Raw genomic sequence first — 57,671 nt, forward strand, 5'->3', positions numbered from 1 at the left:
GCCCGCTCGCCCATGTCGTCCCGTTCACTCGCCCAGCACCGTCGTCCTCCAGGACGAACCAGGTGGGCCGCCGGGTTCCGCCACTCCGCGCGCGGAGTACGGCGAGCGGCCGCGGCGCCTGAGTACCCGTACTCAGACGCCGTGCGTGCGGGGGCTCTGCCGCCCTCGCGCCGGCCTTCCGAGGATGGGACCGCCCCCCACGCCAACGCGCCACACCGAAAGAGGGAGCCATGGGCCGTCACCTGCAGCTGCGTGCCGCCACCCCGGAGGACCTGGACTGGATCCACGAGCTCCGGCACCGGGTGTACGCCGAGGAGTTGGGCCAGCACGCCCCCACCGCGGCCGGACGGCTGAGCGACGGGCTCGACGGGGACAACGTCTATCTGGTCGCGGCGCGCGGCACGGACCGGGTCGGCTTCGTGAGCCTGACCCCGCCCTGGGCCGGCCGGTACGGACTCGACAAGTACCTGACCCACGACGAACTGCCGCTCCTCGCCGAGCCCGACGTGTTCGAGGTCCGCATCCTCACCGTCGAACCCCGCTGGCGGTCCACCGCCGCCGCGCCGCTGCTGATGTACGCGGCACTGCGCTGGATCGCTTCCCGCGGCGGCCGCCGCGTGGTGGCCATGGGCCGCACCGACCTCCTCGCCATGTACCTCGCCGCGGGACTGCACCCGGCGGGCCGGACCGTACGCAGCGGCGCGGTGACCTTCGAGGTCCTCACGGGTGACGTGCGCGAGGTGACCCGGACGGCCCTCGACCGGCACCGCACGCTCCTCGGCCGGCTGCGGGCGGCCGTCGACTGGCGCCTCGACGTGCCGTTCGCACCCCGCGCCGACGGATGCGAGCACGGCGGCGCCTCGTTCACCGCCGTCGGCACGGACTTCCGCAGCCTGCACCGGCGCCGGCAGATCGTCGCCGCCGACGTGCTGGACGCCTGGTTCGACCCGGCCCCCGGAGTGCGCGCCGCGCTCGCCGACGACCCGGGCTGGATGGCCAGGACCTCCCCGCCGACCGACGCCGACGGCCTCGTCGCGGAGATCGCCGCCGCCAGGGGACTGCCCGCCGGGACGCTCACGGTCGGCGCCGGCTCCTCCGACCTGATCTTCCGGGCGTTCGGGCAGTGGCTCACGGCGCGCAGCCGGGTCCTGCTCATGGACCCGGGATACGGCGAGTACGCCCACGTCACCGAGCAGGTCGTCGGCTGCCGCGTGGACCGGTTCCGGCTGCGCCGCGAGGAGGACTGGCGGATCGACCCCGACCGGCTCTCCGCGGCCGTCGCACGGCACCACTACGACCTCGTCGTCGTGGTCAACCCCAACAACCCGACGGGCCGTCACGCCCCGGCCGCCGTCCTGCGCGAGGTGATCGCCACGGCCCCGGCCGCGACCCGCTGGTGGATCGACGAGGCCTACCTCGGCTACGTCGACCCGGCCGAATCCCTCGCCGAACTCGCCACGACCGATGCGCGCGTGACCGTCTGCACCTCGCTCTCCAAGATGTACGCGCTGTCCGGCGCACGGGCCGCCTACCTCGTCGCCACCGCCGACACCACGGACCTCCTGCGCCGCTGGACGCCGCCCTGGCCGGTCGGACTGCCCGCCCAACTGGCCGCCGTGGCCGCCCTGCGCGACCCCGCGTACTACACCGACCGCTGGCGGCGGACCCACGCCCTGCGCGGCCGGCTCGCCACCGACCTCGCCGAGCTGGGCGAAGGCGTGCTGGTCGAGGAAGGCGTGGCGAACTTCCTGAACCTGACCCTGCCGGCCGGCGGGCCGAGCGCCGCGCACCTGGTCGCCGAGTGCCGCAGGCACGGCGTGTACCTGCGCGACCTGTCCCCGCTGTCGCCCGAGTACCAGGGGCGGACCGTACGGATCGCCGTCCGGGACACCGCTGAGAACGCCCGCATCGTGACCGCCTGCCAGGCCGCCCTCGACGTGCTGCTTCCGCTCCTGCCGCGCCGGACCGCGCCCGTGCCCGCATCCCTGGCCGCCGGAACCGCCCGATGACCACGGTCGCCGGCCTCGCGCCCTACCTCGGCGGGGCACTCGCGGCGGGCGGCGTCGCGGTGGCGGCGTCCCGGCGCCGGGAGCTGATGGTCCGCTGGTGTGCGTGGGCCGTCGGCGTGCCCCTGGTCAGCGCCGCGTTCTGGTGGGGCCGGCCGGGCGCCGCCGCGATCGCCGCCGTGGCCGGGGTGATCGCCGTCCTCGAGTTCGGCGGACTCATGCGGCTCGGCCGGGCCGACCGGCTCGTCCTCGCCGCCGCCGTCACCGCGGTGATCGCCGCTGCCTGGCTCGCGCCGGACCAGGTCCTGCGGGTCGTCGCGGTCGGCGCGCTCGCGGTGGCCGCCGTCCCGCTGCTGGCCGGCGACGCCGACGGGGGACTGCACCGGCTCGGCGCCGGACTGCTCGGACTCGCCTGGCTGAGCGTCCTGGCCGCGCTCGTACCGCTCGGGGCGAGCGCGCTCGCACTGTTCGTGGCGGTCTCCGTCGCCGACATCACCGCGTACTTCGCCGGGCCCCGGCTCGGCGGCCCGCACCTCTCGCCGCTGTCCCCGGCCAAACGCTGGAGCGGCACCCTGGCCGGTGCCGTCACCGGCATCGGCGTGCTCGCCGCCCTCTCCGCGCTGAGCTGGCCCACCGCCCTCGCCGTGGCGGTCGGCGGCCCGGCAGGCGACCTCCTCGAATCCATGGTCAAACGGGGTGCGCGGGTCAAGGACGCCGCGTCCTGGCTGCCCGGCTCCGGCGGCCTGCTCGACCGGATCGACTCGCTGCTCGTCGCCCTGGCGGTGGTCCTCGTCCTGAGCTGAGGCGACGGCTCCGGTCGTGCACAACCGGTGCGGCAGGTCACCGTGTGGTCGCGGTTGTCGCGTGACCCAGGCCGGGTCCGTACCCTGCGGTCAGGAGGTGCGGCATGCGCGAAGCGGACCCGGGACTCTTCGGCCCCGACTCGGTGACCTGGCAGATGCACGCCGACCCGATGATGTGGGTCGCGGGCGTCCGCGCCCTGTACTTCCAGGCGCTGCACCCGCGCGCCGTCCGCGGCGTCATCCAGAACTCCGACTTCCGGCGCGACGCGTGGGGCCGCCTCATGCGTACGGCGAGCTTCGTCGGCACGACCACGTACGGGACGACGGAGGCCGCGGAGAAGGCCGGAGCCAGGGTCCGCACCATCCACCGGCACCTCACGGCCACCGACCCCGACACCGGCGAGCGCTACGGCGTCGACGAACCGGACCTTCTGCTGTGGGTGCACTGCGCCGAGATCGACTCGTACCTGCACGTCGCCCGCCGCTCCGGCTTCCGCCTCACCGCGGCCCAGGCCGACCGGTACGTCGCCGAACACCGCACCAGCGCCCGGCTCGTCGGCCTCGAACCAGCCGAAGTGCCGGGCAGCCAGGCCGAGTTGGCCGCCTACTTCGAGGAGGTGCGGCCCGAACTCGCCGCCGGCCCCGAAGCGCGCGAGGTCGACGACTTCCTGCAACGGCCGCCCACCCCCGCCCTGCTCGTCCCGGCGCGCGCGGCACTGTGGCGGCGCGTCGCGAACCTGGCGTACGCCTCTCTGCCCTCGTACGCCCACGACCTGTACGGACGACCCGCGCCCGCCCCGGAAGTGGTCACCCGCCGCCTGCGCGCCACGGGCACCGCACTGCGGTGCGTCCCCGCCCGTGTCCGCTGGCAACTCCCGCCGAAACACATCCTGCGCGCCATGGCGCGACTCGGCCCCGACACCCGCCCCGCACCGTACAAAGTCGGCAGATGGGTAGCCATACTGGACTAGGTCCTGTCCGGGGAGGGCGCAGCGGCTAGGCGACGGGGGCGACAGCGGGACATGCCAGAGTTGGGGGACACCGGGAACATCAGGCTGATCCACGGGCGGTACCGACTGCTCGACCAGATCGGCCGCGGTGGCATGGGCGAGGTGTGGCGGGCCCGCGACGAGTCGCTCGGGCGACAGGTCGCAGTCAAGTGCCTCAAGCCGCTGGGGCCGCAGCGCGACCAGTCCTTCACCCGGGTCCTGCGTGAGCGCTTCCGCAGAGAGGCCCGCGTCGCCGCCGCGTTACAGCACCGCGGGATCACCGTCGTGCACGACTTCGGCGAGTACGAGGGCATCCTGTACCTGGTGATGGAGCTCCTGGAGGGCAAGAACCTCAGCCAGCTCCTGGAGGAGAACCGGCACCACCCGCTGCCGGTCGACGACATCGTCGACATGGCCGAGCAGGTCGCCGCCGCCCTCGCCTACACCCACGAACAGGGCATCGTGCACCGGGACCTGAAGCCCGCGAACATCGTGATGCTCGGCGACGGCACCGCGAAGATATGCGACTTCGGCATCGCCCGGCTCGGCCACGACATCGGCTTCACCGCCCGCCTCACCGGCACCGGCATCGCCATGGGCACCCCGCACTACATGTCGCCCGAGCAGATCGGCGGCACCCACGTCGACCAGCGCAGCGACCTGTACTCGCTTGGCTGCGTCCTCTACGAAGTCGCCACCGGGGCACCGCCGTTCGACCTGGCGGACGCGTGGGCCGTGCTCGTCGGGCACCGCGACACCGCACCGCGGGCCCCGCGCGACCACCGCCCCGACCTGCCGGCCTACGTCGACCGGATCATCCTCGACCTGCTGGCCAAGGACCCCGAGCAACGGCCGCGCGACGCCCGCGAGCTGGGCCGCCGGATCGCCGCGGGACGGTCCGGGCGCGGTGCCTACGTGCCCACGGTGCGGGCCCCGCAGGTCGAACCGCGCACCAGTACCCAGGTGGTGCGGGAGCAGCCCGCCTCCCGCGAGCCGCGGCTGCCGTCCTGGACGCGCGGCATGACCACGGGCCACAAGGCGACCGGCGGATCCGGGCTGCGCGCCACCCCGCCGGACGGCGCCTCGGGCCTCGCCGGCGAGTGGATCCCGCGCCCCGCGGGACGCACCCCGGCGACACCTCCCGACGCCGTCGAACGGCCCACGCCCGCACCGGAGTTGCTCGCCACCCTGGTCTCCCGGCACAACGCGGGCCTCAGCCTGGGCCGGCTCGGCCGCTGGACCGAGGCGGGCGAGGTGCACCGGGCCGTCGCCGCCGAACGCGAGCACGCGCTCGGCCCCGACCACCCCGACACCCTCGCCAGCCGCTACGAGGTCGCCTTCTGTCTGAGCCGCACCGGGCGCGCCGCCGACGCGCTGCGCGAGTACCGGCGGGTCGTGACCGGCCGGGAGCGGGTGCTGGGCGCCGAGCATCCCGAGACGCTCGGGGCGCGCCAGGAAGTGGCGTACGTCCTCGGTAAACTGGGCCGCCACTTCGACGCGCACCAGGCGTACACGTCGGTCCTCGCCGCCCGTGAGCGCGCCATGGGGCCCGACCACCCGGACACCCTGCGCTGCCGCCACAACCTCGCCTTCAACCTGAGCCGCCTCGGCCGCCTGGAGGACTCCTTCCGGATGGCGAGCGAGGTCGCCGACGCCCGGGCCCGCGTCCTCGGTCCCGATCACCCCGACACCTTGGTGACCCGCTGCGAAGTCGGTTACACACTGGGCCAGTTGGGGCGCTGGGGCGAGGCGCTGCGCAGCTACCGGGAGGTGGCGGAGGCCCGTGCCCACGCGCTGGGCGCCGACCACCCGGACACCCTGGCCGCCCGCTACGAGGTCGGCATCAGCCTCGGCCGCCTCGGCCGCAGCGCCGAGGCGCTCACCCTCTACCGCGACCTGATCGACGACCGCACCCGGGTCAGCGGGCCCAACGACCCGGAGACGCTGCGCGCCCGGCACGGACTCGGCGTCAACCTCGGCCGCATGGCCCGCTGGGAGGAGGCACTCGCCGAGGCCCGCGACGTCTGCGCGATCCGCGAGCGGGTACTCGGCCCCGACCATCCCGACACGCTGATCAGCCACCGCGAGGTCGCCGTCGGGCTCGGCTGGCTCGGCCGCTGGCAGGACGCGCTGACCGAGTACCGCACGGTGGCCGTCGCCCGGGAGCGGGTGCTCGGTGAGGCCCATCCGGACACGCTGGCCAGCCGCAACGACGAGGCGCACTGTCTGGAACAGCTGGGCCGTGGGACGGAGGCGGTCCAGTTGTACCGTCGTGTCGCGGCTCTGCGGCAGCGTGGCTGAGCTCGTGGGGGCCGGGTAACCGAGGGGCGCGGGGAACCGCGCGATCAGCCACAGCGGAGCCGCACTCGCCTACGATCAAGCAACCAGCCACGGCGCACGGGCGGCGACGCCCGATCGAGGAGGCCGAAACGTGCAGTCCCGCGACGTAGTAGTCATCGGCGGCGGCCACAACGGACTGGTGGCCGCCGCCTACCTCGCCCGTGCGGGCCACACCGTCACCGTGCTCGAAAGACTGGGCAGCACCGGCGGAGCCGCCGTCTCGACCCGCCCGTTCACGGGCGTGGACGCCCGCCTCAGCCGCTACTCGTACCTGGTCAGCCTGCTGCCCCACAAGATCGTCCGGGACCTGGGGCTCGACTTCGCGGTGCGGCAGCGCACCGTGTCCTCGTACACCCCGACCCTGCGCGACGGCCGGCCCACCGGACTGCTCGTCGGCGGCGGGGAGGACGCCACCCGCGACTCCTTCGCCCGGCTGACCGGCTCGGACCGCGAGTACGCGGCGTGGACCCGCTTCTACGAGACGACCCGGCAGGTCGCCGAGCGGGTCTTCCCGACGCTCACCGAGCCGCTGCCCACCCGCGACGCCCTGCGCGAGAGGGTCGGCGACGACGCGGCGTGGCGGCTGCTGTTCGAGCAGCCCATCGGCGTCGGCATCGAGGAGACCTTCAGCGACGACCTGGTGCGCGGCGTCGTCCTGACCGACGCGCTCATCGGCACGTTCGCCGACGCCCACGACCCGACGCTCGCCCAGAACCGCTGCTTCCTCTACCACGTGATCGGCAACGGCACCGGCGACTGGGACGTACCCGTCGGCGGCATGGGCGCCCTGACCGACGCGCTCGCCGCGGCGGCCCGCGCGGCGCGCGCCGACCTGCGCACCGGATGCGAGGCGACCCGGATCGAGACGGACGGCCGGGCCGCCGAGGTGACCTACCGGACGGACGGCGGCGAGCACACGGTCGCCGCCCGGCACGTCCTGGTCAACGCCTCGCCGCAGGAACTGGCCCGGCTGCTCGACGAGGTGCCGCCGTCGCCCGCCGAGGGCGCCCAGCTCAAGGTCAACATGCTGCTGAAGCGGCTGCCGCGCCTCCGGGACACCACCGTCGACCCGCGCCAGGCATTCGCCGGAACCTTCCACGTCGCCGAGGGATACGGCCAGTTGGCGACCGCCTACGCCGAGGCCGCCTCCGGCGCCCTGCCCAGCGCCCCGCCCTCCGAGATCTACTGCCACTCCCTGACCGACCCGACGATCCTCGCCCCCGACCTCGTCGAGCGCGGCTACCAGACCCTCACCCTCTTCGGTCTCCACACCCCGGCCCGGCTGTTCACCGCCGACAACGACACCGCGCGGGCCGGCCTCCTCAAGGCGACCCTCGCCCAGCTGGACGCACAGCTCGCCGAGCCGATCGAGGACTGCCTCGCCGAGGACGCCGACGGCCGCCCCTGCATCGAGGCGAAGACCCCGCTCGACCTGGAGCGCGATCTGCGGCTGCCCGGCGGGAACATCTTCCACCGGGAGCTCGCCTTCCCGTACGGGCAGCAGGACACGGGCCGTTGGGGTGTGGAGACGGCGCATCCGAACGTGCTGCTGTGCGGCGCGGGCGCGGTACGCGGCGGCGGGGTCAGCGGCATTCCCGGGCACAACGCCGCGATGGCGGTGCTCGGCCGCTGACCCCGCGCCCTGGCCTACGTTCCGAACACGCCCCGCAGCGCGGCGATCTTCCGCGGCAGGTCGTACTCGGCGCCGCCCTCGTGCCCGTTGTACGGGAACACCTCGATGGCGGCGGGCCCGGCGTAGCGGTGGTACGCGGCGAAGACGGTGGAGGACGGACAGATCTTGTCCATCAGGCCGACCGAGAACCAGGCGGGACTCGTCGCCCGCGCCGCGAAGTTGACCCCGTCGAAGTAGGAGAGGGTCTCCATCGCCGCCTCGATGCCGAACCGGTGCCCCGACAGGAAGCGGGCGATCTCCGCGTACGGGCCGCTGTCCGTGATCTGCGAGGCCCGCCGGTAGTGGCACAGGAACGGCACGTCGGCGACCGTCGCCGCCACGTCGTCGCGCAGCCCGGACACGGCGAGCGCCAGACCGCCGCCCTGGCTGCCGCCGAGGACCGCGACGCGGGTGGCGTCGACGTCCTCGTGCTCCCGGACCGCGTCGACGGCCCGGACCGCGTCGGTGATCAGCCGCCGGTAGTAGTGCCGGTGCGGGTCCTCGATGCCGCGGGTCAGGAAGCCGGGCGACGACGAGCCGTGGCCCTCGGGTGCGACGTCGGGGGTGTCGGCGGTGTTCTTGCCGCCACCGCCCTGGCCACGGTTGTCCATGATCAGATGGGCGTGGCCGAGGGCGCTCCAGGTCAGCCAGGAGTACGGGATGCCCCGGCCGCCGTTGTAGCCGATGTACTGGACGACCGCGGGCAGTGGCCCGGTCCGTCCGCGCGGCAGCAGCAGCCACGCCTTCACGGGCTGGCCGCCCCACCCGTTGAACGTCACGTCGAACACGTCCACGGTCGCCAGGCCCGCCTCGTACGGCACGAAGCGGGCGTCCACCGGATGACGGGCGGTGTCGTCGAGCGTCTTGCGCCAGAACGCGTCGAAGTCCGCGGGCTCCTCCGGCGCGGGACGGTACTCCCGCAGCCGGTCGAGCGGCATGTCGAACAGCAAGGTCAACTCCTCGAGAGGGTCAGGGAGACGGTCGCGCCGTGCAGGCCGGCGGTGTCGACGGTGATCCGGGTGCCGGACCGGCCGCGGGCGACGGCGACGCCCCGGTCGGCCCGCCGCACCCGGTAGCCGCGCAGGTCGAGATCGAGGACCACCCGGTCCCGCAGCTGGGTCGGATCGCTCACCGCCACCTCGACCTGACCGTCGCGCGGCCGCACGAGGACGGCGGCCGGGCCGTCGGAGGTGAGCTCACCCGCCTGCCCGGCCGCCCAGAAGTTCGCGGCGAGCAGCCCGTCGGCCGCGCGCCGCACCGCGTGCACGGCCGTCGACGCGGCCACCGTGCTCACCGGCGGCGCGAGCGCCACCTGCGCGGTCCGCTCGGCCGAGGCGCCCGGCAGCTGCAGCCAGCAGTAGCCCGCGTCCGAGGGCGCCGTGCCGTGGTCCTGCCACAGCGTGAGGTAGGGGCGCGTGACCGGGGTGTCCGTGCCGTACTTGATGTTGATGTCCCGCCAGGTCGCGGTGCGCTGCTCGCGCAGGGCCCGCAGCGCCGTCGGGTTCGGGAAGACGTAGCCGCCGGTCCCCGCGAGGTGCACGCCGCGCACGTTCTCGTACCCGGCGGTCCAGTCCGCGCCGGACGGTGCGAGGACCCCGTCCACGGTCAACTCGGCCGCGGCGTCGCGGAGTTTGCGGTTCTCGACGATCGTCTCGACCGGTCCGGCGCCGGCCGTGATCCCCGAGCCGACGTGCACGATCACGTCGTCCAGGCAGAACCAGCTCTTGAGCACCCTGAGATCGCTCCCGAACGCCCGCAGGTCCTGCCCGTACGCGCCGAGCGTCGTGCCGGGCAGCGCCGCCCCGCCCGCCCAGTCGGCGGTGCTCGTGGTGCGCTGGCCCGCGGCGTCGGCGGGGCGCTGCGCGACGACCGTGGTACCGGCAAGCCGCAGCGGGTCCACGGTCGGCCAGTAGTCCTCGCTGTAGTGGCCGAGGTCGTCGTCGTACAGCAGGACCATGCCGTCGGACAGGTGCCAGCCGTGCAGGTTCTCGTTCTGGATGGACTCGTAGTTGTAGATGCGCGTGGAGCAGGCGGAGATGCCGAGCGTGAAGCCGGGACGGTGGTGCATCGCCTTGTCCATGCGCGGGAACTGGCGGTGCGTCACCAGTGTGCCGCGCGGCTTCGTGGCGGAGGCGAGCAGACGCTGCGCGGCCACGAGCGAGGCCAGGTCGGTGACGTCGAGGAAGTCGCGGTACGTGTCCTCGGTGATCCACTGCTTGACCAGCGCCGCGAACCGGTCGGCGTCCGCGCCGGTCAGCCCCGGCAGCAGCCGCAGCACCGCCTCGATCACGGTCTGCGCCGCGACGTGGCCCTGCTTGCTGGAGCGGGCGATCTCCCGGCCGCACACTCCGTGCTGCACGTCGCCGCGGGCGATGAGCGGCTCGAAGCCGTCCGTCACCCAGTGCCGCACGTTCGCGACGTCCGGGTCGGTGAGTTCCCAGGAGGTGCCGTCGAGCAGGTTCAGGAGCCGCGACAGATTGCCCAGCAGCTCCTTCCCGTAGCCGCCGTTGTAGGGGTGCTTGTAGTGCTGGAGGAAGGAACCGTCGGAGTAGAAGCCCTCGCCGGTGCCCGCACCGGCGTCCTGGAACGCGAGCACGCTGTTCGCACCGCCGCCGTCCACGTCGGACAGGGCGTCCCGTACCCGCGCCAGGTCGCTGCCGTCGCCGCGCAGGACCGCGTTGACCGCGACGACCGTGCAGATCCAGACGCGGTTGGCGCCGGTGGCGATCTGCCGGTCCGCCCGCCACAGGTTCGGGTCGGGCGTGTAGTGGCGCACGGCGTCGTTGACCCGGGTCAGCCGGTCGGCGCCGAGCGCGTCGTGCAGCAGCACGGCCGTGTCGTTCAGGGCCAGGGCGCAGCCGATCTCCCAGTCCCAGTCGTTGTCGAAGCGGACGTGGCCGGGGCCGTAGCGGTTCTCCAGCATCCAGTCGACGCCCCGGCCGAGCAGCTCGGCGAGGGCCGGATCGCCGTACCGCGTCGTGCCGGGCACGGCCCACGCGGTGGCGGCGGTGGCGAGCCGCTTGAACGACGTGGTGACGTGGTTCGAGATCGCGGTGCTGGTCAGATCCGGCCACAGGCCGTCGGTGCGGGACGGGTCGAGTCCCTTCAGGGCACTCGTCGCCGCCCGGTCGATCCGGGCGATCGCGGCGGCGATCCGCGGCTCGGCCGTGTCGAGCCCCGGTCCGCCGGTGAGCAGGGTGTGCCAGCGGGTGCGCAGCAGCGTCGTGTCGTCGGCGCCGGCGGCGTGCGCCGCGCTCAGCAGCGGCGTGGGCAGGGCGAGCGCGGCGAGGGTGGCGCCGGTGCCGGCCAGCACGGTGCGGCGGGTGGTGGTCATGACGCGGCCCCGGCCGAGCAGAGGGCCGTCGGGTCGTAGTCGGCGCCGTAGGTGCCCACGGAGTTCCCGCCGGTGTTGCCGCTCATCGTGTTGCTGCACACCTGCCCCTGCGGCGTGCGCATGACCTTGATGCCGCCGCCCGCGTTGTCGGTGATCGTGTTGCCGTAGACCTCGGTGTCGATGCCGTCGGTGGCCGTGTCGCCGCCGAGCCGGACGCCCGCGCCCGTGTTGTCGTGCAGGGTGTTGTACCGGAAGATGTTGCCGCTGCCGCGCGCGTCGAGACCACCGGAGCTGGCGTCACGCTGCTGCGAACAGTCGTTGTACTCCACGTAGTTGTGGGTGGAGTTCTCCTTCACGTCGACGCACTCGTTGCCGCGCGTGGCGATCGTGTTGTGGTGGATGCGGTTGTTCTTGCTGACGTCGGGGGCCGCGTCCGGTGCGCCGTTCGCGCCCTGCTGCTCGGGGGCCGTGCCGAGGTAGATGCCCTCGCCGTTCTTGCCGCCCCCGCCGAACTTGAAGTCGGCGACGCCGCAGTCGCTGATCGTGTTGCCCGACACGTCGGCGCCGGTGATCAGATAGCGCAGCCGCAGGCACTCGTCGGCCGCGTTCTTGAGCGTCATGTCCGTGATGCTCAGGGCGTTCACGCCGTTGCCCGGGGTGGTGCTCATGACGTAGACGAGCTTGAGACGGTAGCCGGCCACGTCGCTCGACGAGCCGAACAGGCCGTCCACGGTGAACCCGTCGAGCACGGTGCCGTCGTGCTGCACCTGCACGATGCGGGCGTTGCCCGCGCCCTTGACCACGGCGGTCGACGGACCGGTGAGGGTGACGTTCTCGCGGCGCGTCACGACGTCCTGCCGGTAGGTGCCCGACGCCAGGTGGACGACGGCGCCCTCCGGCGCCACGTCCAGCGCGTGCTGGATGGTGGCGAACGGCGCGCCCGACGACGTGCCGGCGTTGCCGTCGCTGCCGCTCGGCGCGACGTAGTACGCGGACGCGGCCGACGCCGGTGCGGCGGGCAGGGCCAGGGCGGCGCAGGCGCCGAGGGCCAGCGCGTACAGGGCGCGCGCGGACGGTCTCGGCAGTCTCGGCGGCTTCGGCAGGTGCGACATCAGGTGGTCCTCTCTGGTTGCGGTGCGGCGAGGTGCAGGGCGAGCAGGACGGGCACGCTCGGACCGAACAGCAGCGGGCCGAGCGGGATGGGCAGGGTCAGGACGACCGCGGAGACCGCGGCGCCGAGCAGGGCGGTGCCGCGGGCGGGCGAGGCGAAGGCCAGGGCGAGCGCCCGCCGGTGCCACTCGGCGGGCGGTTCGTCGGGGGCGAGGCCCGCGTGCGCCGCGAAGGCGGTGCAGTGGACGAACAGAGCGGCCCCGAGACCCGCCTGCGCGGCCAGCAGCACGAACGCGTACGGGCTCGAACGGCCGGTCAGGAACAGCGAGTTGGCGGCGAGCACGGACACGGCCGCCGCCGTCAGCGCACTGTGCCGCCACAGGACGCGCCAGTAGCGGGGGAACGCGCCGAACACCCCGGTGAAGGACCAGTTGTCCCCGTCGGAGCGCCAGCGCTGAAGGGTGTGCGCGAGGGCGGCCAGCGCCGGCAGCCAGGTGACCACCCCGAGCGCGATGACGACGAACGCGGCGCCCGCGGCGGCCGGTTGGGCGATCCAGTCGAGCACCCGCAGCAGTCGGCCCCGACCGCTGCCGCGCCCGGCGACGGACCAGGACAGCGTCATCGCTCCACCACCGCTCCGGTGTACGGCTCGGCCCACTCCCGGACCGGCCGCCCGGACAGGGCCAGCCGCCGGGCCGCCACCACGTACGGGGCGCGGCCCGGCGCGAGCAGCACCGCCGCCGCGTCCGCCGTCACCTCGGCGGTACGGATCGCGTGGTCGGCGGGGGAGAGCAGCACCGTCTCCGTGCCGTCCGGGGTGTCGAGGACGACGCCGTGCGGCACGGCGCGGGCCGTCGCCGCCCCGGCCCCGGGTTCGATCGTCGTCAGGAAGCCCGCGCGTTCCCGGGCGGGGGTCGTCACCGACAGCGTGTGCAAGGTGTGCGTGATGCTCAACTCCGGTGTGCTGGAAGTGGGGTTGGCGGCCACGTGGGTCTCCTCCGAGGTGACGTCGGCGTCGTCGGGGGCGAGGCGGCGCAGCCACGCGCGGGCGTCGCCCGAGCGGATCAGCCGGTCCCGGCCGTCCGCCGGTCCGACGGTGGTCGGCGCGTCCGTCTGCAACAGGAACGTCCAGGAGCGCGGCGCCCCGGCCTCGGCGTCGTCGGACAGCACGAGCCGCCCCGACGGGGTGCAGACCAGGGTGCGGTCCAGGCGTCGCACGTCGAGCTCGGCCGGGTACATCGCGCCGATCTCCGCGGTGCCGTGCGCCCAGCCGCCGTCCGCCAGCACGTCCCGCATCCGGGCCTGCTGCTCGAACGGCAGCCCCTCGTACACGTGGTAGCGGTCCTCGCCCGCGAAGCCCCGGCCGTCGACCAGGAGCAGGTTGTGGTGTGCGGCCCGCTTGCGGTTGCTGTAGCCCTCGTCCACGGCGAGGAAGGCGCCCTGGGAGGTGAGGACGAAGGAGCCGGAGTCCGGGTGGTGGTGCCCCTGGTTGAGGGTCTCCCGGCCGAGCTCCGACCGGTGCTTCGCCGACGTCTCCCAGGCCTGGTGCCCGCCGCCCGGCGACGCCTTGAACGACACGAACGTCGCCGCCGCGTCCCAGCCGGTACGGGCCGTCAGCAGCCCCAGGTCGGGGAAGTACGCGTGCGTGCGCCCGGGTGCCACCGGCGGCACCGACGGGTCGTGCCACAGGTACTCCAGATACGCCTCCGCCCGGATCCCCGGCCGCACCCCGCTCAACGCGGCCTCGCCGTCGAAGAGTTCACGGTCCACGAGGTCGGCGAGCCACTGCGCCTCGCCGATCCCGAACCGCGCGGCGAGCCGCCGGTACAGGGCGACGCTGTGGCCACTGCGCCGGTCGTGGCAGTCGCCGTGGCCGGCCTGCTCGGCGAAACCCGGCGCCGACTGGTGCAGCCGGAAGCCGAAGGTGTGTTCCATGAAGCCGCCCCGGCCCCACCAGTCGAGGCCCTCGCGCTCCTGGAGCAGATCCAGGTGGATCGCCAGCCACGGCACCCCGTACCGCCAGTAGACGACGCCCTCCGCGTGCGAGCCGTCGGCGGGCAGCGCGTCCAGCACCCGCCCGAGGTTGTCCCTGGCGCGCTCCGTCCACTCCTCCCGGCCCAGCGCGTATCCGGCCGTGGCCAGACCCGCGTAACAGATCCAGTTGTGGTTCTGCCAGTACGAGGACGACCACCAGCGGCCCTCGGTGGCCACCGCGAACTCGTACAACCGGCGCCCCTGGACCAGGAGTTTGTAGCGCAGCAGGTCCGCGAGGTCGGGGGAGAGGGCGTCGCCCAGCCAGTGGTGGGCGAGGCCGAGGCCGTGCAGCAGCCAGCCCGCGTCCAGGTCGTGGTCGGGCATGTGCGCGCGGCCCCAGTGCGGGAAGCGGACCGCCGCCGCGATCCACCGCTCGGCCTCCGCCAGGTGCGCCGGATCCCCGGTGACGCGGTACGCGAGCGCCGGGTTCGCGGCGGCCGGACCCAGCCAGGTGATGCTGGCCATCGGGTGCCGGGCCGGCGGCACCAGCGCCCGGTGCCGCACCGCCTCGTCGAGCAGCCGGCGCTCCTGGTAGGGGCGGGGACCGGCGGGCGGCGTCGCGGACAGCAGCACGTCAGACCCCCGTCCCGTGCACGGCCCGGGAGCCGTCCGCCAGGTCCACCACGACCTCGTCCCCGGCCAGCCGCACGCCCGTCACCGCCGGGCCCTCGGCCGCGCTCTGGTACACCGAGACGAGCACGAACCGGTCAGCCGTCGCCGTGAAGTCGACCCAGCTGCGCGTCAGTTGGGGGTCGTCGGCCGGACCGGGCCCGGGACGGGTCACCGGCCGCACGGGGACCGACGCCGCGTGCCAGCCGTGCAGCACCTCGTCGTCGCCGTACCAGGTCGTGCGGACCGCTCCGTCCGGCTGCACCTGGACGTCGAGGGCGACGCCCGGACGCAGCTGGCCGGTCACCTGCCGCTCGTCACCGGCCACCACCGTCAGCACGTCCACGAGGTGGCAGGCGCCCGCCTCGACCCGGCGCACCGCCCGCACCCCCTGGTACGCGTCCGTCACCTCGGCCGTCACCGACGTCGCGTCCCGCGCCAGGAGCCGGCCCGCGCACTCCGCCTGCTCGGCACCGTCCACCCGGAACGCCGGATGCGCGGCCGTCGAGGCGTAGTGGTCACGGAACTCGGCGTGCGCGTACGGCACTTCACCCGGATCCGGCTGCCAGCACGCGCCCGCCCCGTACAGCGACAGAGCGAGCTTGTCGCGGTGGCCGTGCGAACCGCCGTGCGGCCCGAACGCGAGGACGGCCTGCACCCCCGCGGCCCGTACGACCGCGTATCCCGCCTCGTCGAACACGGTGACCGGCGCGGGCGCCGGGCGCTCCGGCAGGGCCGGGCCGGCGAACCAGCCCGTCCCCGCCACGAGCAGATCCAGCCCGTCGTCCGCCGCACCCGCCTCGGCGCGCGCCCGCCGGGCGACCGCGTCGAGCCGCGGCGACGGCGTGAACTCCTGTGCCAGCGCGCACAGTTCGAGCCATTCGAGAGCGAGTGGGGCGCGCAGGTAGGGGCCATCGTTGAGGGCGGGCAGTACCCCGCCGTCCGTGGCGATCGCCGCGAGGACGTCCACCATGCCGGCCAGGCGCTGGGCCACGTCGGACGGCACGTCGGCGGGGGCGACGCCGCGCAGCGCGAGCAGCGCGGCCCGCAGCACGAACCCGTGGTAGTACGTGCTGCCCTCCCACTCCCAGCCGTCGCCGCCGACGCACGCCCGCAGCTGTGCGTACAGCCCGTGCGGGCCGTCGAGCCACTGCTTGGCGCCGTCCCACTCCGTCCCGCGCACCAGGGCCGCGGCCCGGCCCGTCGCGATGCCCGCCGCCGTCAGCCACGTCGTGTAGTTCGACGCCAGATCGCCCCGGTCGACCAGGACGTGCCGGGACTCCAGCGCGGCCCGCTCCAGCTCGTCGAGCAGCGGCAGCAGCCCTTCGGTGCCGGGCGCGCCGCGCAGCGCGAGCGTCCACACCGCGTGCCCGACGTTCACCGCCCAGATCGCATCGGTCAGCGCCTGGTGGAAGAGGCGGCCGCGCAGCATCCAGGACTGCGCGCCCTCGTGCCCCTCGGCGGCCAACTCCCGGTACACGTCCGCGTATTCGAGAAGCAGCCGAACCGCCTCTGTGTCCGTGCCGTCCGTGCCGTCCGTGCCGTCTTCGCCGCGCAGCGCCAGGACCCGGATGTGGCGCGCCCACGCCTGATGGGAGAGGACCGTCCACGCGCCCCGCACCTCGGGGGTGTCCACCCGGCAGCCGCGGGCGCACAGCGCCCCGCCCTCGGGGAACACCCCGGACAGCACGTCACCGTGATCCAGTTCGAGACCGTGCGCGGGACACACGAACGCGTGCCACCAGCCGCCCCGCTCCCGCGGGATCATCCGGTTCACCGGGGCCATACGCCACCGTCGATGTCCAGCGTCGTACCGGTGAGGAAACCGGCGGCGGGCGAGGCGAGGTGGACGACGGACGCCGCCACGTCCTCGGGCGTGCCGGGCCGGCCGACGGGGATGCCCGCGGCCATCGCCGCCTGCGCCTCGGGCGCCGTGAACGTGTCGTGGAACGCGGTGCCCTTGATGAAGCCCGGCGCGACCGCGTTCACCGTCACGCCCGACGCCGCGACCTCCTTGGCGAGCGCCTTGGTGAAGCCGCGGATGCCGGCCTTCGCGGCGGCGTACGCCACCGAGCCGGGGCCGCCGCCGTTGTGCGCGGCCAGCGACGACATGGTGACGATGCGCCCGGCGGACGACTCGGCCAGGTGCGGCAGCGCGGCCCGGCAGGTGCGGAACGTGGAGGTCAGGTTCGCGTCGACGACCTGGTCGAAGTGGGCGTCGCTCATCTCCGCGACGGTCGCCCGGCCGATCAGATGGCCCGCGTTGCACACGAGGACGTCGAGCCCGCCGAGGAATCCGGTGGCCTCCGCGACGAGCCGGTCCACCTCCGCCGTGACGGTGACATCGGCCTGGAACGCCTTGGCGCGCCGGCCCAGCTGCTCGATCGCGGCGACCGTGAGCCCGGCCTCGTCGGCCGAGCTGCGGTAGTGCACGGCGACGTCGCAGCCCGCCTCGGCGAGCGCGACGGCGATGGCCCGGCCGATGCCGTGACCCGCGCCGGTCACGAGCGCACGGGAACCCTGGAGATCACTGGACATGCGGAGGAAGACCTTTCACGAAGCGAACGAGGAGAGAGTGGAGAGCAGGGGGAGAAGGGGGTGTCACTTGAGGCCGGTGTGCGCGAACCCCTGGACGAAGTAGCGCTGTCCGACGAGGAAGAGCAGCACCATGGGCAGCGTCGCGAGCGTCGTGCCGGCCATGAGGAAGTGCCACTGGGTGCCGTTCTCGGTCTTGAAGACCGACAGGCCGACCTGGATGACGCGCAGACTGTCGGTGCGGGTCACGAGCAGCGGCCACAGGAAGTTGTTCCACGACGACTCGAAGGTCAGCAGCGCCACCGTGGTCAGGGCGGGCTTGACCTGCGGCGTCATGATCCGGGCGTAGATCCGGAACTCGCCGAGCCCGTCGAGCCGCGCCGCCTCCTCCAGCTCCACCGGCAGGTCCAGGTAGAACTGGCGGAACAGGAACACCGCGAACGGGGTGATCGCGCCGGGCACGATCAGCGCCCACCACGTGTCGAGCCAGCCGCTGCCGCCCTGCCCGAACAGGTCGTTGCCGCCCGCCAGCGGCATGAACCGCACGATCAGGAACTCCGGCAGGACCTTCGTGTACGTCGGGATCATCAGCGCCGCGACGAAGCAGTAGAACAGGAACTCACTGCCGCGGAACCTGATCCGGGCCAGCGCGTAGCCGGCCATCGACGCGAAGACCACGTTCAGGACGGTGTGGCTCGCCGCGATGACGAAGCTGTTGCGGGCGTACGTCGCGAACGGGGCGGCCCGCAGGGCGTCGGCGTAGTTCCCGAAGGCCCAGTGCGTGGGCAGCAGGCTCGTGTCGGCGGAGGCGATCTCCGCCGGTGTCTTCAGGGACGTCACGATCATCCACAGGAACGGCACCACCATCAGCAGCGCGACCAGGGACAGCGTGACGTACAGGGCGATGCGGCCGGGGGCCGGTGGCCGCCGGGTGTCAGTCGTGGCCACGGGTGCCTCCCATGATGCGCCGGTTGACCAGGGTGAACCCCATGAGGAGCACGAACAGCACCAGCGACTGGGCGCAGGCGTAGCCCACGCGGAACTCGCGGAACGCCGACTTGTAGATCTCGTACGTCATCATCGTCGTGGAGCCCGCCGGGCCGCCGTCGGTGAGGATGTAGATCTGGTCGAAGGACTGGAACGCGCTGATCAGCGAGGTGATCAGGACGAAGAACGTGGCGGGCTTGAGCAGCGGCAGCGTGATCGAGAAGAACTGCCGCACCGGCGACGCCCCGTCGACCGACGCGGCCTCGTACAGGTCCTTGGGCAGGTTCTGCAGCGCGGCCAGATAGATCAGCATCTTCATGCCGATGCCCTGCCAGATGCCGACGAGGATCACCGAGGGCATCGCCCACGACGTCGACGCGAGCCAGGCGGGGCCCTCGATGCCGAACAGGCCGAGGAGCGTGTTGAACAGGCCGTTGCGCGGGTTGTAGATCCACAGCCACACCAGCGCGATGGCCACCGTCGCCGTCACCTGCGGCAGGAAGATCGCGGTGCGGAACACCCCGCGGGCCCGCAGCCCCCGGTCGAGCGCGAGGGCGAGCAGCAGTCCGAGGAGCATCCCGAACGGCACGGTGAAGAAGGTGTAGATGACGGTGTTGACGATCGACTTGCGGAACATCGCGTCGTCGAGCATGTCGCGGAAGTTGGCGAGGCCCACGAACCGCGGCGCGGTCAGCACGTCGTACGACGTGAACGCCAGATACACGGCGGCGATGATCGGCAGGCCGATCCAGAGCGCCGCGTGCAGCAGGGCGGGCGTCACCATCAGCAGACCGGCCCGGCGGCGGCGGGCGCCAGGGCCCTTGCCGCGCGGGGGAGTCGAGGGACGGGGTGGCTCAGCGGGCGCGGCCGGCGGCCGCGTCTTCAGTACGGAGACGGCTCCCACGGTCAGCGCCCCTCACAGCCGGGAGATGGCCGCGTCGGCCAGCTCGCCCAGCTCGGCGATGGCGGCGGCCGCCGACTTGCCGCTCACGACGGCGGGTTCGAGTGTCGGCTTGATCTTCTCGCGGATCTCCATCCAGGCCGGGGTGCCGCCCTCGGCGCAGGCGTCCTTGAGGTTGCGCACCGAGAAGTCGACGAGCTTGTTGCTCTTCACGTACGACGAGGAGCGCAGCGAGGTGATGCCGGGCACGGTCTCGCGCTGCGCGGCGGCGGCGAGGACGTTGTCGGGCGCGGCCAGGTGGGCGACCAGCGCCTGGGCGGCCGCGGCATGCTGAGTGCGCGCCGACTGGCACACCAGGGTGCCGCCGGTGAGCATCGCGGGCTTGCGGCCGCGCAGCACGAACGCGCCGATGAGGTCCTTCTCGATGAGGTCCGGGCTCTGCTCCTGCAGCTGCTTCCACAGGCCGCTGCCGGTCATCATCATCGACGCCTTGCCGAGCTGGAGGTTGGTGGTGGCGCCGGCGTCCCCGTCGGTCTTCTTCGTGTAGTCGGCGGAGCCGTCCTTCTGCAGGTCCTTGAAGAACTGCAGCGACTCCACGCCCCGCGCGCCGGTGAACGCGGTCTTGGTGCCGTCCGCGTTGAACAGCGTGGCGCCGTTGGCGTAGAGGAACGTCTCCCAACACTGCCGCAGATCGATGGAGAACGGGTCGATGCCCATCCGGTCGCCCTTGGTCAACTCCTTGGCCATCGCACGCAGTTCGTGCAGGGAGGCCGGGGGCTTCTTGATGCCGGCCGCAGCGAAGTGGTCCTTGCGGTAGGCGACCAGGCGGGTCGCCATGACGGTCGGCAGCGCGTACAACTTGCCCTGGTAGCGGGAGGGTTCGAGGACGCGTTCTTCGTAGTCGTACTTGGCCGCGAGGGACTCGGGCAGCTCGGCGAGGACCTTCTTCGCGGCGAACGGCGGGATCCAGCCGACGCCCATCATCAGCACGTCGGGCAGCAGCCCGCCGGCGAGGGCGGTGGTGATCTTCTCGTTGAGCTGGGTGTAGTTGGTGTAGTCGACGTTCACCTTCACGTCGGGGTGCTTCTTGCGGAACTCCTTGAGGATCTTGCCCTCCAGGAGCTGCTTGCCGTCCGCACCCTCGTAGATGGGGGTGAGCAGCGTGATCTCCCCCTCGGCCGGTCCGTCGGCCTTGCCGCCTGCGTCGGTTCCGGCGCCGCAGCCGGTGAGCGCCGCAGCCGTGCCGGCGCCGAGCGCGGCCAGGAGCGATCGTCTCGTGAGTTCCATGGGACACCCCTTAAGAGGCGAGGGAAGCGAGATGTGACTGATGCCAGTGGTGCACCGATCACTGCACCGATGCAGTGATCGGCACAGTCAGGCCCGATGAAGTCGGCCAGGCAGAAGGCAAGATGGGGAACCCGTGACGGGTCGGGCCTTCGGTAAATCGATGCACTGATGCTAGGAACGGCCTCAACGAGGCGTCAACAGCCAAGGCACAGTTATTTTTCCGGGAGTTTACGGGGATCAAGAAGCGCTCGGGCGGTGTTGCTCGTTCAGTAAATCGGTACACTGCTGCGTACAGTGACGTGACGAGCCGGAGGTGGCACCGCGTTGAACGGGGTAACGATCCATCAAGTCGCGCAGGCGGCAGGGGTGTCGGCGAGCACGGTCTCGAACGTTCTCAACGGACGCACGGACCGCATGCAGCCCGCGACCCTCGCCCGCGTGGAACAGGTCATAGAGACGCTCGGGTACCGGCCCAACCGTGCGGCCCGCATGCTGCGCACCGGCCGGATCCAGGTCATCGGCCTGATCGTCCCGTCCGTGGCGAACCCCTTCTGGGGCGCTCTGGCACGGGAGTTGGAGGCAGTCGCGCTGGCCGAGGGCTATCACGTGCTGCTGTGCAACAGCGAGCGCGATCCGGCCCGCGAGCTCAAGTACGGCGAGGAGCTCCTCGCGGACGGGGTCAGCGGCGTCGTCCTGTGCTCCTCGCTGCCGACCCTCGACCACGTGGCGCCGCTGCTCAAGCGGGGCCTGAAGATGGTCGCGTTCGACCGGGCGGCCCAGTCCGGCGACCCGGCGTCGCTCGCCAGCATCAGCGTCGACAACGCCATGGGCGCCGAGCTCGCCACCCGTCATCTGCTCGAACTCGGCCACCGCAAGCTGGCGTTCGTCTCCGGCTCGGTCAGCAGCGTCAACCGGCGCGAGCGGATGCGGGGCTTCCGTGCGGCCCTGGAGGACGGCGGCGTCGACCCGGCCTCGGCGGTGGTCTGGCCGGGCGCCGCCACCAGTGAGTTCGGCGACAAGGAGTCCGCCGAGCTGGGCCGGGCCGCGGCCCGCGAACTGCTCACGGCACCCGAGCCGCCCACCGGGTTCGTCGCCATCAACGACATGTGCGCGATCGGCGTGTGCCGGGGAGCGAAGGACGCCGGGGTCAGCGCGGGCCGGGAGGTCTCCGTGGTCGGCTTCGACGACATACTGCTCGCCGAGCTCTTCGAGCCGCCGCTCACCACGGTCCGCCAGCCGCTGCCCGAGATGGCCGCCGAGACCTTCCAGCAGCTGCGCTCCCGCATCGAGACGTCGTCGGGCGCGGGCCGCTCGCTGCTGATCCGCCCCCGGCTGGTGGTCCGTGAGTCGACGGCGCCCGCCCGCTGACCGCGCGGGTCACGGGGCGGGCGCCGCGCGGCGCGTCAGTCCCGGGAGGCCGTCCAGCCGGTCGCCTCGATCCGGGACGAGTCGGCCGGACGCGACTCGTCGAAGGCGACCTTGCGGCCGTCGTCGACCCGGATGCCGTCCACGTACGCCCCGCGTCCGACGTACAGCTGGTCCGTCGTGTACCGCCAGCGCACCCGGGCCGCCGCCGACGTGAAGCCGCCCAGGTCCGCCGTCAGCCGGTGCCAGGAGCGGCCCGCGTAGCCGTCGACGGAACCCGCCGGACGGGCCTCGGTGCGGTCCGTCGTGAACGGGAGCGGCGCCCAGCTCGCGCCGCCGTCCGTCGACACCTCCAGGTACAGGAAGTCGGAGTGCGGCTCCGTGTCCCACCACAGCGCGCACGACAGCCGGGCGTCCGGTGAGGTCAGTCGCAGGTCCGGCAGCGTCAGCGTGGCGGAGGCGGCGCTCGCCATGCCGGAGAACCACGCGGTGCGGCCGTGCGTGGGACGCACCGCGACGGCGCGCGCCATGTTGTTCGCCGTGGCGACCCGGGGAGCGGAGCCGGACCGCCAATTGCGCACGGGGTGGACCGAGTTGCCCAGCACGATGAGGAACGAGTCGGTCGTCGGGTCGAGCACCAGCGAGGTGCCCGTGAAGCCCGTGTGCCCCGCCGTGCGGGGCGTCGCCATCGCGCCCATGTACCAGTGCTGGTACAGCTCGAAGCCGAGGCCGTGCTCGTCACCGGGGAAGGCCGTGTTGAAGTCCGTGAACATCAGGTCCACCGACTTCTCGGAGAGGATCCGGGCCTTGCCGTAGATCCCGCCGTTGAGCAGCGTGCGGCCCAGGATCGCCAGGTCCCACGCGGTGGAGAAGACCCCCGCGTGGCCGGCGACACCGCCGAGCCCGAACGCGTTCTCGTCGTGCACCTCGCCCCAGACCAGGCCACGGTCGAGCCCCGACCACGGGGCGCGCGCGTCCTCGGTCGCCGCGACCTTCGGCTTCCAGGCGGCGGGCGGGTTGTAGCGGGTGCGGGTCATCCCGAGCGGTCCCGTGATCCGCTCGCGCAGCAGCACGTCGAGCGCCTTGCCCGTGAGTTCCTCCAGGACGAGCTGGAGGGAGATGAGGTTGAGGTCGGAGTAGAGGTAGGTGGTGCCCGGCGCGTTGAGCAGCTTCTCGGTCCAGATGAGCCGGATCTGGCCCTCGCGGGTGGGCTCCTTGTAGAGCGGGATCCAGGAGCGGAATCCCGAGGTGTGCGTGAGGAGTTGACGGACGGTCACGTCCTGCTTGCCCGCGCCCGCGAAGTCCGGCAGGTACGAGGCGACCGTCGCCTCCAGTTCCAGGGCGCCGCGCTCGATCTCCTGCACGGCCAGGATCGAGGTGAACAGCTTTGACACCGAGGCCAGGTCGAAGACCGTGTCCTCGGCCATGTCGATCTGCTGCTCCGGCGGGAACTCGATGCCGGTGTCCGTCGTGTCGTCGTAGTGGGAGTAGCGCACCGCCTTGCCGATCGGCTGGTGCAGCGCGACCGTGCCGCCGCGGCCCGCGAGCAGCACCGCGCCCGCGTACCAGGGGTGCTTGGGGCCGCCCGGGTAGGGGCCGAGGAACTTCTCCGCGTCGACGACCAGCTGGCGCAGGTGCCCGGCGAGCAGACCCGCACGCTCGGGGGAGCCGCGGCGCAGCGTGGGCCGCGCGCGTTCCGCCGCGGCCGCGGTCGCGGGGCCCGCGGGGAACGGGGCGAGGGCGAGCGCGCCGCCCAGTGCGAGGCCGAAGGCGCCCAGTTGGCGCCGGGTGGGTCCGCCCGTTGCCGGGTCGGGTCTGGCAGCGCTCTCCGGTCTCTCCGGCCTGTCCGCCGCTTCGGTTGTTCCGGTCATGAACGGGGCCCTCCTGAAAGTATCTTTCGGGATCTACCGCGACGGGTGAAACTTTCATGTCAGTGGTGGCCCGTGTCAACCACTTGTGCCCGTGACCGGCCCGTGAAGAATCTGACGCTGCATCAGAAAACCTCTTCCGTCGGCCGGTTCGCTGCGGCATCCTGCGCCCATGCAGACGGAGCTGAGCAAGAAACTGGGGATCGAGCACGCCGTCTTCGGCTTCACGCCGTTCCCTGCGGTGGCCGCCGCCATCAGCAGGGCCGGAGGCTTCGGCGTGCTCGGCGCGGTCCGCTACACGGCACCCGACGAACTCAAACGCGACCTGGACTGGCTGCAGGCGCACGCCGACGGCAAGCCGTACGGACTCGACGTCGTCATGCCCGCCAAGAAGGTGGAGGGCGTCTCCGAGGCCGACGTCGAGGCGATGATCCCGGAGGGCCACCGGCAGTTCGTCAAGGACACCCTCGCCCGGCACGGCGTGCCCGAACTCGCCGAGGGAGAGGCGTCCGGCTGGCGCATCACCGGCTGGATGGAACAGGTCGCCCGCAGCCAACTCGACGTCGCCTTCGACTACCCGATCAAACTCCTGGCCAACGCGCTGGGTTCACCGCCCGCCGACGTCATCGCCCGCGCCCACGACCAGGACGTCCTCGTCGCCGCGCTCGCGGGCAGCGCCCGGCACGCCCGCAAGCACGCCGACGCGGGCATCGACGTCGTCGTCGCCCAGGGCTACGAGGCCGGCGGCCACACCGGCGAGATCGCCTCCATGGTCCTCACTCCCGAGGTCGTGGAGGCCGTCGACCCGCTGCCGGTCCTCGCCGCGGGCGGCATCGGCAGCGGACAGCAGGTCGCCGCCGCGCTGGCGCTCGGCGCGCAGGGCGTATGGCTCGGTTCGGTGTGGCTGACCACGACCGAGGCCGACATGCACTCGGCGGCCCTCACCCGCAAGCTGCTCGCCGCGGGCTCCGGCGACACGGTGCGCTCACGCGCGCTGACCGGGAAGCCGGCGCGGCAGTTGCGCACGCAGTGGACGGACGCGTGGGACGACCCCGCGGGGCCCGGCACACTGCCCATGCCGTTGCAGGGGCTGCTCGTCGCCGAGGCCGTCTCGCGGATCCAGAAGTACGAGGTGGAGCCGTTGCTCGGGACGCCCGTCGGACAGATCGTCGGCCGGATGAACGAGGAGCGCAGTGTGCAAGCCGTGTTCGACGAGTTGACGCGGGGCTTCGAGCGGGCGATCGACCGGGTGAACCGGATCGCTGGGCGGGACGCGTGAGCGCCGTGGGGGCGTGCGGATGTTCGCGGCTGCGGGCCGGTGGTCCATCCCCGCGCAGTTCCCCGCGCCCCTGAAGGGCGCACTCCGTGCGCCTTCATGAGGGCGCACGGAACTGCGCGACCAGCCCCCACGACCCGCGGTCGCCCACCGGACAGAACCGGGCAGACGAGTGGACCGGACCCACAGGAGGAGAGCCGCCCCATGAGCACACCCCCGAACGGATTCTGGGCGCAGGCCACGGCCGACCCCGACCGCACGATCCTGCACGCCCCGGACGGCGAGACCTGGACGGCAGGCCGCCTGCACGCCGCCGCCAACCAACTGGTGCACGGCCTCCGCGAGGCCGGCCTCACCCGCGGCGACGCCTTCGCCGTCGTCCTCCCCAACGGCGTCGAGTTCTTCACCGCCTACCTGGCCGCCTCCCAGGCCGGCTTCTACCTCGTGCCGGTCAACCACCACCTCGTCGGCCCGGAGATCGCCTGGATCGTCGCCGACTCCGGCGCCAAGGTGCTGATCGCGCACGAACGGTTCGCCGAACAGGCGCGGGCCGCCGCCGACGAGGCGAAGCTCCCGGCCAGTCACCGGTACGCCGTCGGCACGGTCGACACCTTCCGCCCGTACGCCGAACTCCTCGACGGACAAAGCGAGTCGGCGCCGGACGACCGGACCCTCGGCTGGGTCATGAACTACACCTCCGGCACGACGGGCCGCCCGCGCGGCATCCGGCGCCCGCTGTCCGGCAAGCTGCCCGAGGAGTCCTACCTCGGCGGCTTCCTCGCCATCTTCGGCATCAAGCCCTACGACGACAACGTGCACCTCGTCTGCTCGCCGCTCTACCACACGGCCGTGCTCCAGTTCGCGGGCGCGTCGCTGCACATCGGGCACCCGCTGGTCCTCATGGACAAGTGGACGCCCGAGGAGATGCTCCGCCTCATCGACACCCACCGGGCCACGCACACCCACATGGTGCCGACCCAGTTCCACCGCCTCCTCGCGGTGCCGCAGGAGACGAAGGACCGCTACGACGTGACGTCCATGCGGCACGCCATCCACGGCGCCGCGCCCTGCCCCGACCACGTGAAGCGGGCGATGATCGACTGGTGGGGGACGTGTGTCGAGGAGTACTACGCGGCCAGTGAGGGCGGCGGCGCGTTCGCCACCGCCGAGGACTGGCTGAAGAAGCCGGGAACCGTCGGAAAGGCCTGGCCCATCAGCGAGTTGGCGGTCTTTGACGACGACGGCAACCGGCTGGCGGCCGGGCAGCTGGGCACCGTCTACCTGAAGATGAGCACGGGCGGCTTCGCGTACCACAAGGACGAGGGCAAGACGAAGAAGAACCGCATCGGCGACTTCTTCACCGTCGGCGACCTCGGCCTGATCGACGAGGACGGCTACCTCTTCCTGCGCGACCGCAAGATCGACATGATCATCTCGGGCGGGGTCAACATCTACCCCGCCGAGATCGAGTCCGCCCTCCTCACCCACCCCGCCGTCGCCGACGCCGCGGCCTTCGGAATCCCGAACGACGACTGGGGCGAGGAGGTCAAGGCCGTCGTCGAGGTCGCCGAGGGCCGGACGGCCGGGCCCGCCCTCGCCGCCGAGATCCTCGCCCACTGCGAGACACAGCTCGCCGGCTACAAACGGCCCAAGAGCGTCGACTTCATCGAGACGATACCGCGCGATCCCAACGGCAAGCTGTACAAGCGGCGGCTGCGGGACCCGTACTGGGAGGGGCGGACCCGGGTGGTGTGAGACCGCTGAGGGCTACGGGCCGGCCGGGATTCCGTCCCGGCCGGCCCGTCACCACGGCTGCCTAGCCGCGCACCCGCACCACCTTCAGTGCGGGCGACTTGCGGATGTCCTTCTCGCAGAAGCGCTCCGTGACCCACTTCTGCTGCGCGTAGAGGTGCGTCTGGTCGCTGTAGTGCGGCGAGTTCGGGTTCGACGACTGGGAGTACGTGACGAGGGTGCGCGCCACCGGGCAGCGCCCGCCGTCCCAGCCGACCGCCTGGATGTAGCTCGACCCGTGCGCGACCTCCGTGTAGCCGCCGCCCGCCGCGTCCCACACCGGCTCGACCTTGTTCCAGACGCCGAGCGACTCCGTGCCGCCGGGCACGGGGATGCGCTCACCGCCGCGCACCACGAACTGGTTCTCGCCCAGCTTCGCGTCCAACGGGACGCCCGCGGCCCTCAGTTCGGCCACCGTGTCGGCGAGCGCCGTCGCGAAGCCGGGCGCGTCCGTGGCGAGGGTGTTCGGGGTCCGGACCGGATCCGCCGCCGAGAAGGGGACCTTCCACAGCTGCGCCGCCGGCACCACCGCCGTCAGCTTCCGCCAGAACCGGTCGAAGAGCAGCGCGCCCCGGCTGCCCGTGGTCATGGTCCGGTCCCAGGAGGCGAGCGCGGTGCACGCCCCGGACACGTCGACCGCCGTGCCGTCACTCGCGGCCGCCCGGCCGCCGGGCAGTGCCGCACACGCCTTCGCGGCGTCCGCCGCCGCCAGGTCACCGGCCGGGACCCGGTTCGTGAACTGCTGCCGCTGCAGGTCCGCGACCGTCAGCGAACCCTTGCCCGCCATCGCCGCGACGTCCTCGACCGCACCCCGCGTCCGCATCGACCGCGGCGTGCCGACCGTCCCGAAGACCCGCTCGTAGCCGGTCAGCGGCCGGTCCGCGTTGGCCAGCCAGGCGCTGTCGTTGGAGTTCTCGGCGTACGGGGCGTCCTTGAGCACCGGCATCTTCGACGGTCCGAAGATGCCCGGCTGCACCGCGTCCTTGTCGCTGCCCAGCGCGCAGTCGCCGCGCGAGCCGTCGAGGACCGCGACGCCCGACGCCGGGTACGTGACCTTGCCCAGCGGCGTCGAGCAGCGGGCCGCCAGGTCGTCGGTGATCCGCGGCAGGACCTGCGACTGGGTGAACAGGGAGTGGCCGGAGGAGTCCGCCGCGATCGTGTTCACCCACGGGATGCCCTGGCTGCGGCGCAGCGACCTGAGCACGTCGTCCGTCGAGCGTGCCTTGCTGAAGCCGAGCGCGGTGTCCGAGGCGCGCAGGTTGGCCGCGTTCGGGTCGTTGAGGGCGTACGCCGCCGTCGTCGACCAGGGCAGGGGCAGGCCCGCGCCGAGCGAGGTGACCACCGGCCCGTACCGCGTCCACCACTGGGTCCGCGTCACGTCGGCGGCGCCCTTCACGGGCACGGTCACCGTCCGCTTCGTCATCCGCTCGCGCTTGCCGTCGACCAGGTAGGCGGTCGGGTCGGCCGGGTCGAGGGTGAGCTGGTGGAGGTTGAGGGTGACGCCGGTGGCGACCGTGTGGCTCCAGGCGACGTGCGCGTTGTGTCCGATGGAGATCCCGGTGGTGCCGAGCAGCGAGCCGCCCATGACGTCGAGTTCGCCGGGGATCGTCTGCTGCGACTGCCAGAAGCGGCGGCCGCCCTGCCACGGGTAGTGCGGATTGCCGAGCAGCAGGCCCCGCCCGTTCGCCGTCGTCGCGCCGCTGAACGCCACCGCGTTCGAGCCCATCGTGGAGTCGTCCTGGGAGAACAACGCCCGGGCCGCGTCCGCCAGTTCGTCCTTCGACGGCGCCTTGCCGGGCGCCGCGGGCGCCGTCGGCGGCTGGGCGGCCGTGATGCCGTCGATGCCGCGCCCCTGCCCGCCGAGCACCGAGATGGCGAACCCGCGCGCCGCCACGTCCATCGACGTGACCGGCCGCACCCAGGCCGCGCCCTTGCAGGCGGGGTCGGTGATCCGGTTCTGCTTCAGCCACGCGTTGTACCCGGCGGCCCAGCCGCGCATCGCGTCCTCGGCGTTGTCGCTCGGCCCGGCCGGCGCCGGTGTGGCGAGCAGCTTCTCCACCGTGCGCGACTCCCGTACGCCCCGGAAGTAGAGGTCGCTGGAGAGGTTCTTGGCCGCGGAGGAGAGCGAGCCGTCGGGTGCGCCGTCCGCCCCGAAGTAGCGCGACCGCTCACCGCGCACGGTCACGAACCCGTCGGCCAGCGTGCACACCTGGTCGGCGGCCTGCGCCCAGCCGGTGCCGAAGCCGAGGTTCGCGTAGTCCTTGGCGACGATGTGCGGAATGCCGTACTCGGTGTACCGGATCGTGGCGGACAGACCGCCGCCGTGCGGGCGCTCGGACCGGTCGGCGGCGGCCGACGGCAGCGCGGCGGTGGTGGCCAGCGCGGTGAACAGGGCGATCCCGGCGACCGCGAGGCGCCGTTGTCTCGGGCGGTAGCGCATCGTGCTCCCAACTGCAGTGCGGACAGGGGCGGTTGAGCGTACCAATCGGTATGTCGCCTGCCGAGGGGGCGGCGGCACCCTTCCGGGTCCGGCGTCCGGCACCTTGACCTGGCGTCCGGCACCGCACAGGATCACGCCATGACGAGGTCACAGGCAGCAGGAGCGGCAGTCAGCACCGTCGACGGAGTGCTGCGGCGCAGCGCCCGCCGCACCCCGGCGCGCGTCGCCGTCCGCTACGGGCCGCGCGCCTGGACGTACCAGGAGCTCGACGACGCGGTCTCCCGCGCGGCGGGCGCCCTGCGCGGCCTGGGCCTGGCACCGGGCGACCGGGTCGGCGCCTACGCGCACAACTCCGACGCCTACCTCATCGGCTTCCTCGCCTGCGCCCGCGCGGGCCTGGTGCACGTCCCCGTCAACCAGAACCTGACCGGCGACGACCTCGCGTACATCGTCCACCAGTCCGGCAGCGCCCTGGTGCTCGCCGACCCCGACCTGGCGGGCCGCCTCCCCGACGGCGTGCGGACCCTGCCGCTGCGCGACGCGGACGACTCGCTGCTCGCCCGCCTGGCCACCGCCGCCCCGTACGACGGGGAGCAGCCGGGCGCCGACGACCTCGTGCAGCTCCTCTACACGTCCGGGACGACGGCCCTGCCCAAGGGGGCCCGGATGACGCACCGGGCGCTCGTCCACGAGTACGTCAGCGCGATCCACGCGCTCGACCTGAAGGAGACGGACCGCCCGGTCCACTCGCTGCCGCTGTACCACTCGGCGCAGATGCACGTGTTCCTGCTGCCCTACCTCGCGGTCGGCGCCATGAACACGGTCCTGGACGCGCCGGACGCCGCCCGGATCTTCGACCTCGTCGAGGCGGGCGAGGCCGACAGCCTGTTCGCGCCGCCCACCGTCTGGATCGGCCTCTCCCAGCACCCGGACTTCGCCACCCGCGACCTCGGCGGACTGCGCAAGGCGTACTACGGCGCCTCGATCATGCCCGTGCCGGTCCTGGAGCGGCTGCGCGAGCGGCTGCCCGCGCTCGCCTTCTACAACTGCTTCGGCCAGAGCGAGATCGGCCCCCTCGCCACCGTCCTCGGACCCGACGAGCACGAGGGGCGGATGGACTCCTGCGGGCGGCCCGTCCTCTTCGTCGAGGCGAAGGTCGTCGACGACGACGGCAAGGACGTGCCCGACGGCACGCCCGGCGAGGTCGTCTACCGGTCCCCGCAGCTGTGCGACGGCTACTGGGACAAGCCGGAGGAGTCCGAACTGGCCTTCCGGGACGGCTGGTTCAGGTCCGGCGACCTCGCGGTGCGCGACAGCGAGGGTTACTTCACCGTGGTCGACCGGGTGAAGGACGTCATCAACTCCGGTGGCGTACTGGTCGCTTCGCGGCAGGTGGAGGACGCCCTCTACACGCACCCGGCCGTCGCCGAGACCGCCGTGATCGGGCTGCCCGACGAGCGCTGGATCGAGGCCGTCACCGCTGTCGTCGTCCGCTCGGGCGACGTCACCGAGGACGAACTCGTCGCGCACGCGCGCGAGAAGCTCGCCCACTTCAAGGCGCCCAAGCGGGTCGTCTTCGTGGACGAGCTGCCGCGCAACGCGAGCGGGAAGATCCTCAAGCGCGAGCTCAGGGACCGGTTCGCCGGCTGACGTGCCCGGTCACGGGGTCCGGTCGCGCAGGTCCATGATCCGCTTGATCTTGCCGACCGAGCGCTCCAGGGTCTCCGGGTCGACGATCTCGACGCCCACCGTGACCCCGACCCCGTCCTTCATCCCCGCCGCGATGGCCCGCGCCGCCGCGTCCCGCTCCTCGCGGGTCGCGTCCGGACGGGCCTCCGCACGGACCGTGAGCGCGTCCATCCGGCCCTCGCGGGTCAGCCGCAGCTGGAAGTGCGGCGCCACCCCCGGCGTGCGCAGCACGATCTCCTCGACCTGCGTGGGGAAGAGGTTCACCCCGCGCAGGATCACCATGTCGTCACTGCGCCCGGTGAGCTTCTCGATCCGGCGGAAGGCGGGCCGCGCCGTGCCGGGCAGCAGCCGCGTCAGGTCCTTCGTCCGATAGCGGATCACCGGCATCGCCTGCTTGGTCAGCGAGGTGAAGACCAGTTCGCCATGAGCCCCGTCCGGCAGCACCTCGCCGGTGAGCGGATCGACGACCTCGGGGTAGAAGTGGTCCTCCCAGACGTGCAGTCCGTCCTTGGTCTCCACGCACTCCTGCGCGACGCCCGGGCCGACGACCTCCGACAGGCCGTAGATGTCGACCGCGTCGATCCCGCAGCGCTCCTCGATCTCCCGGCGCATCTCCTGCGTCCACGGCTCCGCGCCGAAGATCCCCACCTCGAGGGACGTGGAGCGGGGGTCCACGCCCTGGCGCTCGAACTCGTCCAGCAGCGTCAGCATGTACGACGGGGTCACCATGATGACCCGGGGCTTCAGGTCCTGGATCAGCCGGACCTGGCGGGCGGTCATGCCACCGGACGCGGGCACCACGGTGCAGCCGAGCCGCTCCGCCCCGTAGTGCGCGCCGAGACCACCCGTGAACAGGCCGTACCCGTACGCCACGTGGACCGTGTCGCCGGGCCTGCCGCCCGCCGCGCGGATCGCCCGCGCCACCATGTCCGCCCACATCGACAGATCGGCCTCGGTGTACCCGACGACGGTCGGCAGCCCTGTCGTGCCGCTCGACGCGTGCAGCCGGCGGACCTCGGAACGGTCCACGGCGAACATCCCGAACGGGTAGTTGTCGCGCAGGTCCGCCTTGGTCGTGAACGGGAACCGGGCGAGGTCCTCCAAGGTCGCGCAGTCCTCGGGCCGCACCCCGGCCTTGTCGAACGCGTCCCGGTAGAAGGGCACCCGCTCGTACACCCGGTGCAGGGTCTCGCGCAGCCGCTCCAGTTGCAGCGCCCGCAGCTCCGGCGCGCTCAGCCGCTCGCCCTGGTCCCACCATTCCGTCATCGAAACGCACTCCCGACCGATCATTCGGTTGATTTGCTGGCGCCAGTAACGCAAGGCAGGACTGCCCACGTCAAGGGATGTGCCGCAAACGCGTTGCCCTCGTGACGGCGGGCCTGTGAGGATCACGGCATGTTCACGTTCACCGCGCCCGACGGCACCGCCCTCGCCTGTCACGTCCGGGGCTCAGGGCCGCCGCTGGTGTGCCTGCCCGGCGGACCGATGCGCGCGTCCGAGTACCTCGGGGACCTGGGCGGACTCACCGCACACCGCACCCTGCACCTCCTCGACCTGCGCGGCACGGGGGAGTCCGCGGTCCCGGCCGACGAGGCGACGTACCGCTGCGACCGGCAGGTCGACGACGTCGAGGCGCTCCGGATCCGGCTGGGCCTGGAGCGGATGGACGTCCTCGCCCACTCCGCCGGCGGCAACCTCGCCGCGCAGTACGCGGCCCGGCACCCGGAGCGGATCGGCCGCCTCGTCCAGGTCACCTCCCCGCAGCGGGCCCTCGGATGCGCGGCGAGCGCACAGGACCGCAGGGACGCGGCCGCCCTGCGGTCGCACGAACCGTGGTTCGCCGCGGCGTACGCCGAGTACGAGAAGCTCCTCGCCGGCCGCGACGATGCAACCTATCTGTACGACGCGTTCTTCTACGGGCGGTGGGACGAGCGGGCGCAGGCGCACGCCGCCCGCACCGACGCGCAGACCAACGAGCGGGCCGAGGCGGTCTTCGCGTCCGAGGGCGCCTTCGACCCGCCCGCGACCCGCGCCGCCCTCGCCCGCCTCGTCGCACCCGCCCTGCTGCTCGCCGGGGAGCTGGACGGCGGACCGAACCCCGAACTGGTGCGGCGCACCGCGGAGTTCTACCCGCGCGGTCAGGTCGTCGTCCTGCCGGGCGCCGCGCACTACCCCTGGCTCGACGACGCGGAGTCCTTCGTGGCCGCGGTGGAGGGGTTCCTCGCGGCGGAGTCCTGATCCGGCTCGTCGGAGGCGGCGGCCAGCTCCGCCGCCCTGATGGTGAGGTGGTGCCGCTCCGGCAGGCTCGCCGTGCGGGCGGCCGCCGCCCGGTAGTCGGCGATCGCACCGTCCAGGTCACCGGCGAGCTGCCGCAGTTGGGCGCGGACCGCGAACAGCCGGTGGTGCGCGGCGAGCCGGGGATCCGCCGCCAGGACCCGCACCGCGTCCAGGCCCGCGCCGGGACCGTGCACCATCGCCGTGGCGACCGCCCGGTTCAGGGCCACGAACGGATTCGGCGCGATGCCCTCCAGGACCCCGTACAGCGCGAGGATCTGCGGCCAGTCCGTGCGCTCCGCGCTCTGCGCCTCGTCGTGCACCGCCGCGATCGCGGCCTGCACCTGGTACGGGCCGACGGGCCCGCGCGGCAGGGCCGCCGTGATCAGGGCGACGCCCTCGTCGATCGCCGCCGCGTCCCACCGCGAGCGGTCCTGGTCGGCCAGCGGGACCAGCTCGCCGTCCGGCCCGGTGCGGGCCGCGCTGCGGGCGTGCGTGAGCAGCATGAGCGCGAGCAGCCCGGTCACCTCGCTGTCGTCGGGCAGCAGCCGGTGCACGGCGCGGGTCAGCCGGATCGCCTCCCGCGACAGCTCCACGTGCTGCAGGGCGGGGCCCTCCGTGGTCGCGTACCCCTCGTTGAAGATCAGGTACAGCACGTGCAGGACGGCCGCGAGCCGCTCGGGCCACTCGTCGGCGCCGGGCATGGCGAAGGGGGCGCCCGACGCCTTGATGCGGGCCTTGGCCCGGCTGATGCGCTGCCCCATCGTCGCCTCGGGCACCATGAACGCCCGCGCGATCCCCGGGGTCGTCAGACCGCCCACGCAACGCAGCGTCAGCGCGATCGCCGACGCGGCACTGAGCGCCGGGTGGCAGGACAGGAACAGCAGCGTCAGGGTCTCGTCCCGGCCCGCCGGGTCGTCCGCGTCGGCGGCCGGCGCCGTCCGCAGGTCACCCGGCGTGCGCGCGACGACCAGGTCCTCCCGGCGCCGCCGCGCCTGCTCGCCGCGGACGGCCTCCGTCATCCGCCGCTGCGCCACCGTGATCAGCCAGCCGCGGGGCCGGTCCGGCACGCCCTCGTGCGGCCACTGCCGCAGGGCCGCGAGGAGCGCCTCCTGCACGGCGTCCTCCGCGGCGTCGAAGTCGCCGAAGCGGCGGGTGAGCACGCCGACGACCTGCGGCGCGAGCGTGCGCAGCAGGTCGTCGAAGGAACCCTCGATGTGGTGGGGCAGCGGTCACAGCTCCTGGGGCGGCGCGGACATCACCTGACGCACCTCGATGGGCATGTTCAGCGGGCGGCCGCCGGGACCGGGCGCCGCCGACACCTGCGCGGCCAGCTCCACGGCCCGCTCCTCGCTCGCGCAGTCCACGATCCAGTACCCCGCGAGGAACTCCTTCGTCTCCGGGAACGGCCCCTCGGTGATCACCGGAGCACCCTGGCCGCCGGCCCGCACGATCCGTGCGGTGTCGGGCATCGCGAGACCCTGCGCGTCGACGAACTCGCCGTTCTTCTCCAGCGTCGCGTTCGTCTCGCCCATGAACGCGATGTGCGCCTTGAGCTCGTCGGGCGACCAGCTGTCGATCGGCGGGACCTCGTCGTGCTGGGCGGCGCTGAACTGCATCAACAGCATGTACTTCATGGTGTTCTCCTCAAGGTCGGTGCCCGCTTCTCGCCGGCTCTCACGAGGAGGTAGAAGCCGATGCCGCGCTTTCGACATCGCCGAGCGGATTCCCCGGAAAAAGTTAGCGGGACTTCGGGCCGGCCGCCTCCAGAACGTACGGCGTGGTCGTCCCGAGGGCCTCGAACCCCAGCCGCCGCAGGATCGGCCGGCTGAAGGAGGACGCGTCGACGTGCACGTACGAGACGCCGCGCTCGGCGGCGATCCGCACCCGGAACGCGACGAGCGCCCGGTAGATGCCGCGCCCGCGCCACGCGGGGACCGTGCCGCCGCCCCACAGGCTCGCGAAGTCCGTGCCGGGATGCAGTTCGAGGCGGGCCGCGCTGACCGGCTCGTCGCCGTGCAGGGCGACCACGGCGGGCACGGTCGACGGGTCGTGCGCGAGCTGCCGGCGCACCTGGTGCCCGATCGAGGACCGGCCGCCGTCGAAGGCCAGGTCGTGCACCCGCTCGACCAGCTCGACCTGTGCCTCGTCCGTCACGGGCAGCAGCCGGACGCCGTCCGGCGGGTCCACGTCCATGGGCACCCGCGCCGTCTCCGCGACAAGGAGCGTCTCCGTCTCCTCCGCCACGAACCCGGCGGCGAGCAGCCGCGCGGGCAGATCCGCGGGCCGGTCGTGCCCGTACGTCTTCCACTCCATCTCGACCCCGCGCTCGCGGGCGAACCGCACCTGCTCGGCGACGGCCGCGTCCACGGTGTGCTCGTCGAGGTCCGACCACAGCACCCCGTTCCACCCGGCCGGCGGTCCGGTCTGCCGCACCACGTCGCCCACCCGCTCGACCCGGGCGCCCGGTTCGTCGGGTCGCGCCTCGCGCCGCAGCTGCCGGTCGAACAGGTTCAGCACCGCTTCTTGATCCATCGGGTCACTCCAGCAGGGGCCCGCCCGGGCGGCAACCGGATTAGGGTGCCGGGCATGCCTCCGACACCCTCATCGGCGCGCCGGTTCTACGACGAGCTGGCCCCCGACTACCACCGGATCTTCCCGGACTGGGACACGAGCATGGCCCGGCAGGCGCGCGCCCTCGACGCGCTGCTCGGCGCGGGCCCCCGCCGGATCCTGGACTGCGCCTGCGGCATCGGCACCCAGGCGATCGGTCTCGCGCTGCGCGGCCACGACGTCACCGGCACCGACCTGAGCCCGGTCGCGGCGGCCCGCGCCACCGCGGAGGCGGCCGCACGCGGGGCGCGTCTGCCGACGGCTGCGGCGGACATGCGGGCCCTGCCCTTCGCGCCGGACACCTTCGACGTGGTGCTGTGCGCCGACAACTCCCTGCCGCACCTGCTCACCGCCGCCGATGTGCGCACGGCCCTGACCGGCATGCGCCGCCTGCTCCACGACGAGGGTCTGCTCGTGCTCACGGTCCGCGACTACGACGAACTCCGCCGCACCCGCCCCGCCGCCACGCCCCCGCAGCTCTCGGCCGGGCCCGACGCCGACGGGACCATCACCTTCCAGCTCTGGGACTGGCACGACGACGGCGAACGCTACGACCTGCGCCACTTCCAGCTGCTGCCCGACGGCCAGGAGTGGCGGGTGCGGGAGCGGCGCACGACCTCCTGGGCGCTGACCGGGCAGCAGCTGACGGACCTGGCGGCGGAGGCGGGCCTCACCGACATCACCTGGCACTCCCCGGAGACGACCGGCTTCTACCAGCCGATCCTCACCGCCCGCCGCACCGCGCGCTAGGCACTCGCGGGCTTCGCCGAGTCGGCCGCCACCGACCGCGCCCACCGGTAGTCCGCCTTGCCGCTGGGCGAGCGCTGGATGTGGTCCGCGACCACGAGCTGGCGGGGGATCTTGTAGCCCGCCAGGTGCGGGCGGCAGTGGACCTGGACGGCGTCAAGGGTCAAGTCGGGCGCGCCGTCCCTGAGTTGGACGACGGCCGCCACGTGGTTGCCCCACTTCGGGTCGGGGACGCCGGCGACCAGCGCGTCGTAGATGTCCGGATGCGACTTGAGGGCCTGCTCGACCTCCTCCGGATACACCTTCTCGCCGCCCGTGTTGATGCACTGCGAGCCCCGGCCGAGCACCGTGACGATGCCCTCCGCGTCGACCGTCGCCATGTCGCCGAGCAGCACCCACCGCTCGTCGCCCTTCTGGAAGAACGTCTCGGCGGTCTTCTTCGGGTCGTTGTAGTAGCCGAGCGGTACGTGGCCGCGCTGCGCGATCCGCCCCACCTCACCGACGGCGACCGGCTCGTACGTCGCCGGATCCACCACCTGCGTACGGGCGTTGACCCGGAGCCGGAAGCCCTGGCCCGCGCCGGAGTCGTCCGTCGCCGTGCCGTTGAAGCCGGACTCGGACGAGCCGAAGTTGTTGAGCAGCATCACGGTCGGCACCAGGGCCTGGAACTGGGCGCGCACCGTGTCCGACATGATCGCCCCCGACGACGACACACTGAACATCGACGAGCAGTCCGTGCCCTGCAGCGGGCCGCTGAGGGCGTCGATCAGCGGGCGCAGCATCGCGTCGCCCACCAGCGACATGCTCGTCACCTTCTCCTTCTCGATCGTGCGCAGCACCTCCTCCGGCACGAACTTCCGGTGGATGACGATGCGTTGACCGAAGTTGAAGCCGATGAAGGCCGTCAGCGTGGAGGTGCCGTGCATCAGCGGGGGAGTGGGGAAGAACGTGATGCCGTCGCCGCCCGCGGCCACCCGCTCCGCCAGCTCCTCGGGCCGCGCCACCGGCTCGCCCGTCGGCGCGCCACCGCCCAGCCCCGAGAAGAACAGGTCCTCCTGACGCCACATCACGCCCTTGGGCATGCCCGTCGTGCCGCCGGTGTAGATGATGAACTGGTCGTCCGCCGAGCGCCGCGCGAAGCCGCGCTCCGGCGACGAGGTCGCCTCCGCCTCGGTGAAGTCCACGGCCTTGAGCGGCGGCGCACCCGCCGGCGGGGTTCCCACCCGCACCAGGTGCCGCAGCTTCTCCGTGCGCGGCAGTGCCGCCGCCACGCGCTCGGTGAACTCCGCGTCGAAGACCAGCGCGGCGAGATCCGCGTCCTGGTAGAGGTAGATCAACTCCTCTTCCACGTAGCGGTAGTTGACGTTGACCGGGACGACCCGCGCCTTGAGGCAGGCGAGCACCGTCTGGAGGTACTCGACGCCGTTGTACAGGTGCAGCCCCAGGTGCTCGCCCGGGCGCAGTCCGCTGTCGACGAGGTGGTGCGCGATGCGGTTCGCCGCAGCGTCCAGTTCCGCGTACGTCAGCCGGCGCTCCGCCCCCGTGCCGGGATGGTCGACGTAGACGAGCGCCTCGCGGTCGGGGACCACGTCGACGACCGACTCGAACAGGTCGGCAAGGTTGTACTCCACCGCTCCTCCTGACCCAGGCCGCATCTCGTGTGGCCGTCATCAGAGCAGAGACGGGGGGAAGGCGGAAGGGCCTCCGCACAAGAAATCTGACTGAGTGTCAGAAAACTCTTGAACTGGTCGGTCCCCTCCTGCAACCTGTTCCGGGTCCGAGCTCCGGCCGACTGGAGGACAGCCATGGGTGGGACCGAACATCTCGACGTGCGCCGCGAGGGCGCGACGCTCGTGCTCACGCTCAACCGGCCCGAGGCCAAGAACGCGCTGTCCCTGCCGATGCTGGTCGGCCTGTACGACGGGTGGCTGGAGGCCGACGCCGACGACACGATCCGCTCGGTGGTGCTCACCGGGGCGGGCGGCGTGTTCTGCGCGGGCATGGACCTCAAGGCCCTGGCCGGGAAGGGCATGGCGGGCGAGCACTACCGGGACCGTCTCAAGGCGGACCCCGATCTGCACTGGAAGGCGATGCTGCGCCACCACCGGCCCCGCAAGCCCGTCGTCGCGGCGGTCGAGGGGCACTGCGTGGCCGGCGGCACGGAGATCCTGCAGGGCACGGACATCCGGGTGGCGGGGGAGTCGGCGACGTTCGGCCTCTTCGAGGTGAAGCGCGGACTGTTCCCCATCGGCGGCTCGACCGTGCGGCTGCCCCGGCAGATCGCACGGACCCACGCCCTGGAGATGCTGCTGACCGGGCGGCCCTACGCGGCGCCGGAGGCGGCGGCGATCGGGCTCGTCGGGCGCGTGGTGCCCGACGGCACGGCGCTGGACGCCGCCCTGGAGATCGCCGAACGGATCAACGCGTGCGGCCCGTTGGCCGTCGAGGCCGTGAAGGCGTCGGTGTACGAGACCGCCGAGATGACCGAGACGGACGGGCTGGCGGCGGAGCTGAAGCGGGGGTGGCCGATCTTCGACACGGCCGATGCGAAGGAAGGGGCTCGTGCGTTCGCGGAGCGGCGGGAGCCTGTGTTCCGGCGGGAGTGAGGGTGCCGTCCGGCGGGGTTCCGGGGGCGTCTGCGGGTGCGTGGGGGCTGGTCGCGCAGTTCCCCGCGCCCCTGAGATGCACACCCTCCGGGTGGCATCTCCCGGCGCGGCCGGCCCCCACCGGACCCGCAGACGCAACCCCGAACCCCGCCGGACGGCACTCGCATCACCCACCACCACCGAAGGAGACCGCACCATGGCAGTCGCACCTCAACCCGACATCCTCAAAGCCCCCCTGGTCGTGGAGTTTCCGTTCACCCGGTCACTCGGGCCCGTCCAGGCCGCGTTCCTGAGCGGACTGCGCCACCGCACCGTGCTGGGCGTCCGCACGACCGACGACAGGGTCCTCGTCCCCCCGGTCGAGTACGACCCGGTCACCGCGGCCGAGATACGGGACCTGGTCGAGGTCGGAGACACCGGCACCGTCACCACCTGGGCCTGGAACCCCGCCCCGCGCCGCGGCCAGCCCCTGGACACCCCGTTCGCCTGGGTCCTCGTCAAGCTGGACGGCGCCGACACCGCCCTCCTGCACGCCCTCGACGCCACCGGCCCCGACGCCGTCCACAGCGGCCTGCGCGTCCGCGTCCGCTGGGCGGCGGAACGCACCGGAGCCATCACCGACATCGCCTGCTTCGAACCCGACGACAGCACCCCGGAGCAGATCCGACCGGCCCCGCACACGGGTGAGTTCGAGGACGGAGTCACCGGCATCGTCGCCGCCGCCCGCCTCGACTACACCTACAGCCCGGGCGGCGCCCAGAGCCGCTACATCAACGCCCTCGCGGACAACCGCACCGTCGGCGAACGCTGCCCCTCCTGCCGCAAGGTCTACGTCCCGCCCCGCGGCGCCTGCCCGACCTGCGGCGTGGCCACCACCGAGCAGGTCGAGGTCGGCCCGGCCGGCACCGTCACCACGTACTGCATCGTCAACGTCAAGGCGAAGAACCTCGACATCGAACTGCCCTACGTCTACGCGCACATCGCCCTCGACGGCGCCGACCTCGCCCTGCACGGACGGATCGGCGGCATCCCCTACGACCAGGTCCGGATGGGCCTGCGCGTCGAACCGGTGTGGACCGAGGGCGGGCGCTACCCCGACCACTACCGGCCGACCGGCGAGCCGGACGCCGACTACGACACGTACAAGGAGCTGATCTGAATGCGGCCGCCGATCCGGGACATCGCCGTCGTCGCCTTCGGGCAGACCGACCACCGGCGCACCACCGAGGAGCAGTCGGAGGTGGAGATGCTGATGCCGGTCCTCCACCAGGTCCTCGACGCCACCGGGCTGAAGACCAGCGACATCGGGTTCACCTGCTCGGGGTCGAGCGACTACCTCGCGGGGCGCGCCTTCTCCTTCACCATGGCGCTCGACGGCGTCGGCGCCTGGCCGCCCATCTCCGAGTCGCACGTCGAGATGGACGGCGCGTGGGCGCTGTACGAGGCGTGGACGAAGCTGCTGACCGGGGACGCCGACACCGCGCTGGTCTACTCGTACGGCAAGTCGTCGCCCGGCTCCGTGCGCGACGTGCTCACCCGGCAGCTCGACCCGTACTACGTCGCCCCGCTCTGGCCCGACTCCGTCGCCCTCGCCGCCCTCCAGGCGCAGGCCCTCATCGACGCGGGCCACACCGACGAACCCGCTCTCGCCGGGGTCGCCGCCCGCAGCCGCGCCGACGCCGCCGGCAATCCGCACGCCCAGCTGCGCGGCGCGGACGTCCCGCACGGCGACTACGTCGTCCAGCCACTGCGCACCGGAGACTGCCCGCCCATCGGCGACGGCGCCGCCGCCGTGATCCTCGCCGCGGGCGACCGGGCCCGCGAACTGTGCGAGCGGCCCGCGTGGATCAGCGGCATCGACCACCGCATCGAGGCGCACAGCCTCGGCGTGCGCGACCTGACCGACTCGCCCTCCACGCGGCTCGCCGCCGAGAACGCGGGGCTCTTCGAACGGCCCGTGGACACCGCTGAGCTGCACGCCCCCTTCAGTTCGCAGGAGGTCGTCCTGCGCAAGGTGCTGCGGCTCGGCGACGACGTGGCCGTCAATCCGTCCGGGGGCGCGCTCGCCGCCAACCCGGTCATGGCCGCGGGCCTCATCCGCATCGGTGAGGCCGCCGCCCGCATCCACCGGGGCGAGTCCCGGCGCGCGCTCGCCCACGCCACCTCCGGGCCCTGCCTCCAGCAGAACCTGGTCGCCGTACTCGAAGGACGTCAAGGAGAGGACCGATGACGAACAAGGAACCGGTAGCGATCGTCGGCATCGGGCAGACCCACCACGTCGCCGCCCGGCGGGACGTCTCCATCGCGGGCCTCGTCCGCGAGGCCGCCCAACGTGCCCTGACGGACGCCGAGTTGACCTGGGCTGACATCGACGCCGTCGTCATCGGGAAGGCGCCCGACTTCTTCGAGGGCGTCATGATGCCGGAGCTGTACCTCGCCGACGCGCTCGGCGCGGTCGGCAAGCCGATGCTCCGGGTACACACCGCGGGCTCCGTCGGCGGGTCGACGGCGCTCGTCGCCGCCAACCTCGTCGCGGGCCGCGTCCACGGCACGGTCCTCACCCTCGCCTTCGAAAAGCAGTCGGAATCCAACGCCATGTGGGGGCTCTCGCTGCCGATCCCCTTCCAGCAGCCGCTGCTCGCCGGCGCCGGCGGCTTCTTCGCACCGCACGTCCGCGCCTACATGCGGCGGACCGGTGCGCCCGACACCGTGGGCTCCCTCGTCGCGTACAAGGACCGGCGCAACGCGCTCAAGAATCCGTACGCGCACCTGCACGAGCACGACGTCACCCTGGAGAAGGTCCAGGCGTCGCCCATGCTCTGGGACCCGATCCGCTACTCGGAGACCTGCCCGTCGTCCGACGGCGCCTGCGCCATGATCCTCACCGACCGGGCCGGCGCCGCCCGTTCGCCGAAGCCGCCGGCCTGGATGCTCGGCGGTGCCATGCGCAGCGAGCCGACCCTCTTCGCGGGCAAGGACTTCGTGTCCCCGCAGGCGGGCAAGGACTGCGCCGCCGACGTGTACCGGCAGGCCGGGATCGCCGATCCGCGCCGGGAGATCGACGCCGTCGAGATGTACGTGCCGTTCTCCTGGTACGAGCCGATGTGGCTGGAGAACCTCGGCTTCGCCGACGAGGGCGGCGGCTGGAAGCTCACCGAGTCCGGCGTGACCGAGCTCGACGGCGACCTGCCGGTCAACATGTCGGGCGGCGTCCTGTCCACGAACCCCATCGGCGCCTCCGGCATGATCCGCTTCGCCGAGGCCGCCCTCCAGGTCCGCGGCCAGGCCGGCGAGCACCAGGTCGACGGGGCACGCAAGGTCCTCGGGCACGCCTACGGAGGCGGCTCGCAGTTCTTCTCGATGTGGCTCGTCGGCGCCGAGCCGCCCACCCGCTGACGGACGGATGAGCATGCGGTGACCTTCGACCACCGTCGTGGCCTGTGCGGGGCACGGACCGATCGCTAGGCTGGCGCACGGACGACGAACCGGGAGGAGCACGGACGTGGCCGAAAGCACCATCGACCAGCACCCGCTCACGGGGTGGGACAAGCCGGACCTGGACCTGAGCAGCGCGGACTGGCGCTCCAGCAGCAGGGGTCTGGGCGATGTCCAGATCGCCTTCGTCGAGGGGTTCATCGCGATGCGCAACGGAGGAAGCCCGCAGAACCCGTCGCTGATCTTCACGCCGGCGGAGTGGGGGGCGTTCGTGCTGGGCGCCCGGGAGGGCGAGTTCGACCTGACGTAGCGGAGCGGACGGCGCCGTCCCACGAGCCGTGGACGGGCGCCGGATTTCGTCCGGTTTCCGACACGTGACCTTCGGCCCTGTCCTGTGGCCCTCGCGTGAGCGACCCTGGCCACAGGAACAGCCGGTCAAATCAGGGCACGACCAGCGTGCCCGGTGTCGGAGGCGAACCAGTCATGAGCACGCCGCACAACCTGCCCGTCGTCGCCGCGGTCGACGGGTCCGACGACAGCCAGCGCGCCCTCGAATGGGCCCTTGCCGAGGCGGCCAGGCGCGGCGCCGACCTGCGCATCGTGCACGTGGCGCAGTACGCGTACCCGCTCCAGCCCGGCGTGCTGATGGCAGGGCCTCCCGAGCCCATCGAGGACCCCCTCATCGAGGAGCTGCGCGAGAAGCTCGCGGGGCGTGAGGGGCTGCCGGCCCTGGAGTTCATCAGCCGGACCGGTCTGCCCGCCGCGGTACTGCCCGAGATGAGCAAGGAGGCCCAGCTCGTCGTGCTGGGCTCCCGTGGCCGCGGCGGATTCGCCAGTCTGCTGCTCGGCTCGAACGGCGTGGCCACCGCCCGCGACGCCGTCTGCCCCGTGGTCGTCGTGCCGCGCCCCGACCGCACCGTGGACAGCGAGGCACCCGTACCGCCGGGACCGCGCGTCGTGGTCGGCCTGCAGACCGACGACCCGGACGAGGCCACGCTCTCCTTCGCCTTCGAGCACGCCGCGCGCACCGGCGCCAAGCTGCAGGTCGTCGCCGCCTACCCGTGGCCGGTGCTCGCCTGGTCGGCGTTCGGCGACTTCACGCCGACCGCCGTGGACCAGGAGGCGACCGAGCGGGAGACGCTGAGCTTCGCCAACGACGCCGTCGCCGAACTGCGCAAGGCCCACCCCGACGTGGCGGTCGACCTCTACGTGGCGCCGGGCGACGCCGCCGGCCACCTCGTGGACAACTCCCGCGAGGCCGACCTGGTCGTCGTCGGCCGGCACCGCCGCCGCTTCACCCGGCCCGCCCCGATGCTCGGCTCGGTCACCCACGCCGTCCTGCTGCACGCGGCGGCCCCGGTCGCGGTGGTCCCGCCTGCCCCGGCCGACTAGCACGTCAGCGCAGCACCACACAGCCGCGCCCGGTCAGCTCGTCGAGCAGGCCGGGCGCGACGCGTACCTCGTTCCAGCGCAGGTCCAGCTTCTCCAGCGCGGGCAGCTCCGCGAGCCACCCCGGCAGCTGCCGCAGCCGGTTGCTCCGCAGGTCGAGGCGGCGCAGCCGCGGCAGTCCGCGCAGCGCCCCGGGCACCGCGCCGAACGCGTTCTCCCGCAGGTCCAGCTCGCGCAGCTCCCGCAGATCGGCCACGGAGCCGGGGAGATCGGTCAGGGCGTTGCCGCGCAGCCACAGCTCCCGCAGCGCGGAGAGGGAGCCGAGCGTGGCGGGCAGGGCCGTGAGCCGGTTGTGCTGGGCCCGCAGCTCCACGAGTCCCGCCAGGTCGCCGAGCGTGTCCGGCAAGGCGGTGAGCCGGTTCTCGCCGACGTTGAGGTAGCCGAGCCGGGTGAGCGCCCCGAGGCCGTCCGGCAGGTCCGTCAACCGGTTGTCGTGCAGGTACAGGAACCGGGTCAGGCCGGTCAGCTCGCCGATCTCGCGCGGCACCGACGTCAGCAGGTTGTGGCCGAGGTCGAGCGTGTGCAGCCGGTCCAGCGTGCCGATGCGCGCGGGCACGGACGTCAGCCGGTTGTCCGGCAGCAGCAGGACCTCCAGCGCCGGTTCCCGCCACACTTCGTCGGGTACGGCGTCCAGGCCCGCCCGCCAGTAGTTCAGCGTCCCCCCGGTCACGGCCACAGCAGCTGCTTCCGCCAGCCGTCCCCGGTGCGCAGGTAGCTGAGCCGGGTGTGCCGCCGCTCCCTGTCGCCCTGCCAGAACTCCACCGCGTCCGGCCGCACCGTGTGCAGCGTCCAGCCCGGCGCGACGAGACCGGGCTCCCGCGCGAGGCGGGCCTCGGCCTCCCGCACCGCGGCGTCCCGCTCGTCCGGGCCGGCCAGCGGCCGGGACTGCCTGCCGAGCAGCGCCTCCGCGCGCGCCGCCGCGCCCCGCGCCCGGAAGTCCGCCGCGCCCGCCTCCGCCGACTCCCGGACGACGGGCCCGCGCACCCGCACCTGGCGGGCCAGCGGCGACCAGTAGAAGGTGAGGGCCGCATAGGGGCGGGCGGCGAGATCGCGGGCCTTGACGCTGCCGCCGTCCGAGGCGAACTGCCAGCCGTCCGCCGTCACCGCCTTCAGGATCAGTGTCCGGGCCTGCGGGTTTCCGTCGGCCCCCGCCGTCGACAGGGTCATCGCGTGCGGCTCGCGCACTCCGGCGTCCACGGCGCCGAGCAGCCACTCGGTGAACAGCTCGGCGGGCGTGCCGGGCGCCGCGGCCGGATCGAAGACCGGCAGTTCGCCCGCGAACACCTCAAGACCGCGCAGCAGTTGCCGCAGATCGTCCATGATCCCCTCCAGCGGAAGCATGCCCCGATGCTAATGGTTGACGTGGAACCTATCATTAGGTTCATGCGTGACATCAGCACAGGACCCGACGCCGCCCGGCTCGTCCTCGACCTCGCCCTCACCGTCCGCCACGACGGCCAGGGAGGAGTCGCCGACGATCTGCTCGCGCCCGATGGCCTCACCGGCTGGGTGCGCGAGCACGCCGCCGCACTGCCCCTGACCGAGGGCTACACCGGCGACCCCGGGAGCCTGGAGCGGGTGCGCGCGCTGCGGGCCGCCGTCCGCGCCCTGTTCGCCCGCGCCGTACGCCCCGGCGAGCCCAGCCCCGCCGACGCGCGCAGGCTGCTGCCCGTCGCCGAGGCGCTGGCCCGGCTGAACGCCGCGGCCGCGCTGGTCCCCGCCGTGCCCGCACTGGACTGGCCGGACGACGGACCGGCCGTGCGCGAGCTGGCCGTCACCGAGCCGGGCGACACGGACCTGCTCGTCGCCACCCTGGCCCGGGCGGCCGTCACCTTCCTCACGAGCGAGGACCGGACCAGGCTGCGCGCCTGCCACGCGCCGCGCTGCGTGCGCTACTTCCTCAAGGAGCACCCGCGCCAGGAGTGGTGCAAGCCCTCCTGCGGCAACCGGGCCCGGGTGGCCCGTCACCACGAGCGACACAACTCCCGTGCCGGGAACGCCACATGACGCACCGCCCGGGGTCCGGAGGCGTACGCTGAGTTGCCTGGAACCCGCGGTGTGCACCGGCTCCCCGCGCCGGGCGCACCACCGCGGCAGGGGGTGCCTGATGGTGCAGCGCGGTGGCCGTGGCCATCGAGGACGACGGACGCTCTTCGAGCGCGAGAGCGAACTCGCCGCGGTCGACCACGCGTTGGCCGAACTGGCCGGAATGCGACTCGGCGGCGCCGAGCCGCCCGAGCGGCCGCACGGCGCCCTGCTCGCCGTCGCCGCGCCCGCGGGACTCGGCAAGACGACACTGCTCGCCGAGGTGCGCAGGCGCGCCGCGGCCAAGGGCTGCACCGTCCTGTACGCACGCGGCGGCGACCAGGAGCAGGGGGTCGCCTTCCACGTCGCCCGCCAGCTCGTCCAGCCCCAGCTCGCCGGGACGTCCGAGACCGAACTCCGCTCCAGGCTGGGCAGTTGGTACGCCATCGTCGGCCCCGCCCTCGGCCTGTGCGCGGCGGCCGAAGGCGCGCCGCCCGACCCGCAGGGCCTGCGCGACGGCCTCGACTGGGTGCTCACCCACCTCGCCGTGCAGCGTGCCCCCATGGTCCTCGTCCTCGACGACGCCCACTGGGCCGACCCCGAGTCGCTCGGCTGGCTCGCCGCGTTCGCGCCGCGCGCCGAGGAACTGCCGCTGCTGCTCGTCGTCGCCTACCGGCCCGAGGAACTCCCCGACCACGCCGAGGCGTTGCGCGGCCTGCCGGGCCGCTCCGGCCGGCGGCCGCTCGGTCTCGAACCGCTCAGCGCCCTCGCCATCGCGGGTCTGGTCCGCGAGTCGCTCGGCGCGCACGCCGACGACGCGTTCTGCCGCGAGTGCTGGGCGGTCACCGCGGGAAACCCGTTCGAGGCCGTCGAGCTGACCGCGAAGATCCACGACCGCGGCCTGGCACCGACCGAGAACGGCGCCCACCTGCTGCGCGACCTCGCCGCCGCCGTGAAGGGCAGCGGCCTGATCGCCCGCCTCGAACGCCTCGGCTCCGCCACCGTCCGGTTCGCCTGGGCCTGCGCGATCCTCGGCACCGAGATATCCCCCGAACTCGCCGCGGGAGTCGCCGGACTGGGCGCCGAGGAGGCCGCCGACGCCGCCGACCGCCTGCGCACCGCCCGCATCCTCACCGGCGTGGACACCCTGGAGTTCGTGCACCCGCTGATCGCGACGGCCGTCTACCGCGCCATCCCCGGCGGCGTCCGCGTCGCCCTGCACGGGCAGGCCGCGTGGACCGTCGTCAACGCGGGCCTCGGCCCGTCGGCCGCCGCCCGCCACCTCCTGGAGACGCACCCCGACGGTGACCCCTGGGTCGTCCAGCAACTGCGGGCCGCCGCCCGCGAGACCGTCCGCGCCGGCGCCCCCGACGCGGCCCGCCGCTACCTCGCCCGCGCCCTGCGCGAACCCCCGACCTTCGACGACCGCGCCGTCGTCCTCTACGAACTCGGCAGCGCCTCCCTGCTCACCGAGCCCGCCACCACCGTCAACCACCTCCGCGCGGCGCTGGAGGAACCGATCACCGACCCGGCCCTGCGGCACGGCATCGTCTACCGCCTCTCCCAGGTCCTCGCCCACAGCGACCGGCTGGCGGAGGCGTCGGAGACCCTCGCCCGCGAGATCAGGTCCACCGGCGACGCCCGGATCCGGCTGCGGATGCAGGCCGAGCAGTTCATGTGGGACGCCTTCCGCGCCGACGAGCCCGACTCCCCGGCCCGCTCGCGCCGCCTGGCCCGTCTCGCCGACCGGCTCACCGGCCGCGACCTCACCGAGCGGTACATCATCGGCCTGCGCACCTGGGACGCCACCCTGCGCGGCGAACCCGTCGCCACCGTCCTGCGGCACGCCGACCGCGCCCTGGCCGGCGGGCTGCGCTGGGCCGCCGACGAGGACCGCGGCTTCGAGGTCCCCGTCCTCGTCGCCCTCTCCTTCCTCTACGCCGACCGGCCCGGCCGCACCGAGGAACTCTTCGTCGAGGGCATCGCCGACTTCGAGCAGGCCGGCTGGCACGGCGCCCACCTCTCCTTCGCGTACACGATCCTCGGCTACGTCCGCTACCGGCGCGGCCGGCTCGGTGAGGCGGAGGACTTCGCCCGTGCGGGCCTGCGGCTCGCCGAGCGCGTCGGACCCGGCACCCCCGCCCACTGGTACGCGGTCGGCACCCTCGTCGAGGTGCTGCTCGCCCGCGGCCGGATCGGCGAGGCCAAGGAGGTGGGGGAGGCGTACTCCTTCGGACCGCCGTTCCCCGCCGCCGTCGTCTTCCCCGACGCCCAGACCGTCTACGGGCAGCTCCTCCTCGCGCTCGGCCGCACCAAGGAGGCCGCCGCGGAACTCGCCGCCGCCGGACGCCGCCTCGACCCACGCGGCATGCGCAACCCCTCGTGGTGCCCCTGGCAGCTCCACCTCGCCCGCGCCGAGGCGCCCGACGCCCCCGAGCGGGCCCTGTCCGGCGCCCACGACGCGGTCGAGCGGGCCCGTCACTTCGGCGCGCCGTCGGCCGTCGGCCAGGCCCTGCGCGCCGCCGCCGAGGTCTCGACCGGTGCGGCCCGCGCCAAGCTCCTGGAGGAGTCCGTCGCCCATCTCGAGCGCTCGCCGGCCGGCTACGAACTGGCCTGCTCGCTCGTCGCCCTCGGCGCCGAACTCCGCCGCGCAGGGCGCGTCAAGGAGGCCGCCGAGCAGCTCTACCGGGGTCTGGACGCCGCGGTGGTCTGCGGCGCGGACGGTCTGGTGGAGCGGGCGCGTGACGAACTCGCCGCCGCCGGTCTGCGGCCCCGGCCACTGCACGGAGCGGCGACGGACACCCTGACCGCCCGGGAGCGGGCCGCCGCCGGATGCGCGGCACGCGGGCTCAGCCCCGTGGAGGCGGGCGCCGAGCTGCACCTCGACGAGGCGGTCGTGGTGCGGCTGCTGTCCGCCGTGTACCGGAAGGTGGGCACGGACCAGGCGGGCCTTGCCGAGGCCATCTCGGGCGAGTGACCGCCCGCCCGCTCCCACCGAGCCCGGGGCGGGTGAACCCCCGTGGGCGACGTACCATGGGCGGCATGTCCTTCCTCCGCCGCCGAGCAGCGACCCCCGCGGGCCCCGACTTCGACGTCCTGGCCATGGACCCGGGCGACTGGCCGGGCAACCTCGGCGCGGGCCTGCTGCCCGCCCCCGACGGCAGCTGCCAGGGCGTGTTCCTGCGCTACGACCTGTTCGGCGGCCGCGGCCCCGCGATGATCATCGGCAACCTTCCCGAGGGCTCCCCGGCCCGGGAGATCGCCGAGGGCGAGATCCCCTTCGAGGTCGCCCAGCTGCTCATCGCGCTGGAGAACGACGAGGAGGTCACGGTCACCGGAGTCGAGGACGTCCCCGTCATGCAGGGCGACAACCTCCTCATCGTGCGCCGTCTGAAGCTCTCCGAGACGCGGATCTCCTGCGTCCAGTTCGACCGCAGCGACAACGTCCTGGTGACCATCGCGTCCTGGGACCGGCCGATCACCGACGACCTGTACGCGCTGCTCAAGCCGCTGCCCGCGGAGCTCTTCCAGCAGGGCTGACCTCCCCTCGCCCGTACGCGGTGCGTGCACACCTCTTGCCGGAGAGTCATCGGACCTCTAGCGTCACGAGGCATGCCTTCTGGGAACCCTGAGCACTCCACGGGACACAACGGGATCACGCGAAGAACCACCATGAAGGGCGCGGCGGTTGGTGCCGCCGCGCTGACCGCAGGGACGGGGCCATGGGCGGCCGCCGCGTCGGCCGCCGAGAGCGTCGCTGATCGCCCAGCCGATCGACCCGCCGAGCCCTCCGATGAATTGCGCCTCTGGTACACGGCACCCGCCGCCGACTGGGAACGCGAGGCCCTGCCCATCGGCAGCGGCGCCCTCGGCGCCATGGTCTTCGGCACCCTCGCCTCCGAGCGCCTCCAGTTCAACGAGAAGACCCTGTGGACCGGCGGCCCCGGCGCCCGCGGCGGATATGACTTCGGGAACTGGCGCGGCCCGCGCCCCGACGCCCTCGCCGACGTGCAGCGCCGCCTCGACGCCGAGACGAAGCTCGACCCGGACACCGTCGCCGCCGAACTCGGCCAGCCCCGCATCGGCTACGGCGCCCACCAGACCTTCGGCGACCTCCACCTCGACGTCCCCGGCGCACCGGCCACCACCCCCGCCGACTACCGCCGCTCCCTCGACCTGCGCGACGCGCTCGCCACGGTCACGTACACCCACCAGGGCGTCGCGCACCGCCGGGAGTTCCTCGCCTCGCACCCCGACGGCGTGCTCGCCGGCCGGCTCTCCGCGGACCGGCCCGGCAGCGTCACCTGTACCCTCCGCCACACCTCGCCCCGCACCGACTTCACCGCCACGGCCACCGGCGACCGCCTCACGATTCGCGGCCAACTCGCCGACAACGGGCTGAAGTTCGAGGCGCAGATACGCGTCCGGCACGAAGGCGGCACCCTCGCCGCGAACAGCGACGGAAGCCTCACCGTCACCGGCGCCGACAGCGTCTCCTTCGTCCTCGCCGCCGGGACCGACTACGCCGACACCTACCCGGACTACCGCGGAGCGGACCCGCACGCCGCGGTCACCGCCACCGTCGACGCGGCCGCCGCCAAGGACCACCCGGCCCTCCGCGCCCGGCACCTGCGCGACCACCGCACCCTCTTCGACCGCGTCGCCCTCGACATCCGGCAGACCGCGCCCGCCGACGTCCCCACCGACCAGCTCCTCAAGGGCTACACGGGCGGCACCACGGCCGCCGACCGGGCGCTCGAAGCGCTCTTCTTCCAGTACGGCCGCTACCTGCTCATCGCGTCCTCGCGGGCCGGCTCACTGCCCGCGAACCTGCAAGGCGTCTGGAACCAGTCGACGACCCCGCCCTGGTCGGCGGACTACCACGTCAACATCAACCTCCAGATGAACTACTGGCTCGCCGAGGCCGCCAACCTGCCCGAGACCACGGCCCCGTACGACCGGTTCGTCGCCGCGCTGCGCGCGCCCGGGGAGCGTACGGCGAAGGAGATGTTCGGCAGCCGCGGCTGGGTGGTGCACAACGAGACCAACCCGTACGGCTTCACCGGCGTCCACGACTGGTCGACCGCCTTCTGGTTCCCGGAGGCCGCCGCCTGGCTCACCGCCCAGCTCTACGAGCACTACCGCTTCGGCGGCTCCACCGACTACCTGCGCACCACCGCCTACCCGCTGATGAAGTCGGCCGCCGAGTTCTGGCTCGACAACCTGCGCACCGACCCGCGCGACAACACCCTTGTCGTGACGCCGAGTTACTCGCCCGAGCACGGCGACTTCACGGCCGGCGCCGCCATGTCGCAGCAGATCGTGCACGACCTGCTCACCAACACCCTGGAAGCGGCCAAGACCCTGGGCGACGCGCCCGCCTTCCGCAAGCAGCTGGCCGACACCCTCGACCGGCTGGACCCCGGCCTGCGCATCGGATCGTGGGGCCAGCTCCAGGAGTGGAAGACCGACCTCGACGGCCCCACCGACGACCACCGGCACGTCTCGCACCTCTACGCCCTGCACCCGGGCCGTCAGATCGAACCCGGCAGCGAGTGGGCCGACGCGGCCAAGGTCTCGCTCACCGCCCGCGGCGACGGCGGCACCGGCTGGTCCAAGGCCTGGAAGATCAACTTCTGGGCGCGGCTGCGCGACGGCGACCACGCCCACAAGATGCTCTCCGAGCAGCTCAGGGCGTCCACCCTGCCGAACCTCTGGGACACCCACCCGCCGTTCCAGATCGACGGCAACTTCGGTGCCACCTCGGGCGTCGTCGAGATGCTGCTGCAGAGCCAGTTCGACGTGATCGAGGTGCTCCCCGCGCTCCCGGCGAGCTGGCCCGACGGCTCCGTGCGCGGACTGCGCGCCCGCGGCGGCGCCACCGTCGACGTGACGTGGGCGGCCGGCCGGGCCACCCGGCTCGTCGTGACCGCCGCCCGCACCCGTGAACTGACCGTCCGCAGCACCCTGTTGAGCGGCGGACAGCAGACGTTCAGGGCGATCGCCGGTCGCCGCTACGTCTTCGGCTGACACACGTCGGGCCCGGCTCCGCCCCCACGGCGAAGCCGGGCCCGACCGCCCTGCGGATCCTGCCGGTTACGACACGGTGGACGGCGTCACCTGGACGTCCGCCGCCCGCACGTACGCCACGCGGTGACCGAACTGGATCTCGTAGTACACGTCCTCGCCCCGGACCACCCGGTGGCTCGTCGTGTCGAACGTCGGGGAGTAGAAGTACTCGCCCATCGTCCGCCCGCCGACCACGTAGCGCTGTCCCGCGAGCAGCTTGTACGGCAGCGGCGAGATCGCCTGCGGCGTCATGCCCGCGGGGTACGCCTCCTTCTCCGGGTAGGCCCGCCCGTACACCGGGACCTCGGTCGCACCGGCCTTCGGCGTGACCACGAGACCCTTGGCGTCCACGGCGGTCGGCTGCTTCGCCGGGTTCTTGAACCAGGCCTTCTGGCCCAGGTACCAGACCGCCGTCCAGTCGCCCCGGCGCTCCGCGACCGCGTACTGCTGGCCCGTGGAGAGCCGCGACGCCATGTCGTTCACGTCGGTCGTGGAGGCCTGGCCGCCCGGCCGCAGACCGATGTCCTTGATCAGCGGAGCGTCCTCGCTCGGCTCCGCGTACACCCGCACCGCGCTCGACCCGTGCGGCGCGCACGTCTCGCCCGCCTTCACGCAGCCCGTGAACACCGGCTGGTTCGTGGCGAACCGCGGGTTGACCGTCACCACACCGCCGCCCGGACCCGCCGTGCGGTGGAACGACTTGCCCATCAGCGCGAAGTAGTGCGCCCAGTCCCAGTACGGGCCCGGGTCGGTGTGCATCTGCGGGATGTTCGCCGTCGTCGGCCCCGGCACCGTGTCATGGCCGAGGATGTGCTGCCGGTCCAGCGGGATGTCGTACTTCTTCGACAGGTACTTCACCAGCCGCGCCGACGACCGGTACATCTCCTCCGTGTACCAGGAGTCCGGCTGCGTCAGGAAGCCCTCGTGCTCCAGACCGACCGACTTGGCGTTCACGTACCAGTTGCCCGCGTGCCAGCCGACGTCCTTCGCCTTGATCGACTGCACGATGTGGCCGTCGGTCGAGCGCAGCGAGTAGTGCCAGGCCAGATACGTCTTGTCCTGGACCAGCTTGAGCGTCTCCTCCCACGTCGCCTCCGTGTCATGGATGACGATGTAGTCGATGCTCTGGTCGTTCGGCCGGTCCGCCAGGTCGTGGTTGCCGTAGTCGCCGTCGCCGAACTCCTCGTACGGCGCCGGGATCCACTCGCACGACACCGTCTTCGGGCACTCGGTGTCCGAGGCGTTCGCCTTGCGCAGGCCCATCTTCTCGATCTGTGCCGCCTGCGGCTTCGCGTCGGACTCGGCGGCGAGCGTCACGGTCTGGCCCGCGTCCGTGGTGCGCCGCTCGCCGTCGCGGATCACCGCGAACACGTCGTTCGCGTACGTCGCCGCGGTCGCCGCGTCGTCCGCGCCGGAGAACGTCGCGACCGCGCCGTACCAGTCCGCGGGGTTCTCGCTGAGCGGCTTGCCGAGCTTCTGCTGCGCCGCGGCGAGGAGGGCGGCGCCACCCCGCACGTTCGCCGCGGGGTCGCTGCGCAGCTCCTCGGCGGGGATGCCGCTGACCTGGGATGCGCGCACCAACGTCTTCAGCCGTGCGGGGAGTTGGGCGTCCGTGGGCACGTCGGCCGCGGTCGCCTTCAGGGGGGCCCGCGAGTCGTCGCCGCGGGCGTCGCCCTCGGCGTGGTCGTGTACCACGGTCCGCGCCAGGGCCGTGCGCGCGTCGGTGAGGTGCATCGGGCCGTACCCGCCGGTGACGCTCGGCGCGCCGCCGTGCGCGTCCCAGCGGGACTGCAGATAGGAGACGCCGAGCAGCACGCTCTGCGGGACCCGGTACTCGGCGGCCGCCGAGGCGAACGCGCCCTGCAGACGCGCCGAAGGGGCGGCCGCCGGGCTCTCCGGCGGCGCCGCGCCCAGCAGGGGGAGCAGCAGGGCCGCTGTCGCGAGGGAGCCGGCCGCGCGTACTCCCGTACGGGAACGTCTGGCGGTGCGGGGACGGATGGACCGATGCAACGGTGCCTCCTGGGAACGCCGGGGTCGGGATGGAGCGCGGGTGCGTGCGGGGCCGATCGTGCTCAGTGGTATCGGCTCACCGACGATCCGTCAATCATCCGACGGGTCACGGGATTTCCAGGGATTCCGCATGTCAGCAGGCGTGTGCCGGGGTTTCCTCAGCGGTGGTGCGACCGCCTGCGACGCGTCAGTGGTGTGGACCTCTGGACGGCGCGGCGGCCGGGCGACACAAAGATCCGCGGTGCGCCGACTTCCTCCCGGGCGCACCGCGGATCCCCGTCCCCGTCAGCGAGTGCCGACTGCCGCACGGACCGCCCTTCGGGCCATGTTGCAGTCGTCGTGCAGGCGGCGCAGCAACAGCCGCTGCTCCTCGCCGGACGGCGCAGCACCGGGATGGGCCTGAGTCGGTGCCGCCGGGGTCTGCTCGTGCATGGAACGCTGCACGGCCGTCTCGTAGGTACGGATCTCCCTGGTCAGGACGAGCATCAGATTGACCAGGAACGCGTCCCGGGACGCCGGGCCGCCGGACTGCGCGAGCTGGCTGATCTGCCGGCGCGCGACCGGGGCGTCGCCCAGGACCGTCCAGAGCGTCGCCAGGTCGTAGCCCGGCAGGTACCAGCCGGCGTGCTCCCAGTCCACCAGGACCGGACCCGCGGGAGAGAGCAGGATGTTCGACAGCAGCGCGTCGCCGTGGCAGAACTGGCCCATGCCGCCCCGGCCCGAGGTGTGCGCGATGCCGTGCAGCAGCTTCTGCAGGTCCCCCATGTCACGGTCGGTCAGCAGGCCCAGCTCATGGAACCTGTTGATCCGCTCCGCGTAGTCCAGTGGCGCCTCGAAGGTGCCCGCCGGCGGCCGCCACTGGTTGAGCCGGCAGATCGCGCCGAGCGCGGCGCGCACGTCCGCCCGCGGCGGTGCCTCGACCGGGTGGCGCTGCAGGGCCGCCACCCGGCCGGGCATCCGCTCGATCACCAGCGTCCCGTTGTCCGGGTCGGCCGCGATCAGACGCGGGACCCGCACCGGCGGCCGGTGTCGGACGAACGAACGGTATGCGGCTATTTCGTGCCGGACCCGCTCCGCCCACACGGGGGAGTGATCCAGTAAACACTTCGCTACGGCGGTGCTGCGCCCTGTCGTACCGACAAGCAGCACGGAGCGCGGGCTCCGGCGCAGCACCTGCACCGGATGGAACTCCGGGCAGATCCGGTGCACCGAGGCGATCGCCGTGCGCAGCTGGGCGCCCTGAGGGCCGGACAAGTCGAGTCTCCCGCTGAGGGGTTGCGTGCCGAGCCCCGGGACGCGCCGAGTCCTGCCGACGCCACCGAGCGCCGGGGCGGCGGTCCGCGCGGGGTCGAGGTACGGGCCGCTGCCGGGGACCGCCGGACGGGCGGGACGCAGCGGCCGGGGCGGGGCGGACACGGAGGACGATGCTGTGTACATGGGAGAGACAGATCCCTTCGCGTGCCGACGAGTTGCTGCGCCGCCCGGCCCGGCCGATTCGGTACACCCTGGGGAATGCCCTGCGGCGACCGGGTCGGGGTGGCGCATTCCTACCTGACACCCGAGGGCCCGAGGCACAACAGCTGGCGCACCCTGGCGAACCCTGGCGAATAGTCGCTCAGCAACTGACAGAGGGCTACTGTCAACTCAGCCGAGAACCTGGGGGCTTACGTGAACGGACAACCCAACACCCGCCTGAACGACCTGTTCGGCCTCGCCGGCTGGTCCAAGGGGGAGCTCGCGCGACTCGTCAACCGGCAGGCGGCGGCCATGGGCCATCCGCAGCTGGCGACGGACACCTCGCGGGTGCGGCGTTGGATCGACATGGGAGAGATCCCGCGCGATCCGGTGCCACGGGTGCTGGCGGCTCTGTTCACCGAGCGACTCGGCCGTGTCGTGACCATCGAGGATCTCGGTCTCGTCCGGCACGGGCGCACGGGGAAACGGCAAGGCGCCGGGGGCCTGGATCAACAGGGCCCCGACGGAGTGCCGTGGGCGCCCGAGCGGACAGCTGCGGTCCTCACCGAATTCACGGGAATGGACCTCATGCTCAACCGACGCGGCTTGGTGGGCGCGGGTGCCGCGCTCGCCGCAGGATCCGCACTCAGCAGCGCCATGCACGACTGGCTGCACACCGACCCGGCCCTCGTGGCCGACGCCCCCCGTTCCCTTGATCCCCTGCACGCCGACCCCGCTGGGTTCGACCGCTACGAGGCCGCCCCCATCGGGTCGCAGGAGATCGAGGAACTGGAGCGATCGGTCGAGGTGTTCCGGGCCTGGGACGCCTCCCGCGGCGGCGGGTTGCAGCGCAAGGCAGTCGTCGGCCAACTCAACGAAGTCGGCGGAATGCTCTCCTACCGCCACCCCGACCACCTGCAGCGGCGCCTCTGGGGTGTCGCCGCCAATCTCGCCGTCCTCGCGGGCTGGATGTCCCACGACGTCGGCCTCGAACCCACGGCCCAGAAGTACTTCGTCATCGCCGCGCACGCCGCGCGCGAGGGCGGCGACCGGCCCCGGGCCGGCGAGGCCCTGTCCAGGGCCGCCCGTCAGAAGATCCACCTGGGTGCGCCCGACGAGGCGCTCGACCTGATGAAGCTCGCCAAGTCCGGCTCGGGGGACGCGGTGCTGCCGCGGACCAAGGCCATGCTCTACACCATCGAGGCCTGGGCGCAGGCGTCGATGGGCAAGGGGCAGGCGATGCGCCGCACCCTCGGGGAGGCGGAGGACCTCTTCGTCTCGGACAAGGGTGACGTGCCACCGCCGAGCTGGATGCAGATGTTCGACGAGGCGGACCTGCACGGTATGCAGGCCCTCGCCTACCGCACCCTCGCCGAGCACGAGCCCGGTGCCGCCGTCATCGCGCAGCGGCACGCCAAGGAGGCCCTCGCGCTGCGCGCGGGCGGCCGCGACCGTTCGAAGATCTTCGACCACCTGTCGATGGCATCGGCCTGCTTCATCGCCGACGACCCCGAACAGGCGGACCGGTACGCGCGGTTGGCGCTCTCGTCGATGGGGTCGAACTCGTCCCATCGCACCTGGGACCGGCTGCGTGAGATGTACCGGCTCACCGGGCACTACGCCGGCTACCCGAAGATCGAGGACCTGCGTCAGGAGATCAAGCTGGCGCTGCCCAGGGTGCCGGGGAAGCGCATGCAGGCGTAGCCCCGGCTCCGTACCGGAGCAGATCGACCGAGTACCCGTACGCCGCCAGGGACCGACTCAGGAGCCGATCCTGGCGACGAGCACACAGGCGTCGTCCTCGCGCTCGCCCACACCGAACTCGTCCATGACCACGCTCAGGCACTCCTGTGCGTCACGGGCCTCGGTCAGGCGCGGTGCCAGTGCGAGCAGCCGGCCCGCGGCAGCGGTCTCGCCGCGCCGTGGCACCAGGCCGTCGGTGTGCAGCAGCA

Annotated in this window: 44 protein-coding genes (1 of these 44 running past the window's edge); 22 read left to right on the forward strand and 22 right to left on the reverse strand. The window is 73.0% G+C overall.

The window, feature by feature from the left end:
* The first annotated feature begins 230 nt into the window (after nt 1-230).
* The 5 genes from M4J07_RS07925 to M4J07_RS07945 all read left to right on the forward strand — a co-directional run bounded on the left by M4J07_RS07925 (nt 231) and on the right by M4J07_RS07945 (nt 7,771).
* A complete protein-coding gene (locus M4J07_RS07925; protein ID WP_255968851.1) occupies nt 231-2,009 on the forward strand; it encodes a histidinol-phosphate aminotransferase family protein in 1,779 nt (592 codons plus the stop codon).
* Nucleotides 2,006-2,809: a phosphatidate cytidylyltransferase gene (locus M4J07_RS07930; protein WP_255968854.1), complete on the forward strand. Its 804-nt coding sequence runs from the start codon at nt 2,006-2,008 to the stop codon at nt 2,807-2,809. The genes M4J07_RS07925 and M4J07_RS07930 overlap by 4 nt, the downstream gene beginning before the upstream one ends.
* Before the next feature lie 104 nt (nt 2,810-2,913).
* Nucleotides 2,914-3,780: an oxygenase MpaB family protein gene (locus M4J07_RS07935; protein WP_255968856.1), complete on the forward strand. Its 867-nt coding sequence runs from the start codon at nt 2,914-2,916 to the stop codon at nt 3,778-3,780.
* 51 nt (nt 3,781-3,831) lie between these two features.
* Nucleotides 3,832-6,099 (forward strand): serine/threonine-protein kinase, encoded by a 2,268-nt coding sequence (locus tag M4J07_RS07940; RefSeq protein WP_255968858.1) that lies wholly within the window; start codon nt 3,832-3,834, stop codon nt 6,097-6,099.
* Nucleotides 6,100-6,229: 130 nt separating this feature from the next.
* A complete protein-coding gene (locus tag M4J07_RS07945; protein ID WP_255968859.1) occupies nt 6,230-7,771 on the forward strand; it encodes a phytoene desaturase family protein in 1,542 nt (513 codons plus the stop codon).
* Nucleotides 7,772-7,785: 14 nt separating this feature from the next.
* On the opposite strand, the gene M4J07_RS07950 is transcribed toward M4J07_RS07945, so the two are convergent.
* From M4J07_RS07950 to M4J07_RS07995, 10 genes are all read right to left on the reverse strand, one after another.
* Nucleotides 7,786-8,760: an acetylxylan esterase gene (locus M4J07_RS07950; protein ID WP_305127428.1), complete on the reverse strand. Its 975-nt coding sequence runs from the start codon at nt 8,758-8,760 to the stop codon at nt 7,786-7,788.
* Nucleotides 8,761-8,762: 2 nt separating this feature from the next.
* Nucleotides 8,763-11,144: a polysaccharide lyase 8 family protein gene (locus tag M4J07_RS07955; RefSeq protein WP_255968861.1), complete on the reverse strand. Its 2,382-nt coding sequence runs from the start codon at nt 11,142-11,144 to the stop codon at nt 8,763-8,765.
* On the reverse strand, nt 11,141-12,256 hold the full coding sequence (locus M4J07_RS07960; protein WP_255968863.1) for a DUF1565 domain-containing protein: 1,116 nt from the start codon (nt 12,254-12,256) through the stop codon (nt 11,141-11,143). The genes M4J07_RS07955 and M4J07_RS07960 overlap by 4 nt, the downstream gene beginning before the upstream one ends.
* On the reverse strand, nt 12,256-12,876 hold the full coding sequence (locus M4J07_RS07965) for a hypothetical protein (protein ID WP_255968865.1): 621 nt from the start codon (nt 12,874-12,876) through the stop codon (nt 12,256-12,258). The genes M4J07_RS07960 and M4J07_RS07965 overlap by 1 nt, the downstream gene beginning before the upstream one ends.
* A complete protein-coding gene (locus tag M4J07_RS07970; protein ID WP_255968867.1) occupies nt 12,873-14,861 on the reverse strand; it encodes a hypothetical protein in 1,989 nt (662 codons plus the stop codon). The genes M4J07_RS07965 and M4J07_RS07970 overlap by 4 nt, the downstream gene beginning before the upstream one ends.
* A 1-nt stretch (nt 14,862) precedes the next feature.
* Nucleotides 14,863-16,683: a heparinase II/III domain-containing protein gene (locus M4J07_RS07975; protein WP_255968869.1), complete on the reverse strand. Its 1,821-nt coding sequence runs from the start codon at nt 16,681-16,683 to the stop codon at nt 14,863-14,865.
* Nucleotides 16,671-17,435: an SDR family NAD(P)-dependent oxidoreductase gene (locus M4J07_RS07980; RefSeq protein WP_255968871.1), complete on the reverse strand. Its 765-nt coding sequence runs from the start codon at nt 17,433-17,435 to the stop codon at nt 16,671-16,673. Before M4J07_RS07980 ends, M4J07_RS07975 begins: the two co-directional genes overlap by 13 nt.
* 63 nt (nt 17,436-17,498) lie before the next feature.
* Entirely contained in the window at nt 17,499-18,380 is an 882-nt protein-coding gene (locus M4J07_RS07985; RefSeq protein WP_255968873.1) for a carbohydrate ABC transporter permease, read from the reverse strand.
* Nucleotides 18,367-19,203, reverse strand: a complete 837-nt coding sequence (locus M4J07_RS07990) for a carbohydrate ABC transporter permease (RefSeq protein ID WP_255968877.1) — start codon at nt 19,201-19,203, stop codon at nt 18,367-18,369. Before M4J07_RS07990 ends, M4J07_RS07985 begins: the two co-directional genes overlap by 14 nt.
* A 132-nt stretch (nt 19,204-19,335) precedes the next feature.
* The gene (locus M4J07_RS07995) at nt 19,336-20,607 is read right to left on the reverse strand and encodes an ABC transporter substrate-binding protein (RefSeq protein WP_255968879.1); all 1,272 of its coding nucleotides are present in this window, start codon (nt 20,605-20,607) and stop codon (nt 19,336-19,338) included.
* 324 nt (nt 20,608-20,931) lie between these two features.
* Between M4J07_RS07995 and M4J07_RS08000 the strand changes: the two genes are divergently transcribed.
* Nucleotides 20,932-21,975, forward strand: a complete 1,044-nt coding sequence (locus tag M4J07_RS08000) for a LacI family DNA-binding transcriptional regulator (RefSeq protein ID WP_255968881.1) — start codon at nt 20,932-20,934, stop codon at nt 21,973-21,975.
* Nucleotides 21,976-22,010: 35 nt separating this feature from the next.
* Here M4J07_RS08000 and M4J07_RS08005 read toward each other — a convergent pair whose 3' ends face one another.
* Nucleotides 22,011-23,843 (reverse strand): serine hydrolase, encoded by a 1,833-nt coding sequence (locus tag M4J07_RS08005; RefSeq protein ID WP_255968883.1) that lies wholly within the window; start codon nt 23,841-23,843, stop codon nt 22,011-22,013.
* A gap of 169 nt (nt 23,844-24,012) precedes the next feature.
* Here M4J07_RS08005 and M4J07_RS08010 point away from each other — a divergent pair, with 169 nt between their 5' ends.
* A complete protein-coding gene (locus M4J07_RS08010) occupies nt 24,013-25,119 on the forward strand; it encodes an NAD(P)H-dependent flavin oxidoreductase (protein WP_255968886.1) in 1,107 nt (368 codons plus the stop codon).
* A gap of 201 nt (nt 25,120-25,320) precedes the next feature.
* Entirely contained in the window at nt 25,321-26,871 is a 1,551-nt protein-coding gene (locus tag M4J07_RS08015; protein ID WP_255968888.1) for an acyl-CoA synthetase, read from the forward strand.
* Nucleotides 26,872-26,932: 61 nt separating this feature from the next.
* Here M4J07_RS08015 and M4J07_RS08020 read toward each other — a convergent pair whose 3' ends face one another.
* Entirely contained in the window at nt 26,933-29,347 is a 2,415-nt protein-coding gene (locus M4J07_RS08020) for a penicillin acylase family protein (protein ID WP_255968890.1), read from the reverse strand.
* A 138-nt stretch (nt 29,348-29,485) separates the two neighbouring features.
* Between M4J07_RS08020 and M4J07_RS08025 the strand changes: the two genes are divergently transcribed.
* Nucleotides 29,486-30,997 carry an acyl-CoA synthetase gene (locus M4J07_RS08025; RefSeq protein ID WP_255968892.1) on the forward strand — a complete coding sequence of 504 codons (1,512 nt, stop codon included), beginning with the start codon at nt 29,486-29,488 and terminating at the stop codon, nt 30,995-30,997.
* Between the two features lie 9 nt (nt 30,998-31,006).
* Here M4J07_RS08025 and paaK read toward each other — a convergent pair whose 3' ends face one another.
* A complete protein-coding gene (gene paaK / locus M4J07_RS08030; RefSeq protein WP_255968894.1) occupies nt 31,007-32,302 on the reverse strand; it encodes a phenylacetate--CoA ligase PaaK in 1,296 nt (431 codons plus the stop codon).
* 129 nt (nt 32,303-32,431) lie between these two features.
* Here paaK and M4J07_RS08035 point away from each other — a divergent pair, with 129 nt between their 5' ends.
* Entirely contained in the window at nt 32,432-33,274 is an 843-nt protein-coding gene (locus M4J07_RS08035) for an alpha/beta fold hydrolase (protein WP_255968897.1), read from the forward strand.
* On the opposite strand, the gene M4J07_RS08040 is transcribed toward M4J07_RS08035, so the two are convergent.
* From M4J07_RS08040 to M4J07_RS08050, 3 genes are all read right to left on the reverse strand, one after another.
* Nucleotides 33,205-34,527, reverse strand: coding sequence for an RNA polymerase sigma factor (locus M4J07_RS08040; protein ID WP_308284740.1), 1,323 nt, complete (start codon nt 34,525-34,527; stop codon nt 33,205-33,207). The two genes, M4J07_RS08035 and M4J07_RS08040, sit on opposite strands and share 70 nt — an antisense overlap.
* A gap of 15 nt (nt 34,528-34,542) precedes the next feature.
* Complete coding sequence (locus M4J07_RS08045) at nt 34,543-34,947, reverse strand: YciI family protein (RefSeq protein ID WP_255968901.1); 405 nt, start codon at nt 34,945-34,947, stop codon at nt 34,543-34,545.
* Between the two features lie 103 nt (nt 34,948-35,050).
* Nucleotides 35,051-35,845 (reverse strand): GNAT family N-acetyltransferase, encoded by a 795-nt coding sequence (locus tag M4J07_RS08050; protein ID WP_255968903.1) that lies wholly within the window; start codon nt 35,843-35,845, stop codon nt 35,051-35,053.
* 54 nt (nt 35,846-35,899) lie between these two features.
* Here M4J07_RS08050 and M4J07_RS08055 point away from each other — a divergent pair, with 54 nt between their 5' ends.
* A complete protein-coding gene (locus M4J07_RS08055; protein WP_255968905.1) occupies nt 35,900-36,673 on the forward strand; it encodes a class I SAM-dependent methyltransferase in 774 nt (257 codons plus the stop codon).
* Here M4J07_RS08055 and M4J07_RS08060 read toward each other — a convergent pair.
* A complete protein-coding gene (locus tag M4J07_RS08060; RefSeq protein WP_255968907.1) occupies nt 36,670-38,301 on the reverse strand; it encodes an acyl-CoA synthetase in 1,632 nt (543 codons plus the stop codon). The genes M4J07_RS08055 and M4J07_RS08060 overlap by 4 nt on opposite strands.
* 174 nt (nt 38,302-38,475) lie before the next feature.
* On the opposite strand from M4J07_RS08060, the gene M4J07_RS08065 reads away from it, so the two are divergent.
* The 6 genes from M4J07_RS08065 to M4J07_RS08090 all read left to right on the forward strand — a co-directional run bounded on the left by M4J07_RS08065 (nt 38,476) and on the right by M4J07_RS08090 (nt 44,103).
* Complete coding sequence (locus tag M4J07_RS08065; protein ID WP_255968910.1) at nt 38,476-39,276, forward strand: crotonase/enoyl-CoA hydratase family protein; 801 nt, start codon at nt 38,476-38,478, stop codon at nt 39,274-39,276.
* A 196-nt stretch (nt 39,277-39,472) separates the two neighbouring features.
* Nucleotides 39,473-40,435, forward strand: coding sequence for a Zn-ribbon domain-containing OB-fold protein (locus M4J07_RS08070; RefSeq protein ID WP_255968912.1), 963 nt, complete (start codon nt 39,473-39,475; stop codon nt 40,433-40,435).
* The gene (locus tag M4J07_RS08075; protein WP_255968914.1) at nt 40,436-41,506 is read left to right on the forward strand and encodes a thiolase domain-containing protein; all 1,071 of its coding nucleotides are present in this window, start codon (nt 40,436-40,438) and stop codon (nt 41,504-41,506) included. It begins immediately after the preceding gene.
* Nucleotides 41,503-42,672: a thiolase domain-containing protein gene (locus M4J07_RS08080; RefSeq protein ID WP_255968916.1), complete on the forward strand. Its 1,170-nt coding sequence runs from the start codon at nt 41,503-41,505 to the stop codon at nt 42,670-42,672. The genes M4J07_RS08075 and M4J07_RS08080 overlap by 4 nt, the downstream gene beginning before the upstream one ends.
* Nucleotides 42,673-42,778: 106 nt before the next feature.
* The gene (locus tag M4J07_RS08085; protein ID WP_255968919.1) at nt 42,779-43,021 is read left to right on the forward strand and encodes a DUF397 domain-containing protein; all 243 of its coding nucleotides are present in this window, start codon (nt 42,779-42,781) and stop codon (nt 43,019-43,021) included.
* A gap of 173 nt (nt 43,022-43,194) precedes the next feature.
* Complete coding sequence (locus M4J07_RS08090) at nt 43,195-44,103, forward strand: universal stress protein (protein WP_255968921.1); 909 nt, start codon at nt 43,195-43,197, stop codon at nt 44,101-44,103.
* Between the two features lie 4 nt (nt 44,104-44,107).
* On the opposite strand, the gene M4J07_RS08095 is transcribed toward M4J07_RS08090, so the two are convergent.
* The gene (locus M4J07_RS08095; RefSeq protein WP_255968923.1) at nt 44,108-44,830 is read right to left on the reverse strand and encodes a leucine-rich repeat domain-containing protein; all 723 of its coding nucleotides are present in this window, start codon (nt 44,828-44,830) and stop codon (nt 44,108-44,110) included.
* Nucleotides 44,827-45,501 carry a pyridoxine/pyridoxamine 5'-phosphate oxidase gene (locus M4J07_RS08100; protein ID WP_255968926.1) on the reverse strand — a complete coding sequence of 225 codons (675 nt, stop codon included), beginning with the start codon at nt 45,499-45,501 and terminating at the stop codon, nt 44,827-44,829. Before M4J07_RS08100 ends, M4J07_RS08095 begins: the two co-directional genes overlap by 4 nt.
* Before the next feature lie 42 nt (nt 45,502-45,543).
* Here M4J07_RS08100 and M4J07_RS08105 point away from each other — a divergent pair, with 42 nt between their 5' ends.
* The 4 genes from M4J07_RS08105 to M4J07_RS08120 all read left to right on the forward strand — a co-directional run bounded on the left by M4J07_RS08105 (nt 45,544) and on the right by M4J07_RS08120 (nt 52,215).
* Nucleotides 45,544-46,167 carry a CGNR zinc finger domain-containing protein gene (locus M4J07_RS08105; RefSeq protein WP_255968928.1) on the forward strand — a complete coding sequence of 208 codons (624 nt, stop codon included), beginning with the start codon at nt 45,544-45,546 and terminating at the stop codon, nt 46,165-46,167.
* Nucleotides 46,168-46,267: 100 nt separating this feature from the next.
* A complete protein-coding gene (locus M4J07_RS08110; RefSeq protein WP_255968930.1) occupies nt 46,268-49,162 on the forward strand; it encodes an ATP-binding protein in 2,895 nt (964 codons plus the stop codon).
* 65 nt (nt 49,163-49,227) lie between these two features.
* Nucleotides 49,228-49,725, forward strand: a complete 498-nt coding sequence (locus tag M4J07_RS08115) for a hypothetical protein (protein WP_255968932.1) — start codon at nt 49,228-49,230, stop codon at nt 49,723-49,725.
* 132 nt (nt 49,726-49,857) lie between these two features.
* Nucleotides 49,858-52,215, forward strand: a complete 2,358-nt coding sequence (locus M4J07_RS08120) for a glycoside hydrolase family 95 protein (protein WP_255968971.1) — start codon at nt 49,858-49,860, stop codon at nt 52,213-52,215.
* A gap of 66 nt (nt 52,216-52,281) precedes the next feature.
* Here M4J07_RS08120 and M4J07_RS08125 read toward each other — a convergent pair whose 3' ends face one another.
* Nucleotides 52,282-54,264, reverse strand: coding sequence for an N-acetylmuramoyl-L-alanine amidase (locus tag M4J07_RS08125; protein WP_255968934.1), 1,983 nt, complete (start codon nt 54,262-54,264; stop codon nt 52,282-52,284).
* A 285-nt stretch (nt 54,265-54,549) separates the two neighbouring features.
* Complete coding sequence (locus tag M4J07_RS08130; RefSeq protein WP_255968936.1) at nt 54,550-55,701, reverse strand: aminoglycoside phosphotransferase family protein; 1,152 nt, start codon at nt 55,699-55,701, stop codon at nt 54,550-54,552.
* A gap of 231 nt (nt 55,702-55,932) precedes the next feature.
* Here M4J07_RS08130 and M4J07_RS08135 point away from each other — a divergent pair, with 231 nt between their 5' ends.
* Nucleotides 55,933-57,423 carry a DNA-binding protein NsdB gene (locus M4J07_RS08135; RefSeq protein ID WP_255968939.1) on the forward strand — a complete coding sequence of 497 codons (1,491 nt, stop codon included), beginning with the start codon at nt 55,933-55,935 and terminating at the stop codon, nt 57,421-57,423.
* A gap of 57 nt (nt 57,424-57,480) precedes the next feature.
* Here the strand turns inward: M4J07_RS08135 and M4J07_RS08140 are convergent, their stop codons facing one another.
* Nucleotides 57,481-57,671: the 3' portion of a PP2C family protein-serine/threonine phosphatase gene (locus M4J07_RS08140; protein ID WP_255968941.1), read on the reverse strand. 1,234 nt of this gene lie beyond the right edge of the window; 191 of the gene's 1,425 nt are visible here — the last part of the coding sequence; the start codon falls outside the window, past its right edge; it ends in the stop codon at nt 57,481-57,483.

Origin of the sequence: Streptomyces longispororuber (assembly GCF_024448165.1) — a bacterium.
Classification (GTDB): domain Bacteria; phylum Actinomycetota; class Actinomycetes; order Streptomycetales; family Streptomycetaceae; genus Streptomyces; species Streptomyces longispororuber_A.

What these genes read in the sequence shown, in the direction of transcription:
- M4J07_RS07980 (WP_255968871.1), bottom strand. Translation starts at nt 17,435, where the DNA reads ATGTCCAGTGATCTCCAGGGTTCCCGTGCGCTCGTGACCGGCGCGGGT.
- M4J07_RS08110 (WP_255968930.1), top strand. Translation starts at nt 46,268, where the DNA reads ATGGTGCAGCGCGGTGGCCGTGGCCATCGAGGACGACGGACGCTCTTC.
- M4J07_RS07990 (WP_255968877.1), bottom strand. Translation starts at nt 19,203, where the DNA reads ATGGTGACGCCCGCCCTGCTGCACGCGGCGCTCTGGATCGGCCTGCCG.
- M4J07_RS08010 (WP_255968886.1), top strand. Translation starts at nt 24,013, where the DNA reads ATGCAGACGGAGCTGAGCAAGAAACTGGGGATCGAGCACGCCGTCTTC.
- M4J07_RS08055 (WP_255968905.1), top strand. Translation starts at nt 35,900, where the DNA reads ATGCCTCCGACACCCTCATCGGCGCGCCGGTTCTACGACGAGCTGGCC.
- M4J07_RS08025 (WP_255968892.1), top strand. Translation starts at nt 29,486, where the DNA reads ATGACGAGGTCACAGGCAGCAGGAGCGGCAGTCAGCACCGTCGACGGA.
- M4J07_RS08005 (WP_255968883.1), bottom strand. Translation starts at nt 23,843, where the DNA reads ATGACCGGAACAACCGAAGCGGCGGACAGGCCGGAGAGACCGGAGAGC.
- M4J07_RS07975 (WP_255968869.1), bottom strand. Translation starts at nt 16,683, where the DNA reads ATGGCCCCGGTGAACCGGATGATCCCGCGGGAGCGGGGCGGCTGGTGG.
- M4J07_RS08020 (WP_255968890.1), bottom strand. Translation starts at nt 29,347, where the DNA reads ATGCGCTACCGCCCGAGACAACGGCGCCTCGCGGTCGCCGGGATCGCC.
- M4J07_RS07965 (WP_255968865.1), bottom strand. Translation starts at nt 12,876, where the DNA reads ATGACGCTGTCCTGGTCCGTCGCCGGGCGCGGCAGCGGTCGGGGCCGA.
- M4J07_RS07935 (WP_255968856.1), top strand. Translation starts at nt 2,914, where the DNA reads ATGCGCGAAGCGGACCCGGGACTCTTCGGCCCCGACTCGGTGACCTGG.
- M4J07_RS07930 (WP_255968854.1), top strand. Translation starts at nt 2,006, where the DNA reads ATGACCACGGTCGCCGGCCTCGCGCCCTACCTCGGCGGGGCACTCGCG.
- M4J07_RS08130 (WP_255968936.1), bottom strand. Translation starts at nt 55,701, where the DNA reads ATGTACACAGCATCGTCCTCCGTGTCCGCCCCGCCCCGGCCGCTGCGT.
- M4J07_RS08100 (WP_255968926.1), bottom strand. Translation starts at nt 45,501, where the DNA reads ATGCTTCCGCTGGAGGGGATCATGGACGATCTGCGGCAACTGCTGCGC.
- M4J07_RS08045 (WP_255968901.1), bottom strand. Translation starts at nt 34,947, where the DNA reads ATGAAGTACATGCTGTTGATGCAGTTCAGCGCCGCCCAGCACGACGAG.
- M4J07_RS07960 (WP_255968863.1), bottom strand. Translation starts at nt 12,256, where the DNA reads ATGTCGCACCTGCCGAAGCCGCCGAGACTGCCGAGACCGTCCGCGCGC.
- paaK (WP_255968894.1), bottom strand. Translation starts at nt 32,302, where the DNA reads ATGACGGAATGGTGGGACCAGGGCGAGCGGCTGAGCGCGCCGGAGCTG.
- M4J07_RS07955 (WP_255968861.1), bottom strand. Translation starts at nt 11,144, where the DNA reads ATGACCACCACCCGCCGCACCGTGCTGGCCGGCACCGGCGCCACCCTC.
- M4J07_RS08115 (WP_255968932.1), top strand. Translation starts at nt 49,228, where the DNA reads ATGTCCTTCCTCCGCCGCCGAGCAGCGACCCCCGCGGGCCCCGACTTC.
- M4J07_RS08070 (WP_255968912.1), top strand. Translation starts at nt 39,473, where the DNA reads ATGGCAGTCGCACCTCAACCCGACATCCTCAAAGCCCCCCTGGTCGTG.
- M4J07_RS08120 (WP_255968971.1), top strand. Translation starts at nt 49,858, where the DNA reads ATGAAGGGCGCGGCGGTTGGTGCCGCCGCGCTGACCGCAGGGACGGGG.
- M4J07_RS08075 (WP_255968914.1), top strand. Translation starts at nt 40,436, where the DNA reads ATGCGGCCGCCGATCCGGGACATCGCCGTCGTCGCCTTCGGGCAGACC.
- M4J07_RS08080 (WP_255968916.1), top strand. Translation starts at nt 41,503, where the DNA reads ATGACGAACAAGGAACCGGTAGCGATCGTCGGCATCGGGCAGACCCAC.
- M4J07_RS08015 (WP_255968888.1), top strand. Translation starts at nt 25,321, where the DNA reads ATGAGCACACCCCCGAACGGATTCTGGGCGCAGGCCACGGCCGACCCC.
- M4J07_RS07995 (WP_255968879.1), bottom strand. Translation starts at nt 20,607, where the DNA reads ATGGAACTCACGAGACGATCGCTCCTGGCCGCGCTCGGCGCCGGCACG.
- M4J07_RS08105 (WP_255968928.1), top strand. Translation starts at nt 45,544, where the DNA reads ATGCGTGACATCAGCACAGGACCCGACGCCGCCCGGCTCGTCCTCGAC.
- M4J07_RS08065 (WP_255968910.1), top strand. Translation starts at nt 38,476, where the DNA reads ATGGGTGGGACCGAACATCTCGACGTGCGCCGCGAGGGCGCGACGCTC.
- M4J07_RS08050 (WP_255968903.1), bottom strand. Translation starts at nt 35,845, where the DNA reads ATGGATCAAGAAGCGGTGCTGAACCTGTTCGACCGGCAGCTGCGGCGC.
- M4J07_RS08090 (WP_255968921.1), top strand. Translation starts at nt 43,195, where the DNA reads ATGAGCACGCCGCACAACCTGCCCGTCGTCGCCGCGGTCGACGGGTCC.
- M4J07_RS07925 (WP_255968851.1), top strand. Translation starts at nt 231, where the DNA reads ATGGGCCGTCACCTGCAGCTGCGTGCCGCCACCCCGGAGGACCTGGAC.
- M4J07_RS07940 (WP_255968858.1), top strand. Translation starts at nt 3,832, where the DNA reads ATGCCAGAGTTGGGGGACACCGGGAACATCAGGCTGATCCACGGGCGG.
- M4J07_RS08035 (WP_255968897.1), top strand. Translation starts at nt 32,432, where the DNA reads ATGTTCACGTTCACCGCGCCCGACGGCACCGCCCTCGCCTGTCACGTC.